Consider the following 57,671-nt stretch of genomic DNA (forward strand, 5'->3'; position numbering starts at 1 on the left):
TCCATGCGTCGATCAACTCGGACGCAGAATTCACTTTGGCCATCCCGATACTTGAACCTTCATGCGCCGGTTTGACGATCAAAGGCAGGCCCAGTTCCGTCGCTGCGGAAATACAATCGGCTTCGCTGCACAGTACGGCGTGACGCGGCGTCGGAATCCCGAGACTGTGCCAGACCTGCTTGGTACGCAGCTTGTCCATCGCCAGTGCGGAAGCAAGAATGCCGCTGCCGGTGTACGGGATGCCCGCGCACTCGAGCAGGCCCTGCATGCTGCCGTCTTCACCGCCGCGACCGTGGAGAATGATGAACGCGCGGTCGATCTTTTCGCTGAGCAGACGCTGCAGGAAGTCTTCGCCCACATCGATGCCGAACGCGTCGACGCCAGCGCTTTGCAGCGCCTCGAGCACGGCGTTGCCGGATTTCAGCGAAACCTCACGCTCGGCACTCAGGCCGCCGAAGAGCACGGCGACGCGGCCGAAGTCTTTCGGCGCGATGGTGGAGAACAGCTTGGCGTAGGCAGCAGTCATTTCAACTTCCCCTCGACCGGCGCCGCCACGGCGCCGGCGAACAATTCACTTTTCAACAGCTTCGGCGCGAGACCGCCGATATCACCAGCGCCCTGGCACAGCAGAATGTCGCCGGCGCGCAGCAGCGGCTTGACCAGCGGTGCCAGATCAACGCCACGCTCGATGTAGATCGGGTCGAGCTGACCGCGCTGGCGGATGCTGTTGCACAGCTTGCGGCTGTCGGCGCCCGGGATCGGCTCTTCGCCGGCCGGATAGACTTCCATCAGCAGCAGCACGTTGGCGTCGGCCAGGACATTGACGAAATCGTCGTACAGGTCGCGGGTGCGGCTGTAGCGATGCGGCTGGTAGACCATCACCAGACGACGCTCCGGCCAGCCACCGCGCACGGCTTTGATCACCGCAGCGACCTCGGTCGGGTGGTGCCCGTAGTCGTCGACCAGCATTACGTTGCCGCCGTCCACCGGCAGTTCGCCGTAGACCTGGAAGCGTCGGCCAACACCCTGGAAGCCTGACAGGCCCTGAACGATGGCTTCATCGCTGACGCCTTCGTCGGTGGCGATGCAGATGGTCGCCAGCGAGTTGAGCACGTTGTGATTGCCGGGCATGTTCACCGACACGTCCAGCGGCTCGCGATCCGGGCGCAGCACCGTAAAGAAGGTCTGCATGCCCTGCTGGCGCACATTGATTGCGCGTACGTCGGCGTCTTCGCTGAAGCCGTAGGTCACAGTCGGACGTTTCACCAGCGGCAGGATTTCGCGCACCACCGGATCGTCCAGGCACATCACCGCCAAACCGTAGAACGGCAGGTTGTGCAGGAATTCGACGAAGGTTTTCTTCAGTTTGTTGAAGTCACCGTCGTAGGTCGCCATGTGGTCGGCGTCGATGTTGGTGACCACGGCCACCAGCGGCTGCAGATGCAGGAAGCTCGCATCGCTTTCGTCGGCTTCGGCAATCAGGTAACGGCTGGTGCCGAGCTGGGCATTGGTGCCCGCTGCATTCAGGCGACCACCGATAACGAACGTCGGGTCCAGACCACCGGCCGCGAACACCGAAGCGATCAGGCTGGTGGTGGTGGTTTTGCCATGGGTACCGGCGACGGCGATACCGTGGCGATAGCGCATCAGCTCGGCGAGCATTTCTGCACGCGGCACTACGGGAATGCGGCGCTCAAGGGCAGTCGCCACTTCCGGGTTGGACGTGTTCACTGCGCTCGACACCACCAGCACGTCGGCGGTAGCGGCGTTCTCGGCACGGTGACCGATGAAGATCTGCGCGCCAAAGGTTTCCAGGCGCTCGGTGACCGGCGACGCCTTCAGGTCGGAACCGGAGACTTGGTAGCCCAGGTTCAACAACACTTCAGCGATACCGCACATGCCCACGCCGCCGATGCCGACGAAGTGGATGCGACGGATGCGGCGCATTTCCGGTTGTGGCATGGCTTTCTGATTCTCAACCATGGGCCACCTCCAGACAGGTATCGACCACGCTACGGGTGGCATCGGGTTTGGCCAGTCGGCGGGCCGCTTGGGCCATTGCTTCGAGTCGTTGCGGTTGCATCAAGACCTCTGTCAGGCGCGCGGCAAGATCCGCGGCACCAGTCGTTCTTTGCGGCATCAGGAAGGCAGCGCCTTCGCGGGCCAAATAATCGGCGTTGCGGGTCTGGTGATCGTCGATCGCGTGGGGCAAAGGCACCAGCATCGAGGGCAGACCGGCGGCCGCCAGCTCACTGATGGTCAACGCGCCAGCGCGGCACACCACTAGGTCAGCCCAGCCATAGGCCTGGGCCATGTCTTTGATGAACGGCTGCACCTGCGCTTCCACACCCACGGCGCGGTAACGCTCGGCAGTCACTTCATCGTGATTTTTGCCGGCCTGATGAAACACTTCCGGGCGCAAATCGGCAGCGACTTGGGCCAGGGCTTCAGGCAGCAATTTGTTCAACGGTTCTGCGCCCAGGCTGCCGCCAAGGATCAGCAAACGCGCTTTGCGCCCGGCCAGCGCCGGTCGCGATGTGTCGAGGAACAGCTCGCTGCGCACCGGATTACCGGTGGTACGGCGGCTGTCCGACAGAGTAAAGGTGTCGGGGAACGCTTCACACACTCGGGCGGCGAACGGCACCAGCAACCGATTGGCGGTGCCGGCGACAGCGTTCTGCTCGTGAACGATCACCGGCACGCCGGCCAGTTTCGCAGCAAGACCACCAGGGCCGGTCACATAACCGCCGAAGCCGACCACGCACACCGGTTTCAGACGGCGCATGATCGCCCGCGCCTGCCACACCGATTTCAGCAGCATCAGCGGCGCCTTGAGCAGCGACAGCTTGCCCTTGCCGCGCAAACCGCTGGCGTTGATCCGGTGCAGTTCAAGCCCTGCCGCCGGAACCAGTTCGTTTTCGATCCCGCGTGGCGTGCCGAGCCAGTGCACGGTGTAGCCGCGCGCCTGAAACTCGCGGGCACAGGCCAGCGCCGGGAACACGTGGCCGCCGGTACCGCCGGCCATGATCAATACATTAGCGCCCATGAGTCGGCTCCTCGGCGAAGTCGCTCTCCTGGAATTCCATCTCTTCGCTGCCCAGGTGGGTTCGACTCTCCCACTCGATGCGCAGCAACAGGCCGAGACAGGCGCAGCAGATCACCAGCGAGCTGCCGCCGTAACTGAGGAACGGCAAGGTCAGCCCCTTGGTTGGCAGCAGGCCGACGTTCACACCGATGTTGATCAGGAACTGACCAATCCACAGGAACGACAAGCCGTAAGCCACGTAAGCGGCAAAGAACTGCTTGGCCTTCTCCGCCCACAGGCCGATGTACATGCCGCGAATACACACGAACACGAACAGCGCGACGGTGCACAGCGAACCCACCGCACCGAGTTCTTCGGCGAGTACCGAGAACACGAAGTCGGTATGCGCTTCCGGCAGGTAGAACTGCTTCTGCACGCTGTTGCCCAGGCCGACGCCCAGCCACTCGCCGCGACCAAACGCGATCAAGGCCTGCGACAACTGATAACCGGCGCCGAACTGGTCGGCCCACGGGTCGGCGAAGTTGGTCAGACGCGCCATTCGATAGGGCTGCATCTGGATCAGCAAAACCACCGCGCCGACCGCCAGTACCACCATCAGCGAGAAACGGAACAGTCCGACCCCGCCAAGAAACAGCATCGCCGCCGCGGCGCCCATCATGACTACGGTGGCACCGAAGTCCGGCTCCATCAGCAACAGACCGGCCATCGGCAGCAGAACGATGAACGGCTTGAAGAAGCCCATCCAGCTCTCGCGCACTTCTTTCTGCCGGCGCACCAGATACCCGGCGAGGTAGATCACCACGAACACCTTGGCGATTTCCGACGGCTGCACGTTGAAGAAGCTGAAACCGATCCAGCGCATCGAACCGTTCACTTCGCGACCGATGCCGGGAATGATCACCATCACCAGCAGGCCGAACGCACCGATCAGCATCATCCAGCCGAGGCGCTGCCAAGTGGCGATCGGGATCATCATGGTGACAATGCACGCGCCCAGACCCAGCACCACATAGATAAGGTGGCGAATCATGTAATACAGCGGACTGCCCGACTGCGCCGCCGCCACTTCGGTGGACGCCGAAGCGATCATGATCAGGCCGAGACCAAGCAGCGCCAGGCAACCGGCGAGCATCGGGAAGTCGAGGTCGATGCCACGCCCGGTGATCAGCGGCGACGGGTACGGCTTGATGATGTTTCTCAGGTTCATGCCAGTTCCTCCACAGCGCGGACGAACTGGTGACCACGGTCTTCGTAATTCTTGAACATGTCGAAACTGGCGCAGGCCGGCGACAGCAGCACCACATCGCCCGGTTGGGCAGCGGCGCGGCATTGCGCAACAGCGTCGATCAGCGAGCTCGCGCGAATCAGCGGTACGGCGTCGCCAATGGCCGCGCCGATCTTGTCGGAGTCGCGGCCCATCAGCACCACAGCGCGGCAGTTGGCCGCCACCGGATCACGCAGATCATTGAATTCGGCGCCTTTGCCGTCGCCGCCAGCGATCAGAATGACCTTGCCATCGATGTCCGCACCGAGGCCTTCGATGGCGGCCAGAGCGGCGCCAACGTTGGTGGCTTTGGAATCGTTGTAATAGGCCACGCCGTCGAGATCGCGCACCCACTGGCAGCGATGCTCAAGGCCGGCAAACGTACGCAATGCAGAGAGCATGGCGTCGAACGGCAGGCCCACCGCGTGACCCAGTGCCAATGCGGCGAGAGCGTTGGACTGGTTGTGCGCGCCGCGAATCTTCAGTTCACGCACCGGCATCAGGTTCTGGAATTCGAAGGCGAGGTACTTCTCGCCGTCTTCTTCGCGAATGCCGAACGCTTTGAAATCCGGTTTGCTCAGGCCAAAGGTCCAGCATGGCTGACCTTCACCGATCAATGGACGGCTCAGGGCATCCTGACGGTTGACCACAAACTGCTTCGCGCCCCGGAAGATCCGGTGCTTGGCCAGGTGATAGGCCGGCAGACCGCTGTAGCGATCCATGTGGTCTTCGCTGATGTTCAGTACGGTGGCGACCTCGGCGTTGAGCTGGTCGGTGGTTTCCAGCTGGAAACTCGACAACTCCATTACGTACAACTCGACATCATCGCTGAGCAGATCCAGCGCCGGGGTGCCGAGGTTGCCGCCAACGGCGACGCGCTTGCCGGCAGCAGCCGCCATCTCGCCGACCAGAGTAGTGACGGTGCTTTTCGCGTTGGAACCGGTGATCGCGACGATCGGCGCCCGCGCGTTACGCGCGAACAGCTCGATGTCGCCGGACATTTTCACGCCACGGGCTGCGGCGGCTTGCAGGGCCGGGGTCGCCAGCGCCAGGCCGGGGCTCACGTAGAGCTCGTCGGCACGGCAGAGGAATTCGACGTCCAGCTCGCCACAACGCACTTCCACGTGCGGATAGTCACGCTTGAGCGTGGCCAGTTCCGGTGGATTGTCCCGCGTGTCGGCCACAGCAAACGACGTGCCCCGGTTCGCCAGGAAGCGAACCAGGGACATGCCGCTCTTGCCGAGGCCGACAACGATGCGGAAGTGGTCAGAAGCGATCAGAGACACTCGTTCTACCTCAGCTTCAGGGTGGCAAGGCCGACCAGGACGAGAATCACGGTGATGATCCAGAAACGGACGATCACGCGCGGCTCGGGCCAGCCCTTGAGTTCAAAGTGGTGGTGAATCGGCGCCATGCGGAACACACGGCGACCGGTCAGCTTAAAGGAGGCAACCTGAATGACCACTGACAGGGTTTCCATCACGAACACGCCGCCCATGATGAACAGGACGATTTCCTGACGGACGATCACCGCGATGGTGCCCAGTGCCGCGCCGAGTGCCAGGGCACCGACGTCGCCCATGAACACTTGCGCCGGATAGGTGTTGAACCAGAGGAAACCGAGACCGGCACCGATCAGCGCACCGCAGAACACGATCAATTCGCCTGCGCCGGGCACGTAAGGGATCAGCAGGTACTCGGCGAATTTCACGTTACCCGACAGGTAGCAGAAAATCCCCAGGCCGCCGCCGACCATCACGGTTGGCATGATCGCCAGGCCGTCGAGGCCGTCAGTCAGGTTGACCGCGTTGCTCGAACCGACAATCACGAAGTAGGTCAGCACGATGAAACCGGCGCCCAGCGGAATGCTGTAGTCCTTGAGCATCGGCAGGATCAGCGTGGTTTCCACCGGCGTCGCGGCAGTCATATAAAGGAAGATCGCTGCGCCGAGGCCGAACACCGACTGCCAGAAGTACTTCCAGCGGCTCGGCAGGCCACGGGAGTTCTTCTCGATGACTTTGCGGTAATCGTCGACCCAGCCGATGGCGCCGAACAGCAGGGTCACCAGCAGCACTACCCAGACGTAGCGATTGCTCAGGTCAGCCCAGAGCAGAGTGCTGACGCCGATCGAAGACAGAATCAGCGCGCCACCCATGGTCGGCGTGCCGGATTTGGACAGGTGCGATTGCGGGCCGTCGTTACGTACCGATTGGCCGATTTGACGGTTCTGCAGAGTACGGATCATCCACGGGCCATAGCACAGCGACAAGACCAGCGCGGTCAGCACACCGAGAATCCCGCGCAGGGTCAGGTACTGGAAGACCGCGAAGCCTTTGTAGAACTGTTGCAGATACTCCGCTAGCAGCAGCAGCATTAATGTTTCTCCAGACTGGACCCGCACAGAGCCGCAACGATGTTTTCCATCGCTGCGCTGCGCGAACCCTTGATCAAAATGGTGGTGTTTGTGTCCTGCTCGGCGGCGAGGGCCTGGATCAGCTCGGCCTGGGTGCCGAAGTGCTGCGCCTGCTCACCGAAAGCGTTTACGGCGTGGACCATGTTCGGCCCGACCGCGTAAAGCGCGGAAACCTTGCCTCGGGCGTACTCGCCCACGTCGCGGTGCCCCTGCTCCGCCCAGTCGCCCAACTCGCCGATATCTCCGAGCACCAGGACGGTGCGGCCGGAAAAGCCGGCGAGTATATCAACGGCCGCGCACATCGAGGTGGGGTTTGCGTTGTAGGTGTCATCGATCACGCGCATGCCGTTTTTCGCCAGTTGCGCGACGGTGCGGCCCTTGACCGGTTGCACCGCGCCGAGGCCGGTGGCGATGCCGAACAGCGACACGCCCAAGGCGTGCGCAGCAGCAGCGGCAGCCAGGGCATTGGCGACGTTATGGGTACCGAGCAGGTTCAGTTGCACGCGCTCACTGCCTTCAGGCGTGTGCAGATTGAACGCCGGGCAACCACGGGCATCAGTGGCCAGATCGCTGGCATGGAAATTCGCCTCGCTGTTGCTCAGGGCGAAGGTCAGCACCTGACGACCGGCAGCGCGGGTCTTCCAGATACCGAAAGCCTTGTCATCGAGGTTGAGCACGGCGATGCCATCGGCGGCCAGACCCTCGATGATTTCGCCTTTGGCTTCGACGATTTTTTCCGGACCGCCGAACTCACCGACGTGAGCGGTGCCGGCGTTGTTCAGGATCGCTACGTGCGGCTTGGTCAGCCCGACGGTGTAGGCGATTTCACCGAGACGCGAGGCGCCCAGTTCGATCACGGCCGAGGTGTGCTCCGGCGCCAGTTCGATCAGGGTCAGCGGGACGCCGAGGTCGTTGTTCAGGTTGCCACGGGTCGCCAGCACCGGACCGCGCGTGCGCAGGATGCTCGCGAGCATTTCCTTGACCGTGGTCTTGCCACTGGAACCGGTCACCGCCGCCACTGGCTGGGTGAACGCAGCACGGTTCAACGCGCCGAGTTGGCCCAGCGCCTGACGGGTGTCCTTGACCAGCAATTGCGGCAACGCGCTGTCGGCGACTTCGCGCTCGACCAGTGCCGCCACGGCGCCTTTACCGGCAACGTCGTTCAGATAATCATGACCGTCGAAACGCGGGCCGGTCAGGGCGATGAACAACTGGCCGGCCTGGATCGCCCGACTGTCGATGCTGACGCCGTCGAAACTCGCGTCAGCGCCGATCAAACGGGCTTCGAGTGCGTTGGTCAGTTCGCTGAGTGTCAGGGCCTTAAGCATGGGCCACCTCCCACGCGGTCAGGGCGCGATCGGCCTCGACCAGATCGGAAAACGCATGGCGCACGCCGTTGATTTCCTGATAGTCCTCGTGACCTTTGCCGGCCAGCACAATGACGTCATCAGCGGTTGCGCCAGCAATCAATTGCGCAATGGCCTGGCCGCGACCGGCGACGAAAGTGACTTTATCCACAGCGCTGAAACCGGCGCGGATGTCGTCGAAAATCACCGCAGGATCTTCGGTGCGGGGATTGTCGTCGGTCACCAGCACTTGGTCGGCCAGACGCTCGACCACTTCGGCCATCAACGGACGTTTGCCGCGATCGCGATCACCGCCGCAGCCGAACAGGCACAGCAATTGGCCTTTGACGTGCGGGCGCAGTGCGGTAAGAACTTTTTCCAGCGCATCGGGCGTGTGGGCGTAATCGACCACCACCAGCGGTTGCGTACCACCACCCAGACGCTGCATGCGTCCGGCCGGGCCTTCGAGCTTGGGCAGCACTTTGAGAATTTCGTCGAGGGCGTAATCCAGACCGAGCAAGGCGCCGACTGCGGCCAGCACGTTGCTCAGGTTGAAACGGCCGAGCAGCGTACTGCGCAGGTGATGTTCGCCCTGCGGCGTGACCAGCGTGGCGCGCACGCCGTGGTCGTCGAACTGCGCTTCGCGGCAGAACAGGTACGCGCTGCTGTCGAGCAGGCTGTAGGTGATCAAGCGCGACTCGCGTTTTTCCGCCGCCAGTTGCCGACCGAAATCGTCGTCGAGGTTGACCACGCGGCACTTCAAATCATTCCAGGCAAACAGCTTGGCCTTGGCCTCGGCGTAGGCCTGCATGGTGCCGTGGTAATCCAGGTGATCGCGGGACAGGTTGGTCATCACCGCCACGTCGAACGCCAGCGCGGTGACCCGGCCCTGATCCAGACCGTGGGACGACACTTCCATGGCCACGGCTTTCGCGCCGGCCTTTTTCAGATCACCCAGGGTCGCTTGCACCGCAATCGGATTCGGCGTGGTGTGCAGGCCACTTTCCAGCGCGCCGTAGAAACCGGAACCCAGCGTGCCGACGATGCCGCAATGCTGGCCGAGCAGATCCAGCGCCTGCGCGACCAGTTGGGTCACGCTGGTCTTGCCATTGGTGCCGGTGACGCCGATCAGGTTCAGGTGGTGACTCGGTTCACCGTAAAAACGCCCGGCGATGTCCGACAGCTGCGCCGCCAGACCCTTGACCGGAATCAGCGGCACGTCAGTGATCGGCAGCACGGTGGCGCCTTCGACTTCATAAGCCACGGCAGCCGCGCCGCGTTGCAAGGCATCGGCGATATGCGCACGGCCATCGAAACGGCCGCCGGGCACGGCGAGAAACAAGTCGCCGGCGCGCACGTTGCGGCTGTCCAGCGCCAGTTCACGGATCAACAGATCGTGGCCGGCGTGGGGGAATATCTTGTTCAGACTTAATGACATCAGCCGCGCCCTCCATTGGCTTTCAGCGGAACGACCGGGGTGGCGTTGGCCTGTTGCGTAGTCGGCAGGTTGTCCGGGGTCACGTTCATCAGGCGCAGGGTGCCGGACATCACGCGGCTGAACACCGGCGCCGACACCAGACCACCGAAGTAACCGGCCTTGGTTGGCTCATCGATCACCACAACAATGGCGTAACGCGGATCGCTCATCGGGCCGAAGCCGGCGAACAGCGAACGGTAGGAGTTTTCTGCGTAGCCCTTGGTGCCGACCGAGGTCTTACGCGCGGTACCCGACTTGCCGCCGACGTGATAAGCCGGCACCTGCGCACGGAACACGCCGCGCGGCGCTTCGATTACCTGCTGCAACATGCCCTGCATGGTTTTCGCCACGGCTTCCGGCAGCACTTGGGTGGTCTGCGGCATCTTGTCGGTTTTGATCAGGGTCAGCGGCGCGAGGCGGCCGTTGTTGGCCAGCGCCGAGAACGCGTGCACCAGCTGGATCGCGGTCACGGAAATACCGTAGCCGTAAGACAAGGTTGCAGTTTCAGCCTTGCGCCATTCGCGGTAGTTCGGCAGATTGCCGACACGTTCGCCGGGGAAGCCCAGGCCGGTGTCCTGACCGAGGCCGACTTTCTGTGCGAGACGGAAAATCGTTTCGCCGCCGATATCGAAGGCGACTTTACTCATGCCGACGTTACTGGAATTGATCAGGATGCCGGTCAGATCGAGCACCGGCCCTTCGGTCTTCGACACGTCTTTGATGGTGTATTTGCCGATCTGCAACGAGCCCGGATACACCTCGACGGTGTCGCTCGGTTTCCAGCGGCCGGTTTCGATCGCCGCGCTCATGGAAATGGCTTTCATGGTCGAACCCGGTTCGAACACGTCGATCATCGCGCGGTTGCGCATCATCGCCGGTTGCAGGTTGCGACGGTTGTTCGGGTTGTAGGTCGGCTGGTTGACCATGGCCAGGATCTCGCCGGTCTTCACGTCCATGATCACCAGACTGCCGGCCTTGGCGCCGTTCTCGATGATCGCGTTACGCAGCTCGCGGTTGGCCAGGTATTGCAGACGCAGATCAATCGACAACGCCAAGGGCTTGCCGGCCTTGGCGTTCTTGGTGACCTGAACATCCTTGATCAGCCGGCCACGGCGATCCTTGATGACTTGTCGTTTGCCCGGCACCCCGGCCAGCCATTCGTCATAGGCCAGCTCGACGCCTTCGCGACCGTGATCGTCGATGTCGGTAAAGCCGACCATGTGCGCGGTGACTTCACCGGCCGGGTAGAAGCGGCGGAACTCTTCGATGCCATAGACGCCGGGCACTTTCAGATCGAGCACAGCCTGGCCCTGCTCGGGGGTCAGCCCGCGCACCAGATAAATGAATTCTTTGTTGGCCTGGGCTTCGAGGCGTTCGCTTAGCGCTTTCGGGTTCTGGCCCAGCGCGGCGGCGAGTGCCGGCCACTTCTCTTTGGCCGACTGCATTTCCTTGGCGTTGGCCCACAGCGTGGTCACCGGCGTACTGACCGCCAGAGGCTCGCCGTTACGGTCGGTGATCAGGCCACGGTGCGCCGGAATTGGAATGTGCCGAAGGCTGCGCGCATCGCCCTGGCCTTTGAGGAAGTCACGGTCGACCACTTGCAGGTCGATGATCCGCCAGCAGATCGCCGCGACCATCAGGCCGAGCAGCGCCACCATCAGGCGGAAGCGCCATGGGAACAGTGCGCCTTCGAGTTTCATCATGGCGCCACCATCTTCACGTCAGCCGCGCCAGGGATGTGCATTTTCAGTTGTTCGGTGGCCAGCACTTCGATGCGGCTGTGCGCGGTCCAGGTGCTCTGCTCGAGAATCAAGCGTCCCCACTCGGCCTGCGCCTTGTCGCGCACGCTGAGCTCGTTATAAAGGGTGTTGAGCAACTGCCGGTTCCAGTGCGCGCTGTACGACACGGCAATGGCCGAAAACAGCACGCCGATAAACAGCAGCAGCATCAGAAAGCTGCCGCCGGGCAGTGGTTTGGCGAAAAGCTTGCTCACCGCAACTTCTCCGCGACACGCATGACGGCGCTACGGGAACGTGGGTTGGCTTTGAGTTCGGCGTCGGAGGCCGTCTGCGCTTTGCCGTGGATTTTGATTTTCGGTTCGAAGGCGACGTGGCGAACCGGCAGGTTGCGCGGCAGATTGTCGGCCTCGCCTTTCACCAGTTTGCGCATGAACAGTTTGACGATGCGGTCTTCCAACGAGTGGAAGCTGATGACCACCAGACGGCCGCCAACTTCCAGCGCTTCCAGCGCGGCGTCGAGGCCGGCTTCCAGATCGCCGAGTTCGTTGTTGACGTGAATGCGCAAACCCTGGAACGCGCGGGTAGCCGGGTTCTTGCCCTTTTCCCACGCCGGGTTGGCGACTTTCAGCACTTCGGCCAGATCGGCGGTGCGCTCGAACGGCTTGATGTCACGACGCTCGGCGACGGCACGGGCCATACGCCCGGAGAAACGTTCTTCGCCGTACTCCTTGAACACCCGGGCGATTTCTTCCACTGGCGCGGTGTTGACGAATTCGGCAGCGCTGATGCCACGGGACGGGTCCATGCGCATGTCCAGCGGCCCGTCATTGAGGAAACTGAAGCCGCGCTCGGCGTCATCGAGCTGCGGCGACGACACGCCGAGGTCGAGCAGAATGCCGCTGACCTTGCCGGTCAGGCCTTGCTCGGCAACCACCGAACCGAGCTCGGCAAAGCTGCGCTGCACAACGACAAAGCGGCCGTCTTCGGCCGCTAGCGTTTGCCCGGTGGCAATCGCTTGAGGGTCCTTGTCGAATCCGATGAGTCGACCGTCCGGCCCGAGCTGGCTGAGGATCAACCGGCTGTGCCCGCCGCGCCCGAATGTGCCGTCCAGATAGCAGCCATCAGGACGTACGGCGAGAGCCTCGACGGCTTCGTCAAGCAGTACGGTGATGTGGTTAAAGCCGCTATCAATAGTCACAGGATCAAATCACGCAGTTCATCAGGCATCGCGCCCGGTTGTTGAATAGCAGCAAGGTCAGCGGCAGATACCGCGTTCCATGCATCCTCGTCCCACAATTGGAACTTGTTCAGTTGGCCGACCAGCATCGCGCGCTTATCGAGCTTGGCGTATTCGCGCAAACGCGGCGGAACCAGGAAACGACCACTGCCATCGAGTTCGAGGTCGACGGCATTACCAATCAATAAACGTTGCAGGCGACGGTTCTCTTCGCGAAGCGAAGGGAGTGCGCGCAACTTGGTTTCAATAATTTCCCACTCATCGAGTGGATAGACACACAGGCACGGATCAACGGCATCAATGGTCACGATCAATTGACCGGAACTGCGCGAATCGAGCTCGTCACGGTACCGGCTCGGCATGGCGAGACGGCCCTTTGCATCGAGACTGATAGCGTTAGCTCCGCGAAACACGTCAGCGTTTCTCCAATTTTTATCGTTTTGAGCTCAAAAAACCCACTTCATGCCACTTTCCGCCACTTGCGCACACTATAGGAATGCGCCCACCACACCGTCAAGGCGCGGATTAAAGGAAAAGCCTTACAGAACGGAGATTTAGCGACGTAAAAGGAGGCCCAACGAGAATCTGACGTGAAGTTTCGACCAATAACTTGATGCAGCACTGAAAGCTGCGCTCGAAAGTTAAAGTAGTTTGTTAAGAGTAAGATTTTTTCGGTATTACAAAGGCGCTTCGGCTGTTGATTGAAGCAGGGTGGGAAAAGGCTATTACCGCGTTTGCCGCTGCCGGAGTTTCAGACCAGGCCGGCTGACATTACACAGCCGCGTCTTCTTTGTTTCAAGCAGGGAAAGAAAAAGGTGGAGAGTCGATCTGTAAGCCGGGTTCTGTCTTGAACAGTCATTCGTCTACGATGGCCATCACTGGACATCTTTAGCAACCTACCCGGTCCCAGCGCGGGCCACGCCTTGGGACCCTATTTGGTCTTGCTCCAAGTGGGGTTTACCTAGCCACGAACTGTTGCCAGACGTGCGGTGCGCTCTTACCGCACCTTTTCACCCTTACCGGCGCTTGCGCGCTTAGGCGGTTATTTTCTGTGGCACTTTCCGTAGGCTCACGCCTCCCAGGCATTACCTGGCACTTCGCCCTATGGAGCCCGGACTTTCCTCCCCCCCCTAATTTTCATAGAGGGCAGCGACTGTCCGATCGACTCTCCGCCGCGAAGGTTAACGGCAGAGCGCCGGAAGAACAAGCGCTAAAACCCTCAGGAACGCCATGGGCGACGGCTTACACGCCTTTCTGTTTATCCAGCGCGACCTGATACAGCACGTTTTTGCGCTCGCCAGTGATTTGTGCTGCCAGTGCGGCGGCGCGCTTGAGCGGCATTTCCTCCAGAAGCAGATCGAGGATGCGCATGGCTTCGCTGCTGACCGCGTCCTCCGACTCCGGCGCCGTCCAGCCGGCCACCAGCACTACGCATTCGCCGCGCTGCTGATTGCTGTCGGACTCGACGAACGCACGCAGTTCGCTGAGCGGCAAGCCTTTGAGGGTTTCGAAGGTCTTGGTGATTTCCCGCGCCAGCAGAGCCTGACGCTCGCCGCCAAACACCGCTTCCATATCCTGCAGACATTCGAGAATGCGATGCGGCGCCTCATAGAAAATCAGGGTGCGTGGCTCTTCTTTGACTGCTTCCAGACGCGCCTTGCGCCCGACCGACTTGGCCGGCAGGAAACCTTCGAAGATAAAACGGTCGGATGGCAATCCCGCCGCCGACAGCGCCGCGATCAGCGCGCAGGCACCCGGCACCGGCACCACATTGATGCCGGCCGCACGGGCCTGACGCACCAGGTGATAACCCGGATCGGAAATCAGCGGCGTGCCGGCATCAGAGATCAGCGCGACGTTGTCGCCCGCCAGCAACCGGGTAATAAAGCGGCTACCCTCATCCCGTTCGTTGTGTTCGTGACATGCGGCCAGCGGCGTACCGATACCGAAGTGCTGCATCAGGCGCGCCGAATGCCGCGTGTCTTCCGCTGCAATCAGTGCCACTTCACGGAGGATCTTCAAGGCCCGGGCGCTGATGTCGTCCAGGTTGCCGATGGGCGTCGCCACCACATAAAGCGAGCCAGCAGCGGAATTCAAAGGACCTGGAGCAGTCAAAGCGCACACCTCGTGATCGGTAAAAGCGGCCATTGTAGCGCGTCATGAGGCTTGCGATGCGCTCCGGCCGAGTGCGGTTTTTCGCCCGGTTGTGCGCTGCCGCAACATTTACTCCAGCTAAATTGACCGATTCACGCCAGTAACATCGCGCCCCGGCCAGTGCTTGGGTACAATTCCACGCTAATTTGATCGAGTATCAGGAACACTTACATGATCGCTTGCCTGCGGCTGCTCACTGCCCTCTGCCTCGCTGCCTTGTTGGCCGCGTGTGCCAGCTCCCCTTCCTCCAGCCTTGGCGAACTTCCACGGACTCCGGACGCCAGCATCGAGCAACTGCTCGAACAGGCCGCCCAGGCTAAAACCCCGGAACAAGCCGCCCTGCTGCGCCTGAGCGCAGCAGACCAGGCTTATCGCCAAGGCAACGCCGGCCAGTCCGCGCAAATCCTGCAACAAGTGCCGGTGGAGCAACTCAAGCCAGGCCAGCAGATTTTCGCCAATACGCTGTCCGCCGAACTGGCCATGACGCGCAATCAGCCGAAAGCTGCGCTGACTGCCCTGAGCCATCCAAGCTTCCAGAAGCTCAGCGAAATGCCGGAAGAGCAGCAAGTGCGCACTGGCACTGTTCACGCCCGCGCCCTTGAAGCCGATGGCCAGACGCTGGCCGCTGCCCGTGAGCGTGTGTTCATTGCACCGATGCTGGAAGGCGAAGCGGCGAGCAAGAATCACGAAGCGATCTGGACCCTGATCGCGTCGCTGCCAACCGATCAATTGCAACCGAACAACACCGACGATCTCGGCGGTTGGATGGCACTGGCGCAAGCGGTGAAAACCGCAGGCACGCTGGAACAGCAACAGGCCGCGATCGACAACTGGCGTGCGCAGAATCCAAAGCACCCGGCGGCGATCAACCTGCCGCTGCCGCTTACCAAACTCAAGGAACTGGCCAGCCAGCCACTGAGCAAAATCGCCCTGCTGCTGCCCCAGGACGGCCAGTTGGCGTCGGTCGGCAAAGCGCTGCGTGAAGGCTTCATGGCCGCGCATTATCAGGCGCAACAGGCCGGCCAGAACACGCCTGCCATCGAGTTCTACGACAGCTCGAAGCTGACCTCGATGGACGAGTTCTATCGCAAGGCCCAGGCGGACGGCGTGCAACTGGTAGTCGGCCCGCTGGAAAAACCACTGGTCAAGCAACTGAGCACTCGCCCGCAACTGCCGATCACGACCCTGGCGCTGAACTACAGCGAAGGCGAGCAAGGCCCGGCGCAACTGTTCCAGTTCGGCCTCGCTGCTGAAGATGAAGCTCGCGAAGTCTCCCGTCGCGCCCGTGCCGATGGCCTGCATCGCGCCGCGATCATGGTGCCGAAGGGCGAATGGGGCGATCGCGTCCTGCGTGCCTTCAGCCAGGACTGGCAAGCCAATGGCGGCAGCATCGTTGCCACCGAACGTGTCGATCAGCCGGTGCAACTGGCCCAGCAGATCGCCGATATGTTCCAACTGCGTCAGAGCGAAGCTCGCGCCAAGAGCCTGCAGAATGTTGCCGGCACCAATGTCGCCGCCCAGCCTTCGCGTCGCCAGGACATCGAATTCATCTTCTTGGCCGCCACGCCGCAACAGGCCCAGCAGATCAAGCCGACCCTGAACTTCCAGTACGCCGGTGACGTGCCGGTCTACGCGACTTCCCACGTGTACAGCGCCAGCGGCGACGTCAACCAGTACAACGACATGAACGGCATTCGCTTCTGCGAAACCCCATGGTTGCTGGAAACCAGCGATCCGCTGCGCCAGCAGGTGGCTGCGCAATGGCCGCAAGCCAATGGCAGCCTCGGTCGCCTGTACGCCATGGGCGCCGACGCCTATCGCCTGGCCCCGCGCCTGGGCCAACTCAAAGCCCTGCCGGACAGCCGCATCGAAGGTCAGTCGGGCAGCCTCGGCATGACCCAGACCCAGCGCGTTGTGCGCCAGTTGCCGTGGGCACAGTTCGTCAGCGGTCAGGTGCAGCGCCTGCCGGACACACCGCGCTGATGCCCGACAGGTCACGCTCGCAAAGCGGCAAGGATGCCGAGCGCCAGGCGCTCGAACATCTGCAACAACAAGGTCTGCGCCTGTTGGCGCAGAACTGGTTATGCAAACGCGGCGAGCTTGATCTGGTCATGCTTGATGGCGATACAGTAGTATTCGTTGAAGTTCGCTACAGAAAAAACACTCAATGGGGTGGCGCGCTCGCCAGTATCGACGAGCGCAAGCAGCAGAAACTGATCTTTGCAGCACAGTATTTTCTTCAGCGCGAGTCGCGTTGGGCCAATTCCCCCTGCCGCTTCGATGTGGTGGCAATCGACAGCCACCCGAATCAGCTGAACTGGTTGCAGAATGCTTTCGACAGTTGATCGCCTGCACCCTGCCCTGTTTTCGTCCGACACATTTTGCTCTTTGTTTTGCCGGCTGCACATTCACGTGCCGAACAGCCGCGCCACTTAAGGTCACACAGATGGACATGCAATCCCGAATTCGCCAGCTTTTCCAGGCCAGTATCGACACCAAGCAACAGGCGATGGACGTACTTGCACCGCACATCGAGCAAGCCAGCCAGATCATGGTCAACGCCCTGCTCAACGAAGGAAAAATGCTCTCGTGCGGCAACGGTGGCTCGGCTGGCGATGCCCAGCATTTTTCCTCGGAGCTGCTCAACCGCTTCGAGCGCGAGCGTCCGAGTCTGCCGGCGATTGCGCTGACCACCGACACTTCGACGATCACTTCGATCGCCAACGATTACAGCTACAACGAAGTGTTCTCCAAGCAAATCCGCGCGCTCGGCCAGCCGGGCGATGTGTTGCTGGCGATTTCGACCAGCGGCAACTCGGCGAACATTATTCAAGCGATCCAGGCCGCACATGATCGCGAAATGATTGTCGTAGCTTTGACCGGACGCGATGGCGGCGGCATGGCGTCGCTGCTGTTGCCCGAGGACGTCGAGATTCGCGTACCGGCCAACGTCACTGCACGTATTCAAGAAGTCCACTTGCTGGCGATCCATTGCCTTTGCGATCTGATCGACAGCCAACTGTTCGGGAGTGAAGAATGACCCCTAATCGCCTTGGCCTTCTGGCCTTGACCCTGTGCCTCGGCATCAGCGGCTGCACCTCGGTGGTGAACGCCAGCCGTGAAGCGCCGATTGAAGACGACCGTGGCACGCGCACCTTCGGCAGCAAGATCGACGACTCGCTGATCGAAACCAAAGCAGGCGTGAACATCGCCAAGGCCGATCCGGCACTGGACAACGACTCGCACATCGTCATCACCAGCTTCAACGGCGTGGTCCTGCTCGCCGGCCAGACTCCGCGCGAAGACCTCAAGGCCAAAGCCGAACAGGCCGCCGCCAACGTCCAGCGCGTGAAGAAAGTGCACAACGAACTGCAAGTGCTGCAACCTTCCTCGCTGCTGGCGCGCCAGAACGACGCGTGGCTGACCACCAAGATCAAGACCCAGATGCTCACCGACGCCAGCATTCCTGGCTCGCGCATCAAAGTCGTGACCGAGAACGGCATCGTCTACCTGCTGGGCCTGCTGACCAAACAGGAAGCCACTCAGGCAACCAATCTGGTTCAGGGTGTGTCTGGTGTGCAGAAGATTGTGAAGCTGTTCGAATACATCGACTGACCGTAAAAGGCAGACATAAAAAAGGCGATCCATCCGGATCGCCTTTTTTTTATTTCACAACCTTCAAACTTGGCCGGCCACTGGGGCGTGGCGGCTCGCTGCCCGGTGGCGGCGAGTCGTCATCCGGATCGATGTCTTCCTCGTCGTCCATCGGCAACTCGAGGTCAAACACCATTCCCTGGCCGTTCTCACGCGCATAAATGCCCAGGATCGCGCTGATCGGCACGTAGAGACTGTGCGGAACACCGCCGAAGCGGCCTTCGAACGTCACCACGTCGTTATCCATGTGCAGATGACGCACGGCACTCGGCGAGATGTTCAGGACGATCTGGCCGTCACTGGCAAAACCCTGTGGCACCTGCACCGCCGGGTACTCGGAGTTGACCAGCATGTGCGGGGTGCAATCGTTATCCACAATCCACTCGTAGAGCGCGCGGACCAGATAAGGTCGACTGGAGTTCATAGCGGCTCCTTAAGCCTTAGCGCATATCGCGTTCGACACCAGACAGACTCGCCTGGAAAGCCTCACGCGCAAACTGGCGCTCCATATAATCAAGCAGCGGCTTGGCCGGCCGCGGCAGTTCAATACCCAGAATCGGCAAACGCCAGAGTATGGGTAATAGGCAGCAATCCACCAGACTTTGTTCCTCACTGAGGAAGAACGGCTTGTCGGCGAACAGCGGCGAAACGCCGGTCAGGCTTTCGCGCAATTCCTTGCGCGCCACGACCCGTGCGGCCTCTTTGCTCTTGGGATCCAGAATCAGATCCACCAGCCCGCACCAGTCACGCTGAATCCTGTGGATCAGCAGACGGCTGTTGGCCCGCGCCACCGGATAAACCGGCATCAGCGGCGGGTGCGGGTAACGCTCATCCAGATACTCCATCACCACGGTCGACTCCCACAACGCCAGGTCACGATCGACCAGCGTCGGCAGACTGCCGTAAGGGTTCACCTCAATCAGTTTAGGCGGCTGGCGGCCCGCTTCCACGTAAATGATTTCGGCGCTGACACCCTTCTCTGCAAGCACGATGCGCACTCGGTGGGAATAGTGGTCGGCGGGGTCGGAGTAACAGGCCAACCGATTGGTCACGCCCATGGCGATCCTCCTCGCTTGTTGAATTTGTCGGAACCGGAAAAACGCGCGCGCCCAGAGGGCACCTCCCGCAGGGTCTGACTGAGCAGATCCTGCTTTAGCGGAGGCGCCCTTGGGCGCGCGCGATTAACAGCAATGCTTGAAGCGTATCAGTGCACGTCTTTCCAGTATTCACGCTTGAGCAGGTAGGCGAACACGAAGAAGAACGCCAGGTACAGCAAGACATAAGTACCGATGCGCTGATGTTGCAGCTTAACCGGGTTAGCCGAGTAAGCCAGAAAGGTTACCAGATTCTTGACCTTCTCATCGAACTGCTCTTCGTTCAGAGCACCGGACTTCGGCACGATGGTCAACTGATCGCACGCTTCGTGGGTCAGCGGCGTGCCGGTCAGCGGATCGTATTGCTTCTTGCCGTCTTCGACGATCTGCACCTGCTTGCAGCCGACGACCTGACGACCTTGCAGGCCGACCAGCACGTTAGGCATGCCGACGTTCGGGAAGACCTTGTTGTTCACGCCCCATGGACGCGCCGGGTCTTCATAGAACGACTTCAGGTAACCGTACAGCCAGTCGGTGCCGCGTACCCGCGCTACCAGCGTCAGGTCCGGCGGCGCTGCGCCGAACCAGGTCTTGGCGTCGGCCGGCTGCATGCCGATGTTCATGTGGTCGCCGATCTTGGCACCGGTGAACACCAGCTTCTCCAGCATCAACTCGTGCGGGATGCCGAGGTCATCGGCGACGCGCTCGTAACGCTGGAACTTGGCACTGTGGCAACCCATGCAATAGTTGGCAAAGGTCCGCGCACCATCCTGCAGGGCGGCTTTGTCGGAGACGTCGATATCGACACTTTCCAATTCCGGACCATGACCCTCGGCAGCAAAAACCAGGGAAGGCAGCGCAGCAAAAATCAGAGCAAGAAATAACTTTTTCATCAGCCAGTCACCCTTTCCGGAACCGGTTTGGTCTTCTCGAGCCGGGTGTAGAACGGCATCAGAATGAAGTAGGCGAAATAAAGGAAGGTGCAGACCTGCGACAGCAACGTGCGCCCTGGCGTCGGCGCCAGAACGCCAAGAATGCCGAGAATCACGAAGGAGATGCAGAACACCACCAGCCACATTTTGCTCAGCCAGCCCTTGTAGCGCATCGATCTCACCGGGCTGCGATCCAGCCAAGGCAGCACGAACAGCACCGCAATCGCCGCCCCCATGGCGATAACGCCCAGGAGTTTGTCCGGCACCGCACGCAGGATTGCGTAGAACGGCGTGAAGTACCAGACCGGGGCAATATGCTCAGGCGTCTTGAACGGGTTGGCCGGCTCGAAGTTAGGCTTTTCGAGGAAGTAGCCGCCCATTTCCGGGAAGAAGAACACAATGAAGCAGAAGATGAACAGGAACACCACAACGCCGACAATGTCCTTCACCGTGTAGTACGGGTGGAACGCGATGCCGTCCAGGGGGATGCCGTTTTCGTCTTTGTGCTTCTTGATATCGACGCCATCAGGGTTGTTCGAACCGACTTCGTGCAGCGCCAGAATGTGCAAGACCACCAGACCGAGAATCACGATCGGCAGCGCGACAACGTGCAAGGCGAAAAAGCGGTTCAGGGTGATTCCGGAGATCAGGTAGTCACCACGAATCCACTGGGTCAGGTCATCGCCGATCAGCGGAATCGCACCGAACAGCGAGATGATCACCTGGGCGCCCCAGTAGGACATCTGGCCCCACGGCAGCAGATATCCCATGAACGCTTCGGCCATCAGTGCCAGGTAGATCAGCATGCCGAACACCCAGACCAGCTCGCGCGGTTTCTGGTACGAACCATAAAGCAGGCCGCGGAACATGTGCAGATAGACGACGATGAAAAACGCCGAGGCGCCGGTCGAGTGCAGCAGACGCAGGATCGAGCCGTACTCGACATCGCGCATGATGTATTCAACGGAAGCAAAGGCTTCTTCTGCCGACGGCGTATAGCTCATCGTCAGCCAAACGCCGGTGACGATCTGGTTGACCAGCACCAGCAGCGCCAGCGAGCCGAAGAAATAGAAGAAGTTGAAGTTTTTTGGTGCGTAATATTTGCTGAGATGGTCTTCCCACATTTTGGTCGCGGGAAAGCGCGCATCAACCCAATCCATGAACTTGCTCATCACGCTTTCTCCGTATCGACGCCAATGACAATCAGGTCATCGGTCTCATAGGAATGCGGGGGAACTGGCAGGTTCAAAGGCGCAGGTTGCGACTTGTAGACGCGGCCAGCCAGATCGTAGTGGGAACCGTGGCACGGGCAGAAATAGCCGCCTACCCAGTCTTTGCCCAGATCCGCAGGTGCCACTTCGGGACGGAAGGTCGGTGAGCAACCCAGGTGCGTACAGATCCCGATCAGCAGGAGAATTTCCGGCTTGATCGAGCGTACTTCGGGGTCGACATAAGTGGGTTGCGTGGAGTTTTTGGAGGTAGGATCGGAGAGCTGACCCTCGATCTTCTTGAGATTCCCCAGGATTTCCTCGGTACGGCGGACAATGAACACCGGCTGGCCGCGCCATTCAGCAATCATCTGCTGGCCTGGCTCGATTTTGCTGACATTCACTTTCACCGGTGCACCGGCAGCTTTCGCCTTGGCACTGGGAAACCATGACCCCACGAACGGGACCGCAGCCCCCACCGCTCCTGCAGCACCCACCACGGATGTGGCTGCCACCAGGAAGCGACGCCGGCCTGCATTCACGCCGTCATTGCTCATTCAGTCCTCTCCCATCAGCTTTTTTGGCCTGTTAAATCAGGCGTCTACTAAATAAATCAAATGTTACTTATAAAAATTTTGCCCGAATGGTAATGAAAACCCCCAATTCTGACAAGGTTAATTCCCCGGGGATCAACCCCTCAAGCCTTGGAGTATAGGGGGTCTACGGCTGTGGCAAGTTGTCACAACGCAATTCTTTGATAAATCGCACGCATAAAAAAACGCCCGCTTCCGTGAGGAGGCGGGCGTTCTTTTTTGAACGTGGAAGCGGAATTAACGCTTCGAGTACTGCGGACGCTTACGCGCTTTACGCAGACCAACTTTCTTACGTTCAACTTCACGGGCGTCGCGGGTAACGAAGCCAGCTTTGCGCAGAGCGCTACGCAGGGTTTCGTCGTAGTCCATCAGAGCGCGAGTGATGCCGTGGCGGATTGCGCCAGCCTGACCACTTACACCACCGCCGATCACGGTGACGTAGATGTCGAACTTCTCGACAGTCTCGGTCAGCTCCAGCGGCTGACGAACTACCATGCGGGCAGTTTCGCGGCCGAAGAAGTTATCCAGCGAACGGTTGTTGATGGAGATGTTACCAGTACCCGGACGCAGGAAAACGCGTGCGGTTGCGGTCTTGCGACGGCCAGTGCCGTAATTTTGAGTCGCCGACATAATGAACTATTCCGTTAAATCTTCAGTTCTTGGGGCTGCTGAGCAGTATGAGGGTGTGCAGCGCCCGCATAGACTTTCAGCTTACGGTACATGTCGCGACCCAGTGGGTTTTTAGGCAGCATGCCTTTAACCGCGGTCTCGATCACGCGCTCAGGGGCTTTCGCGATCAGCTTTTCAAAGTTGATCGACTTGATGCCGCCCGGGAAACCGGAGTGGGAGTAGTACATTTTGTCAGTGGTTTTAGCGCCGGTAACACGGATCTGCTCGGCGTTGATCACGACGATGTAGTCGCCGGTGTCAACGTGAGGAGTGTACTCAGGCTTGTGCTTGCCACGCAGACGGCTCGCGATTTCGGTGGCCAGACGACCCAGGGTCTGACCAGCAGCGTCGACGACAAACCAGTCGCGCTTTACTGTTTCCGGTTTAGCAGTAAAAGTTTTCATTCTTTATAGCCTCAGGGGCCGCCTGTAAATAAGACGGCGGATCTTACTGAATAGTGCGTACTTTGACAAGTCAAAGGCAGCCGGATACAGACGCTTTCGGGGGCTCGGGTCGGCGCGTCCGTTCAACGGCAAGATTCTTCGGCGGCGGCGCATCACTTCCACTGCAGAAAGAGGTCGGCAATTATGCAGATTGCGAAAAATTTTTCAACCTGCTTTTATGATTGTTTTGCCCAAGGAGCACCCGATGGACTATCGCCAGCTAGGCCGTACCGACCTGAACGTGAGTGCAATCTGCCTCGGCACCATGACCTGGGGCGAGCAAAACACTGAAGCTGAAGCCTTCGCCCAGATCGAGCGAGCCAAAAAGGCAGGGATCAATTTCCTCGACACCGCCGAAATGTATCCGGTGCCGCCCAAAGCCGAAACCTACGCCACCACCGAGCGCTACATCGGCAATTACTTCAAGAGTCGCGGTGACCGTGCCGACTGGATCCTCGCCAGCAAGATCGCCGGCCCCGGCAACACCATCGACTACATCCGCGACAAGAACCTGCGCCACAACCGCCAGCACATCACCGAAGCACTGGACGGCAGTCTCAAGCGCCTGCAGACCGATTACATCGATCTGTATCAATTGCACTGGCCGGAACGCAGCACCAACTTTTTCGGACAGCTGGGCTACAAGCACAAGATCGAAGCCAACCTGACGCCGCTGGAAGACACCCTCGAAGCCCTCGACGAACAGGTGAAGGCCGGCAAGATCCGCCACATCGGTCTGTCCAACGAGACGCCGTGGGGCACCATGCGCTTTCTGGCCCTGGCCGAAGCCCGTGGCTGGCCGCGTGCGGTATCGATCCAGAACCCGTACAACCTGCTCAACCGCAGCTTCGAAGTCGGCCTGGCCGAGATCGCCATTCGCGAACAGTGCGGCCTGCTCGCCTACTCGCCACTGGCGTTCGGCTTCCTCTCCGGCAAGTACGAGGGCGGCGCCCGTCCACCGAAAGGCCGTCTGAGCCTCTACAGCCGCTTCAGCCGCTATTTCAACCCGCAATCGGAGGCGGCGTGCAGCCGTTACGTAGCCCTGGCCCGCGAACACGGTCTGGACCCGGCACAAATGGCCTTGGCCTTCGTGACCCAGCAACCGTTCGTCACCAGCAACATCATTGGCGCGACGACGCTTGAGCAACTGGACAGCAACATTGCCAGTTTTGATCTGAAACTGTCCGATGAAGTGCTGGCCGGGATCGAGGCGATTCACAAGGATCATCCGAATCCGGCGCCGTAACTGACCGCCAAAAGCTTCGCGAGCAGGCTCGCTCCCACAGGTACGGTGATCACCTGTGGGAGCGAGCCTGCTCGCGAAGAGGCCAGTCGGATTACCTCAACAGCGGAACGCGGAGCGTCCCCGGCGGCATTCCCACGCAGAGCGTGGGAACGATCATCACAGCGACCGCGCAATAATCTCCTTCATGATTTCATTGGTGCCGGCATAAATCCGCTGCACCCGCGCATCCGCCCACGCCCGGGCCACCGGGTATTCCCACATGAAGCCGTAGCCGCCATGCAATTGCACGCACTCGTCGAGGACTTTGCATTGCAGGTCGGTGCCCCAGTATTTGGCCATCGCCGCCGTCGGCACATCGAGTTTGCCCTGCAGATGCAGCTCCAGGCAGCGGTCGACGAAGACCCGGCCGATCTGAATCTCGGTGGCCATCTCGGCCAGTTTGAAGCGGGTGTTCTGAAAATCGGCAATCGCCTTGCCGAACGCCTTGCGATCGCGGGTGTAATCCAGCGTCCATTGCAGCGCTGCCTCGGCCGAGGCCAGGCCGCCGATAGCCACGGTCAGACGTTCCTGCGGTAACTCCTGCATCAGATAGGCAAACCCGGCCCCCGCGTGGCCGAGAAGGTTTTCCTTCGGTACGCGCACATCCTGGAAGAACAGTTCCGAGGTGTCCTGCGCCTTCATGCCAACTTTCTCCAGGCGCTTGCCCTTCTCGAAGCCCGGCGTATTCGCCTCCACCAGAAACAGACTGGTGCCCTTGGCGCCAGCCTTGGGATCGGTCTTGGCCACCACGATCACCAGGTCAGCCAGAAAGCCGTTGGTGATAAAGGTTTTCGAGCCGTTGATGACATATTCGTCACCGTCCAGCACCGCCGTGGTCTTCACCCCTTGCAAGTCGGAACCGGCGCCCGGCTCGGTCATGGCAATCGCCGTGACCATTTCGCCCGAGACCAGTTTCGGCAGGTATTTGTGTTTCAGCGCCTCGCTGCCGTAATGCAGGATGTACGGTGCGACGATGTCCGAGTGCAGCGAAAAGCCGATACCGGTCAGGCCCAGACGCCCGACTTCTTCAATTACTACGGTGCTGTAGAGGAAATCCGCGCCCAGCCCGCCGTACTCTTCCGGCAGATGCGAGCACAGCATCCCCGCCTCTCCCGCCTTGTTCCACAGTGCGCGATCAATGTGCCCCTGCTTCTCCCACTGCGCGTGATACGGCACGGCCTCTTTTTCGAGGAATGTTCGCACGCTGTCGCGGAACAATTCGTGCTCGGGGCTGAACAGGGTTCTGGGGATCATGCGGCACCTTGCTTTGTTGTTGGAGGGATTCGGCTCTCAGAGACTAAGCCCGACTTCCGCTACGGGACACTGGACACATCCGACAAAAAATAAGACGATCCAGCCGTTTGGTGACCACTTTCCCTTATAAAAACAAAACAAAAGTTGAATTATGTCTAAGCACGTCTCCCCGCCCTTGCGGCGCGTCAGCATCCTGGCCATTGACCGGGTTTTCGCTTACACCCTCATGCAGGCCAAGGATTTTTTCCATGTGGCCAGCCTGCGTTACGGCAAACAACTGGGCCACGGCCTGACGCCGGCGTTCGAAACGCGCCTGGTCAGCCCCGATGGCAAACCGGTAAAAAGCTTCAGCGACGTAGTGATGCCGGTCGACGGCGGCCTGGAAAATGCCGATGTGATCATCCTCCCGGCGTTCTGGGACGATTTCGACACGCTGTGCAGCCGTTACCCGCAAATCCTGCCGTGGCTGCGCGAACAGCATGCGCGCGGCGCGGTGTTATGCGGCGAAGCCACCGGAGTGTTCTGGCTCGCCGAAGCCGGGCTGCTCAACGGCAAGGAAGCGACCACCTACTGGCGCTTCTTCAATGCCTTCGCCGAACGCTTCCCCAAGGTCTATCTGAATCAGGACAAGCACCTGACCGACGCCGACAATCTCTATTGCGCCGGCGGCACGACCTCGGCCTGCGATCTCTACATCTATCTGATCGAACGCTTCTGCGGCGCGAACGTAGCGCAAGCGGTGGCCCGCGACATCCTTTACGAAGTGCAACGCAGCTATTCGCCGGGACGTATCGGCTTCGGTGGGCAGAAGCTACATCAGGACGTGATCATCCTGCAGATCCAGCAGTGGCTCGAAGAACATTTTGCCGACAAGTTCCGCTTCGAAGACGTCGCCCGCGAGCACGGCATGAGCATCCGCAACTTCATGCGCCGCTTCCAGACCGCCACCGGCGACAAACCGCTGCACTACTTGCAGCGCCTGCGCATCGAGACGGCCAAGGGCTTGCTTTCGGGCACGCGCAAGAGCATCAAGACCATCAGTTATGAGGTTGGTTACGACGATGCGAGCTTCTTCGCGCGACTGTTCCGCCAGCACACTGAACTGTCGCCGAACCAGTATCGGCAGCAGTTTCAGCAGGCTGCGTAAACTTCCGCCAGACTGACGTCCCTGTGGGTGTAGTCCTTCCACGGGGACTGGCTCGTAAGTTGTGATTCGTCCGACACAAATGAACGAAAACAGAACAGCGTCTGGCTGTGTTTTACGACTGTTCGGACGTGCCTGCGCCGACCAGACTACTTCCCAAGCACATCGCATCAGGGAAGATCAACAGTGACCATCGGCTCCAGCTACAACTATCCCTCACAGGCTCCAGGCCTTGAAAAACGCAAAAAACGTTCGCCACAGGACAAATGGAAAGCCCGTTTCCCCAATCCGCCGGACCTGTGTTTTGACTACCGCGCGTTACTGGAGCAGCCAGGCGGAATCGCCCAAGCGACTGATTCGAGCCATCGAATCTGCATCATCGGAGCAGGCATCACAGGCCTGACGGCAGCGAGAGAATTGCTGCGCTGCGGCTTCACCCAGATCACGCTGATCGAACAGTCCTCGCGAATCGGCGGCAGACACCTGACCGTTCCCGGCAGTCCCCGATCCAAGGCCAGCCATACCCCATTCGAAATGAGTGCGATGCGTATGCCTTTGTTCAATCGCGAAGGAGAATCGCCGAAGGACGGTCGTTCGCTGATGGCCTACTACGCGACGATATTCGACCTGGCCCTTTCAGACTTTGCCAATCCCGGCAGCCAATGGGTCAAATCAACCGGCATCTATCTGCGCGAGGGCAGCCTGTCAAAGCAGGCTACGCCGCAAATGCTTATCTGGAAAAACGCCGACGGTCAGACCCACCCTCCCGGCGAGGAGCTGCAAGCGGTGTATGCAAAATGGAGAGCGTTCGCCGACCGCATGACCCGGCACGTTTGCGACAGTTATGCGAGCGAGGAATGGGAGTCCGTGTGGGCAGCTATTGTCGCCAGGTATCACGCCGTTTCCTTCCGTGATCTGGTGAGCATGCCAGTGCTACAGCGCTGGGAAAAAGAAACTCCGGGCGACTTCGGTGGAATGGGGATGTCGGCAGAAGAGTCGGCGATTTTTTATGCCATCGGCATTGGTGACGGCAGCTGGGGTGCATTCTATGACGTCTGCGCACTGTATCCGCTGCGCACCGCCATATTCGGCTTCAGCAGTCACTTGCAGTTGGTGTTGGGCCGAGTAGATGAAAAAGGCGACCCTCTGTCTGACTCGCCGCATGTCTTCAGCAATGCGGTTTTCGATTCCACCGGACTGCAATTTGAAAGGCCACGCTACCTCGGGCTCGCGGCGCTCAGCGAGTGCCTGATGTTCATCAAGCCAGATGAATCGCCGATGTCGCTCCATGAGCACAGCTTGCAGCGCCGAGAAGGCCTGCTGACAGACAGCTCGGTCACCCGCCTGAAAAAGCTCGCCAGTGGTAGAACCCGCGTCTACTACAACTGGAAACAGAGTCACCCGCAGCAAGCTCAGGAACACTTCAATGATTTTGATTCGGTGATCATGACGCTGCCTTCGTGGCTGATCGAGACAAGAATCAAGCTGGACAATTTCCCTGCGCAAATGTTGCCGTTCGAAACGATCAACGCGTACAAGACCGCGCATTGGGAAACCAGTTGCAAGGTATTCGCGCCGCTGAAGAAATCCTTTCTGTCCGGCAATACCGCCATCCCCCAGGCCATCGTCACGGACAGCTTCATCCACGACGTTTATACCTACCGCTATAACGAGCACTATAGCTATGACTGCATTCTTCTCAGTTACACCTGGGAGGATGACGCGACCAAACTCAGCTGTTTCAGCGACAAGGAACTGGTCGCCAAATGCGCCGAAGAACTTGATCGCATCTTGCTCAACTGCAGCAACATCGGCCAGCGCATCTCGCCATACATAGGCCTGGAACAGGCCGTCGTCCAGCGTTGGATGACCGACAAGAACTCACTGGGCTGTGCCAAGCTTTACCGCCCCGGCGCCTACCACGACGCTGTATGCCTGATGAAATACAACCGCGACTATTCAAGCGTTTCCGGACTCTATCTGTCTGGCGAGTCGTTTTCGGTGGATGCCGGCTGGACAGAGCCCTGCTTTCGCGGTGCCATCGATGCTGTGATCCATATTTGTGAAAAGACCGGGGCCCGGTTCAATGGCGGCTTCAAGCTAGATGACTATCCGCATTACCAGACTGGGCCATGATCGGGCCTCACGCTGCCCCTCGGTCATGGGCAATTCAACGCGCTGAGCTTGCGCCGTCGATATACGTTCAAGCGTCCTAGGAGGCGTACTACACACTAACCGGAAAGCGCCGACTTACGTTCCGCTGCCGACTCGACTCTTATGTGCCTCGCCATTCAATGGCGTGAAAACAACAATAAGGGATCATGAAAAATGAATGAGTCAACGAGCCCCGTTCGTGTTGCGGTCGTGCAATGTGATCCGCAGGTGGGTACGCAAAATCGTGCAGCGAATCTGAGTAACAGCCTGGAGCTGGCACTGCAGGCGGTCAATGGCGGTGCCAATCTCATCGTTCTGCCCGAACTGACGAATACCGGTTATTACTTTCGTACTCGACAGGATGCGTTCGAACACGCCGAATCGGTTCCAGATGGGCCGTGCGTGAGCCGGTGGCAGGATTTTGCTCGCCAGCATCAGGTGTATCTGGTGGCCGGGCTGGCCGAGCGCGACGGATCGCGGCTGTACAACACAGCCGTGTTGCTGGGGCCCGACGGTTTCATCGGCAAATACCGCAAGGCGCACCTGTGGAATCTGGAGAAGCTCTGGTTCACTGCCGGCGATAGCGGCTTCCCGGTGTTCGAAACGCCGATCGGCCGTATCGGTCTGCTGATCTGCTGGGACATCTGGTTTCCCGAAGTTCCGAGAATCCTCAGCCAGCAGGGCGCGGATATCATCTGCAGTCTGAACAACTGGGTCTGGACACCACCGCCCTTGTTCGATGAGGCCGGCAAGTGCATGGCTTCGTACCTGACCATGACCGCCGCGCACGTCAACAATGTGTTCATTGCGGCGGCAAGCCGAATCGGCGAAGAACGTGGCGCTCGCTACCTTGGATGTTCTTTGATCGCTGGCACCAACGGCTGGCCGATCGGCCGCGTAGCGTCCGCCGATCAGCAGGAAATCCTCTTCGCCGATATTGACCTGACCAGCTCGCGCAGTGCGCCAATCTGGAACGACCTGAATGATCTGCACCGTGATCGGCGCTGTGACGTCTACGACCGGATGCTCGGTTACACCCTGCATCCATCCCTGCCGCGTTAACCGGAGGCAGGGCTATGGACATTCACACAAAACAACGAAAACCAATCATGACCAGAACCCCGATGGACAACACCATCATCGGCCTGCTCCTGGGGGCAGCGGCATTGATCGCCTGGCTTTCCTTAACAAATCATTCGCTGTGGTCGGCGCGCTGGCCGGATTACGGCCATATGGTCTCGAGTTTTCCCGACACCGCTGCATGGCTGCGCTGGGTGCTCGGCGACATCAGCGAGGTGGCTTTCTATAAACACGAGTTTGCCTCCATAGGCCTTCTGGCCGGTGCTTACCTGGGTTACTGGGCGAATCGAACCGGGAAAACCTGGCAAGGCTTCACCATTTGCTACGGCAGCGGACTGTGGCCATGGTTAGTGACAAGCTCGTTACTGGGTCTGGTGCTGAGCAATCTGCTGTGGGGCTGGACCGTTACCGCCACCAGTTGGCAGCCCACCTTCGCGGCATTTGTGTCCTTGCCGGCCGCGATGGTGCTGATGTTTGGCGCCGGCTGGAAAGTCGCGATCAACGGCGCAATCATGGGCGCCCTGTTCGTGACACCGCTGTGTCTGCTCATCGTTAACTACGTGTGCAATCCACTCGGCCTGCCGGTGGTGATCGGCAACGTTTCGGGCATGGCCATCGTCAGCATCGGCGCGTTCTTGCTCTGTCGCTGCGTGCCGAGCCTGGTGAAATCCGCGGAAGCCGAGCAGGCCGCCGTGGAAGCCAGTGTCACCGTGCCCAGCAAGGCGCCGGATTATGGCGTGGTATGGAGCATGCGCCGGGTCTTGGCGGATTTCTCCGAAGCGCCTTTCTTCGGCAATGAGTGGGCCAGCCTGGGGCTGATTGTCGGTGCTTTGCTCGCATTCACACTGAATCCGATGAGCCCGGTCTACGGCACCGGTCTGCTGCCGCAACTGCTGGCCGGTCAGGCGTTGACGTCGGCCCTGGGCGTGGTGATCTGGCGCAAGCAGTGGATGGTGCGTGGCTGGTACCCGACCTACGTACCGTTGGTGTCCGTGGTTCCGGCTGCGATCCTCACCTACGGCGGCGAATGGCAAGTGATCATTTCCAGTGCGCTGCTCGGCGCCCTGATCGCTCCGCCATTGGCCTGCGCGCTCGCGCAGCGACTGCCGGGCTACATGCACGGTTTCATCGGTAACGTTCTGTCGATGGCTCTCAGTACGCTATTGATCCTGCCAATCATTGGATGGCTGGCCACCCTCTGACCCCATCCTGCCCCGGCTGACTTTGGGGCTCTCCAGAGCAGCCGGCTTTCTTTGCGAGGTATCACATGGAACTGCCAAAACTGGCCATTGCCGCGCTCGGTGGCACTGTCAGCATGCAATCGACGCAAAGCGGCCAAGGCGTCGTCCCGGCGGTGTCCGGGGAAACGCTACTGAGCACCGTGCCGGAGCTGAAAACGCTGGCACGAACAACGGTCGAAACATTCGGCCTGTTGCCCAGCGCGTCACTGGATTTCGAATACCTCTTGGACGTGCTGGACTGGGCCAACGCGCAGATCAGCCAAGGCGTGGCCGCAGTCATCATCATCCAGGGCACAGACACTCTGGAGGAATCCGCGACGTTTTTCGATTACCTGTGGGCGCATGACGAGCCTCTGGTGCTGACAGGCGCCATGCGCTCTGCTGCGCAAGCCGGGGCTGACGGTCCGGCGAACCTGCTGGATGCCGGTCGCGTTGCGTTGGCGGAATGCAGTCGTGGACGCGGCGCGCAGGTGGTTATCAACGGCGAGATTCACCGCGCCACCACCGTGCGTAAGGTCGACTCAATGACTATGCATGCCTTCGTCTCTCCGTTGACTGGCCCTGCTGGCTTGCTGGTCGAAGGCGCCCCGCGCTACTTCCAGCCGCCCGTTGCGCGCCATGTCTTGTCCCTACCGCAAGACACCGGCCAGACCGTTGCATTGCTGGAAGCTTCGCTGTCTGCAGACAGCCTGCTGTTGGAGAAGGTCGTCGAGCTGGGTTACGACGGCCTGGTGATCGCCGGCTTTGGTGCCGGCCATGTTTCCGCGCACTGGGCCGAGGTCATCGAAGGCATCGCCCGGCACATCCCAGTGATCATCGCCACCCGCACCGGTTGCGGCGCGACGGCGCAAGCGACGTATGGCTTCGTTGGCAGTGAAATCGACCTCACGCGCAAAGGCGCTGTGATGGCAGGGTTTCTCTGTCCGCGCAAAGCGCGAATTCTGCTGTGGCTTTTGATTGGCTGCCAACAGCAATCAACGTTGGCAACCTGCCTCGCTGAACCGGCGCCATAAAAAAAGGCCTGCAAATGCAGGCCTTTATTTTGGAGAATCCGCTTAAGGCTTATGCGCCCGCGACAGAAACTCGTGGGATTGCATCTCCAGCAGTCGGCTCAGCGTGCGCTGGAACTCGAAGTTCAGGCGTCCGCCGGTATACAGATCCTTCAGTTCGACTTCGGCAGAAATGATCAGCTTGACGTTGCGATCGTAGAATTCGTCGACCATGTTGATGAAGCGGCGGGCGATGTCGTCGGTGGTGACGCTCATCTGCTCGACGCCGCTGAGCAGCACGGCGTGGAAAATCTTGCCCAGCTCGATATAGTCGTTCTGGCTGCGTGGGCCGTCGCACAGTTCGCGGAAGTCGAACCAGGCCACGTCGTCGCAGGTGCGCAGGGCACGGATTTCGCGGTTCTCGATGATCAGCACATCGTTTTCCACCGCCGCCGTGCACTCCGGCGTCAGCGCCTTGAAGCTCTTGCGCAGGCTTTCGTGCGCAGCTTCGTCGAGCGGATAGTGGAACAGCTCGGCTTGCTCGAGGTGACGCAGACGATAATCGACGCCGCTGTCGACGTTGACGATCTCGGTGTTCTGCTTGATCAGGGCGATGGCCGGGAGGAAGCGCGCCCGTTGCAGGCCATCCTTGTACAGACCGTCCGGAACGATGTTCGACGTCGCGACCAGGGTCACGCCGTTCTTGAACAGTTCTTCCATCAGCGTGCCGAGGATCATCGCGTCGGTGATGTCGGAGACGAAGAATTCATCGAAGCAAATCACCCGCGACTCGGCCGCAAAGCGCTTGGCGATGATGGTCAGCGGGTTCTTCTCGCCGCCCAGGGTCTTCATTTCTTCGTGCACACGCTTCATGAAGCGGTGGAAGTGCGTGCGGGTCTTTTCCTTGAACGGCAACGCTTCGAAGAAGGTGTCGACCAGGTAAGTCTTGCCGCGACCGACGCCACCCCAGAAATACAGGCCCTTGACCGGTGCCTGATCCTTTTTGCCAAACAGCTTGCCGAGCAAGCCCGGCTTGTTCTGGTCAGCGGCGATCAAGTCGTCGTACAGACGCTGCAAGTGACGCACAGCAGTTTCCTGCGCGGCGTCATGGAAGAAATCCGGGCGTTTCAGATCAGCTTGATATCGTTCTAGGGGCGTCATAATTCGTTAGCAAGGCAACAAAAACGGGCCGTCACTGTAGCGACGGCCTGTGGGAATGGCAATCGGCCCTTGGTCGGGTCGTGCCGCCGATCAGTCTTGAGCTGGAGTCAGCGCGACGCGCAACGCCTCGATGGCGGCGTCTCTCGCGGCAGCGTCGGCGAAGGCCGGGCTGTCGCCGACGCACTCACCGGCCAGCCAGACGCTGAAGCTCAATTCTTCAGTACGCACGTCCAGCGGCTCGCCGGACTGCAACTGTTTGGTCACCTGGCCGGCAGTTTTGCCGTCGGCGAAGTTGCGCGACAGCAGCAATTGCTCGCCATCGGCCGCCAGCAGACGGAAACGGAAGCTGCCGTCGTCCTCGCGGAAGCTGACGAAACGTGCGGCTTTCGCGGCTTTCTTCTTGGTAGTCGCGGCGACCTGAACCTGATTGACGAAAGAACGCAGGCCAACGGCTTCGCGCAGTTCGTTGAGGAACGGCGTGGCCACCGCACGAGCCTTCTTCGCACCGATCTGCAGAATGTCTTCCAGATCCGCCGGACGCTCGATCAACTGGTGATACTTCTCGCGCGCCTCGCCCAGCTCGTTGTCGAGCAACTGGAACAGGCGGTTCTTCGCTTCACCCCAGCCCAGACCACCGAGTAGCTCGCTGCGGAACTCGTCAGCCTGCGCCGGGGTGGCGAAGGCCTGGAACAGAGTGAACAGGTGCGAGTTATCGGGATCTTTCGCTTCGCCCGGGGCCTTGGAGTCGGTGACGATCCGCGAGATCGCGTCCTTCATTTCCTTGGCGCTGGAGAACAGCGGAATGGTGTTGTCGTAGCTCTTCGACATCTTGCGACCGTCGAGGCCTGGCAAGGTCGCCACGCTTTCTTCGATCAGCGCCTCGGGCATGGTGAAGAACTCTTTGCCCTGGCCGAACAGATGGTTGAAACGCTGACCGATATCGCGAGCCATTTCCACGTGCTGAATCTGATCGCGACCGACCGGCACCTTGTGCGCGTTGAACATCAGGATGTCCGCGGCCATCAGCACCGGGTAGCTGTAGAGCCCCATGGTGATACCGGCATCGGGGTCTTCACCGGTTTCAACGTTCTTGTCCACCGAGGCCTTGTAAGCGTGCGCGCGGTTGAGCAGGCCCTTGGCGGCGACGCAGGTCAGCAGCCAGGTCAGCTCGGGAATTTCCGGGATGTCGGACTGGCGGTAGAAGGTCACCCGATCGACATCGAGGCCACCGGCCAGCCAGGTCGCGGCGATTTCCAGACGCGAGCGCTGGATGCGCAGCGGGTCATCGCATTTGATCAAGGCGTGGTAGTCAGCCAGGAAATAGAACGAATCAGCCTGGCTGTCGCGGCTGGCGAGGATTGCCGGGCGAATCGCGCCGGCGTAGTTGCCCAGGTGCGGCGTGCCAGTGGTGGTGATGCCGGTGAGAATGCGGGTACGGTTGGTCATGGGTAATCGCTTGTCAGACTGCAATCAATTCGAGAGACGCGGCAGCAGCAGATCCTTGAGATCGGTCAGCTTGCCGTGAAAAAAGTGTCCGCATTCTGCCACTTTCAGCAGCTCATGGGGGCGCTGGAGTTGTTCCGACCATTGGTAGACCAGTTGCGGATCGATGACTTCATCGGTTTCCGGCTGGATCACGGTCAAATCGCCGTGTTGTGGCAGTTGATCCTGCTCGCCCAGCCGCATCACCGCCGGGGCAACCATGAACAGGTGGGCAAGCTGGACGCCTTGGGCTTCGAGACGGCCGCCGAGACTTGCTGCAACAAATCCGCCGAAGGAGAAACCGAACAGGGTCAGCGGCAAGTCCGGGTGCTTTTCCCGCAGCCATGCGGCGGCGGCCTGGGCGTCGTCGACTTCACCGGTGCCCATGTCGTGCGAGCCCTGGCTGGCGCCGACGCCGCGATAGTTGAAACGCAAGGTGATCAGGCCTGCGTCGCGCGCGGTGCGCTGCAGGGTCGAGACGACCTTGTTGAGCATCGTGCCGCCCTGCACCGGGTTCGGATGGCAGATCAGCGCGATGCCGCGCGGCTGCTCGTTATCCAGGTAAAGGCTTTCCAATTGACCCACCGGGCCGTCAATCACTACAGGGGTTTCACGCATCAGCAAGGGAGGAACTCCGTGACCTCGAATCGGGTCGACTCGTCTAGCAAATTGTCTGTGCCAATCTATTGCGAGTGAATCGCGGTATACAGCGCAGGTTCGAGCCGTTAACGTAAAGCAAAGCCGTTTATAGAGGAAGGACTCGTGGAACACTCGCTCTTAGTTTGGTTGTTACCGACTCTTGCCCTGGTTGTGGGTGTCGCCATTGGATTCCTGATCGCGCGCGTTGCGCCGAACGCCGCACCGAGCCGCACGCAGCGTCAACTGGATGATATCCAGGAGCGTTTCGACAGTTATCAGAACGAAGTGGTCACCCACTTCAACAGCACCGCGATGCTGGTCAAGAAGCTGACACAGAGCTATCAGGAAGTGCAGGATCATCTCGCCGAGGGCGCCAATCGTCTGGCCCTGGACGAGCAGACCCGCCAGCGCCTGATCGCCGCCCTGCACGCCGACGCAGCGCAGGCACCACGTGAACGCCTGACGCCACCGCGCGATCAGGAGCCGCCGCGTGACTACGCGCCAAAGAGCCCGAATTCGCCGGGCATGCTCGATGAGCATTATGGTCTGAAGAAGTAATCGGGTTTCGCGCCCAACAAAAAGCCCCCGGACAATGCTGTTGTCCGGGGGCTTTTTTGTATCGGCTGATTTTGCGGTGACAACACTGGCCTCTTCGCGGGCAAGCCCGCTCCCACAGGGGTCAGGTGTGGAACACAGATTTTGGGTACACCACCAATACCTGTGGGAGCGGGCTTGCCCGCGAAAGGGCCGGCACAGATGACACCAAAAAATGCCCGATCACAGGATCGGGCATTTCTTCATTCAGGCAATCGCTTACGGATACTGCTGAACCGTACCCGGCTGTTGCTGCTGACCACCGTACTCCTGGCCTGGAATAGCCTTCAGGTTGACTTCGACCCGGCGGTTCTGCGCGCGGCCATTCACGTCACCGTTGCTGGCAATCGGGTTATCCGGGCCTGCGCCACGGGCCGACAGGTTGGCACCGCTGACGCCTTGCGAGGTCAGGTAGGTCGCCACGCTCTGCGCACGACGCTGGGACAGGTCCATGTTGTGCTGGCGGCTGCCGGTGCTGTCGGTGTAGCCGACGATTTCGATCTGGTTCTGGCTGAACTCTTTCAACGAGTTGGCCAGGTTGTTCAGAGGTTGATAGAAGCTGGACGCGATGTTCGCCGAATCGGTGGCGAAAGTGATGTTGCCCGGCATGATCAGCTTGATCTGATCGCCCTGACGCTGCACTTCAACGCCAGTGTTGGCCATGCTCGCGCGCAGTTTCTTTTCCTGCTGGTCGGCGTAGTAGCCGTAGCCTGCTGCGGAAGCACCGACCACGGCGGCGCCGATCAAGGCGCCCTTGCCACGGTTGTCGTGGCCGATGGCGGCACCGGCAAGTGCACCGGCCAGCGCACCGAGGCCACCGTATTTGGCGGTTTTGCTCATGCCTTGCGAGCCACCGTCGGCCTGACCCTGATTGTCATACGGATTAGGCGAGGCGCAGCCGGACAGCACGGCCACGGCAGTAGCGACAATAATCAAACGACGCGTGGTGAACATGGAGAGCTCCTGGTCTTTTTGCATTCTGTGGTGCAGCGGCCACTGATCAATCAATGGACCTGCGCGGGCGTTGGATCATGACAATGCCTAAAAATTCCACCCGCTGCCCGTGACAAAAAATTCAGGCACGCACAAACGGGTTCTCACGCATCTCATCACCCAGACGCGTGTCCGGACCGTGCCCGGTGACAACCGTTGCGTCCTCGTCCAGCGTATACAGCCGCTGCTTGATCGAACGCACGATGGTCGGCTGATCGCCACCCCACAAATCCGTACGCCCTACCCCGCGACGAAACAGCGTGTCGCCGGCTATCAACAGCTTAGCCTCGGAAAACCAGAAGCTCATGGAACCGGGTGTATGGCCCGGCGTGTGCAGTGCCACACCGCAACCGCAGGCGAGTTCTTCGTCATCGCTCAACCAGCGATCCGGCGACGGCACCGGGGTGTAGGGCACGCCGAACATCTGGCATTGCATTTCGAGGTTGTCCCAGAGGAACTGGTCTTCCTTGTGCAGATGCAGGGTCGCACCGGTTTTCTCCTTCATCTGCCCTGAAGCGAGAAAGTGATCGAGATGCGCGTGGGTATGGATGATGCTGACGACTTTGAGGCCATGGGCGTCGAGGCGGGCCATGATCAGGTCAGGGTTACCGCCCGGATCGACGACGATGGCTTTCCTGGTGACCGGATCACCGATGATCGTGCAGTTGCACTGGAGCGGGCCGACGGGGAAGGTTTCGCGGATTAGAAGAAAACTGCTCATCGCAATCCTTTATTATTTAATTCAAATTGATTCAAGTCAGCTTGAGCATTTCTTAGGGACCGCAGTACCAATCACGATCACGCGCAGAGCGATGCGAGCTCTAGCAGACTCACTTCATCCCCCCGCAACCAAGGCGAGAGGCAGATACTTCATCATCGTGCCTACATGAGTACTCAGAATCAACTCAAAGTCCCGTGTAACAATTTGCTTAGGAACCTCGAACTGTGACTGCCCAAAACCTTATCTCAAATGGTATTGTGCATGCTATCCAGCAGCTAACGCCCAACCTAAACTTCGAGTATTGATATGACAGACTTTTTCGGGGAGCAAGGAATTCTCTTTTATGAAAACGTCCTTACATCAACCAAAACGTTAATTAGCTCAGGATTATGGAAAGATATAAATCTACGCTCCATTGAAAAATGGACTAAGTACTTCGAGAGCAACGAAGAGAAAACCCTATGTGGCCTCCTTCTGGACTCTCTCACATTCAGATCAAGGATACAGACCCAAGCGCTACTGTCTAACATCATTGAAAAATCAATTCCTCAAACAACTTTAGTCTCCAACGTTTCGAGCAAAACCCTTCAAAAATCCCTTACAGCCCAATACCCGGGAAAACAAAAAGACATAATTAAAATAGTACCAGTTATCAGTGACATGGATCCACCAACAAAAAGCGGCCCTCTAGTCGCACGCTTATACAAGAAAGAAATCGGAATAAACGAAAAATTCATGGAGTGGCCTTGGAAACTTGAGGATCATGCCGACTCAGCAAAGCTAGTAATATTTATCGACGATTTTATTGGAACTGGCGATCAGTTCCTAGAGTTCCTAGATCGTTTTTTTCCGAAAGGCAACTTCGAAGATGGAACTGAATACATATACGCACCACTGGGCGCATGCAAAAGCGGTGTAGATCACATTCTAAAAGAAGCACCTAGAATAAAAATCTGCCAGTCAGAATTAATACAGAAAGAAAACCATTTTTTCTCCGGCTTAAGCTCTCGGTATAAAGAACTGGACGACGCGTTTGCGGACGAACTTCGCTTAGTTTATTTAGATTTTTTAAAAAAAGTCGGACTTAATGGTCTTAAAAATAAGTTTGGCTATGGCGACCTGGAACTGACATACGCTTACGCACATGGGACACCCAACGCGACGCTACCGATTTTTTGGGCAGCGAATGAAAATTACCAACCAGCTTTTTCGAGGTAATCATGGAGCTAAATTATAAAGACAGCTTAAGCGCAGTTCTCGCCAACAACCGAAGCGAGCACATTGGCATGGACGTATGGGAGGATTTTGTACTCCCCTATTTTTATAAAAAAATAGATTTCAACAGCAGTTTTCCTTTAAGAATTGAGGGGGGGAGAGGTTGCGGAAAAACAATGCTTCTAAGATACCTGTCGTATCATAGTCGCTTCTCTGACAAAAGAACTAACATCCCTCTATCAGAACTAGAAGCTATTGGCCTTTACTTGCGAGCCGATACACAATTCCTCAGACAGCTACAGAAAAGAGGACTTGAAGAACATAAGTGGCAGTCAATTTTTTCACACTACATCAATATTTGCTTATTAATGGAGACGTCTAATGCCTTGATAAAAATATCGAGCGCTAGTTATGCAGAAGGCGAAAGCTTCGACGTCAGCAACTTAGAGCTGAGCTCGCTAAAAATATATGGCAGTAACTTCAGCGGTACAATTCTCGAGCTTTTTGAAGAGTTTAGGAACCAAAGAAAACTTTGCGAACTTGCAGTCGCCAACCCTAGAATGATTGACGACCTTTTGATTCTTCCGGATTCAGCGTTGATCGACCTAATCAATGAAGTAAAAGAAAAAGTCGCCCCTAGAGAACTGAAATTCAAAGTCTATTTTGACGAGTACGAAAATCTACTTAAATACCAGCAACTCATCATAAACACACGAATGAAACACTCAGAGCCACCTCTTATATTCAATATTGCGGCAAAGCTCAATGGTGTTCCTCACTCAGAAACAACTGGCAGTGAATCACTTTCCTACAAACATGATTACACGATTGAAAACTTAGACACAAGACTTGCAGAAGAGTCATTCGAATGCTTTGCAGCCGAGATACTATTTTTAAGACTTTCTAAAAGCGACGCTAAATACAAAGACACATTTAGCGGCGTCCAGCTGAACTCAATTACGGATTTAGAGAAGCGACTGGAGCACGGGTATCAAGAACGTGTACTACTAGCTGCCAAAGGATTACTTCCTGGAAAAACTCACGAAGGCCTCGCCGAAGAAATTTTTTCAGAACCAAAGCTCTTAAAAAAACTAAAGAACGAAATAACCATAGGTTTAAAAAACAAGTCCTCACATTTGGACCCTGAATTATTTATAGACACAAATAACAAAAAAGCATCGATCGTTGCCTCATCTCTGATATTTAGGAAAAAGCTCAGCCCTGACGATATCGCTCAACAGCTGAAAAACCTAAGCGAAGGCAAAGATAACAAGTTCACTGGAACTACATCATGGATCCAGAATTTTTTCATCGGCAGCTATCTAAAACTTATCAGGTCTTTTAAAACCGAATCAACCTTTTACGCCGGCTTCGATGTATATGTTCTGCTATCGAATGCTAATATGCGCCACTTTCTTGAGCTATGCCGAACCGCATTTTCCAATTTCACACTGAAAAGTTCTGAAAATTTAAGCATTGACTGTCGCGCCCAACATATTTCAGCAATGCAAACAAGTGAAATTCTTTTTCGTGAAATATCTAGCTTTATGCCTCATGGTAAGAGGCTAAAAATATTCTGCGGTCGGCTCGGCGAAATTTTTAGTCTTTTCCAAGAGCGAAACTCCCAAAGCGAGCCTGAGATAACCCACTTCAGTATTAAAGGTGGATTCCTAACCATTACTACAGAAGAGCAAGACTTCCTTAAAGAAGCGGAAAAATGGGGGATTTTATATAGGACCGATTCAACCAAAGGCAAAAGCCTCGATGTGAAAGACGATAGTGACTGGGTGCTTAACCCTATTTATACTCCGTATTTCTTCATAAGCTATAGAAAGATTCGGAAAACGTACTTTGAACCGGAAGAAGTAAGTGCGATAATTAACGAATCAGAAACAGACTTCGATAGCATCCGCAACATTCGGAAGAAGAAGTTAGATCTGACAGAAGACATGGAAAGTCAAGATAGCTTCTACCAGAAGGGTCTCTTTTAATGGAAATTACTGAATACAACTCCTTGTCTGAAATTTCTGACAGTAGATGGAACGTTGCGATTCATGGGAAGCATGCCGATGACAGAGACAAAGAAATACGAACATTCTTTAATGAGCATTGTGATTATGTCCATACATTCCACTACGACCGCATAGAAATGCAAGCCCACCTTTCTATGGACGTACTTGAACTGCATGACATAGAAGACTCGCTAAAAAAACTTAGTGGATTAAAAATCGTTATCGACGCAACATCTTTTGATGTAGCAGAGCTCGCCATCATATGTAAAAGCTTAAAAACAGCTGGAATATCAAATTTCGACGTTATATATGCAGAGCCTTCAGAATACTCACACGACTCAACCAATGGTGAAAAAAACTTTAACCTTTCCGAAAGTCTACTTGGTTTTGAAGAGGCAGGTATCCCCGGAATATCCAAAGCGATTCCAACTACGGATCCGAAACTTTTCATTTTTTTCATGGGATATGAGGGAGACAGATTCAAGAACGCATTGGAGCTTTCTGAAATCTCAGGAAAAGAATGCAATTTGGTTTTCGGGGTCCCTGCATTTAAGTTTGGGTGGGATAAAAACTCTCTACTCAGCAGCGCAAGATCAATTTTAGAAAACAGCTTACAGGATTCATTCTTATTCTGTGGCGCGACAAACATCTATGGGGTTTCGAGATTACTTGAAGAATTGCGCCATAAATATCAGAATGAAACCTTTTTCCTAGTACCACTTGGCCCAAAGCCTATGAGCATTGGCGCTATAAAATTTCTGTGTGATGATAAAAATGCTTCGTTGCTGTATGATCACCCAGCTCGATCGGCGAATAGATCGAAAGGTATTGCAAGTATCCATTTAGTTCGAGGGTTCCTTTCTTGAGGAATTGTTTTTTTCCAACACCAGACGCTGTAGTTCAGACTATCATTAAATCTGAGGCGTCAGGAAATTACCAGTGCGTTTTAGAGCCCGCAGTAGGAGATGGTGCGTTACTACGAGCACTAAACAAAAACTATCGAAAACTCGTTGCCTTTGATATAAACCAAGAAAACTTGGACAAAGTATATACATTCACCAATACAAACAAAACCGAACTTTTTTGTACTGACTTTCTAAGCACAACGCTAGACTCTCATTATGATCTAATACTATCAAACCCGCCATTTAACAATAATCTAGCCCATCACGTAACTTATAACGGAAAAAAAATTCCTGTTGAGGCAGCATTTGTTCTCAAGTGCTTAGAACACTTAAGTTTGGGAGGCAAAGCTATATTCATACTACCTCCTTCCATCATCACGGGGGACAGAATGAAATGGCTAAGATCCTACTTGGCCACCAACTATAAAATATCCTCAATTTATAAACTTCCAAAATTCTCCTTCAATAAGGTAGAAGGCGGATTTTATGTGCTTTGCGTTCAAAGAGTCCGAGAATTAAATTACACGATCTTATTGAGCTCCGAAACTTACCCCAATCATTCCATAAACTCTACTCAGCTTCAAAACTACCACTATCATCTTGACCCCGACCACCTAAAGCGTCTCGCGACGTATAAAAAACACCTAGAAGCTCTTGGCAGTGTTTCTCTTTCTAAGATGGGGAGCATTATGCGAGGAAATGTAGGTGCTACGGGCAATAGGAAGTCCGTATACCACTCTACTGATTTTAAATCTCATACAGCCCCAGAAAAGCCACTCGATGGACTAGTTAATAGCTCCGCAACTTTGAGTAAATACGACATAGTCATCAAACGTGTTTGCAGATCTGCCAGCGCCAGCTTTTCTATTTATACTGGAAGTGCAATCGCCCCATGTAGCGACTGCCTTATCGTAATCACTCCACCTATAAAAAACAAAACCTCATCAGTCCGTCTCCTTCTTGCGCTTAGAGTCTCTGTACTACTAGGGGCAGAAGCAAATTTCGAGAACTCTGGAAGTGGTGCAAATTACATTTCACTTGGTCGACTTAGAGAACTTAACATCCCATCACAACTATTAAACATTGATAAAAAAATTGTAGAAAAATACTCTAGGTATATTTTTTCAGGAAAGACTCAGGAAGCATTGGAAATTGAGAATAATCTTTGCAAAGTATTTAGCGGCGAGCTGACTCATCGTGACCACACCGAAAATCAAAAGTGCACACTCGCAGCAAGTTAAGTAGAAAACTCAACTTAAGAAAGTTAAATCATATTATTTACTTACAACTTCTAAATTCATTCCTTCTTGATTTTATTTCTTCATTGAATAAATAGTTATTCATTTTAACGTTAGGTTACTATCAGCTCAAAACTCCCAGCTCTTTGGCCCGCGCCACCGCCTGCGTGCGACGCTCGACCCCCAACTTGCTGTTGATATGGCTGGCGTGGGTTTTCACGGTGTGCAGGGAAATGAACAACTGGTCGCTGATTTCCTGATTCGAACAGCCTTGAGCAATCAGGCGCAGAACGGCCAGTTCTCGACTGCTGAGCTGTTCGGCCACTGAAACCTCCGCGACGGGACGCGCAGCGGGAAGAGGCAGGTGCTCCAGCAATTGCTGGCTGACGGCTGTCGAAGCGATTGCTACCAATTGCCCGCGCAACCAGTCGCCATGCTCCTTCACCAGCAGATCGAATGGCTGCGCCACGCCGCCGGCCGCCGCCTCCAGCGCCTGACTCAGGGTTTTTCTGGCTTCTGGCTCACGCCCCACCACCAGCAACAGCGCCACCTTCTGCGTCAACGCCATCACGCTGAGCAATTGCCGACCGGTCTGCTGGCCGTTTTCATGCAACACGTTCAACCGCCCTTCGGCGAGCATCGGCTGCCCCTGAATCACATCGAGCAGCGCCTGTTGCAGTTCCACGTGCAGTGGCAGCTGTGGATGAAACTCTGGCGGTGCGGCAGCGTGTTCACCGGTGTAGGTCTGGCCCAGGCGCGCAAGCCACGCCTCGGCAAGATCAATACGCCCCTGCGCCAGCCACAGTTCGCATTTGACCAGGGTGATCATCGCCAGATAGTAGATCGGCGGTACGTCCCAGATGTGCATCAGGCGTTCGGCTTCGGCGAGTTCGGCGAAGGCCTTGGCGAACTCGCCGCTGGCGCCGTCGAGGCGGGCAATCACGCAGTGGCCGATCAGTACGCTGATGTCGCGACAAGCCCGCGCCTCGCCAATCCCGGCGAGCAGGCGTACGCGTGCAGCCTGCGGCTGCAAACGCATCGCCAGCAGGAAACCTTCGTACAACGTCAGCCGCGCGCGCACGGCGTACAGGCGTTGCGGCGACAGACCGCGTAAGCGCTCCAGACCCTGATGCACTTCATCCAGCGCGCGCAGAATCTCGCCCCGCGATTGCAAGACTCGAGCTCTGTCGTAGTGAGCCAACGCTTCGAATAATGGATTGCCGACTCGCTGTGCCAGCTCGAGGGACTCACGGTTCAGGCCACGGGCGCGCCACAGATCACCGTCGGCGATCGCCAGATTGGACAAGGTCGACAGGCACATCAGGCGCTGGCCATAACGCTTGGCCGGCAGGCTCTCCAGCGCTTCACTGCAATAGCGCAGGGTCAGTTCGCGATGGCCGCGCCCGCGAGCGATGATCCCGCTCAATGCCAGCCACTGCGCCAGCATGGATTTCTGCGCAGTGGCTGAAGGTGCTGGCAGAAAGCGGCTTAAATGGCTGGCCAGCTCCTCAGCGGCGTCGAGCTGACAGGCCAGCCCCAGCGCCCAGCTGTAGAGCACGATCAGCCGTGGCGTGCTGATCAGCAGGCTGTCGGGCAAGTCCATTTTCCAGCGCAGCAGCATGCCGACGTTCTGCTCGGCGAGCAGCTGTTCTTCGGACAGGTTCTGTACGAGATTTGCCGCGACATCGAGATGCCCGGCACGCAAGGCCTGCTCCACCGCTTCGTCGAGCAGGCCTTGCGCATTGAACCAGCGGCAGGCGCGCAAATGCAGGGTGGCGTTGGGCACCATCGCCTGGGCGATTGGTCGGCTGCGCAACAAGTCGGAAAACAAATGGTGATAGCGATACCAGTGACCGTGCTCGTCCAGCGGCACCAGAAACACCTGATGGGCGAGCAGAAAGCGCAGGATCTCGGCGCTGTCATGAGCTTCGCGGACCGCATCGCACAGCTCGCTGCAAAAGCGTTCCTGCGGAGCAGTTTCGTAGAGAAACGATTGCACTTCGGCCGGCAGGCAATCGATGACTTCTTCGAGCAGATAGTCGCGTATCAGTCCTTCGCCGCCGTTCAGTGCTTGCGGCAGCGCGGCATCGTTGCCCGCCTCGGCCACCGCCAACAGCCAGAAGCGCAGGCCGGCGACCCAGCCTTCGCTGCGCTGGATCAGGCTTTCCAGTGCTTCGCCGCGCAGTGAGCTGCTGTGGCGGTCGAGCAAGGTCAGGGCTTCGTCGTGGGTCAGGCGCAAGTCCTGTTCGTGCAGCTCGAGCAATTGTCGCGACAGGCGCAGACGCGCCAGATGCCAGTCCGGGCGCTGGCGACTGGTGACCATCACCAACAAGCCATCGGGCAAATGATTGAGGAAAAATTGCAGGCAACGATCCAGCACCGGGCCTTGGGCGAGGTGGTAATCGTCGAGCACCAGCAGCAGCGGTGCAGCAGGATCGAGATGCAGCGCCAGCTCATCGAGCAGACCGTCGAGCCACTCTTCGAACGCAAATGGTTGATGGCGCTGACGCATTTTCAACAGACCGAGAGCGCCAGCGCCCAAGGCCGGAAAATAGTCCTGTAGCCCTTCAAGCAAGCGCTCGAGAAAACGTCCGGGATCGCTGTCCCGTGGGCTCAAGCCCAGCCAGAGACTTTGCCAATGCGCCGGCAGGCTCTGACAGAACTCCACCGCCAGCGAGCTCTTGCCGAACCCGGCCGGGGCGCTGACCAGCAGCAACCGACCTCCGAGCCCGGCCTGCAGACGCTGGCAAAGGCGCGGCCGCAAGACATAGCCGTCAGGCAGCGGTGGGCGAAAAAAACGCCCGTCCAGTGCTGCGACGGTGATGCTTGCGGGACCCGGAAGTGGGGACAGATCAGTCATGGCCGGCTCTTGTTCGAAGGCGATTGGCGGCGTTGCAGATCTCCGCAGCCTAGCCTTAAACGAAGAGGTAATGAAGGTCGCTGCTACAAATGGCTACAAAAAGGCTACAGACACAAAAACGCCCCGAACCGGTCGGGGCGTTTTCACGAGGATGCGGCCTCGGGTTTACGCAGGTTTAGCGAACACCATCCTGACGCAGAGCGGCCGGGGTGAAGTCGCTGGTGGTGGCGGTGAAGCCGAAGTCATACGCCTGCTTCTCTTCGTTCTTCATGCCCAGTGCCAGATAACGGCCGGACTGCAGGTCGTAGAGGGTTTCGAGGGCGTACCACGGCACTTGCTTGTCGTAGTAGTTCTCGGCATGCGCCTCGGCTACACGCCACAGTTGGCCACGACCGTCGTAGTGGTCGATGACCGCTGCCTGCCAGGTGTCCTCGTCGATGTAGAAGTCACGCTTGGCGTAGATGTGGCGCTGGCCTTCCTTCAGGGTCGCGACCACGTGCCAGACGCGGCGCAGCTCGTAGCGAGCCAAGTCCTGGTTGATGTGGCCGGCCTTGATGATGTCCGAGTACTTCAGTTTCGGATCGTCGAGCTTGTAGCTGTCGGAAGCGATGTACATCTCTTTCTTGCCTTCGAGCTTCCAGTCGTAACGATCCGGCGCACCGTTGTACATGTCGAGGTTGTCGGAAGTACGCAGGCCGTCGGCGGCAGTACCCGGGCCGTCATACGACACTTGCGGTGCACGGCGCACACGACGCTGACCGGCGTTGTAGACCCACGCCGAACGCGGCTCCTTGACCTGATCGAGCGTCTCGTGCACCAGCAGTACGCCACCGGCCAGACGCGCCGGCGCGGTCACTTTCTGCTTGAAGTAGAACAGGATGTTGCCCGGGTTCGCCGGATCGTAGTCCTTCATCTTGTCGCGGAACACGAACTGATCCTGGAAGTACACCAGGCTGTACGAGCCGTTCGGTTGCGGCGTGGCCTGCGTCACCAGACGGGTCACGCTGCCGCCGCGATAGCGGGTGATGTGGTTCCAGATCACTTCCACACCGGTTTTCGGGATCGGGAACGGCACGGCGGTATCGAAGTTTTCCAGACCATTGCCGCCGGACACCAGGTTGGTGCTGGTGGCGTTCTTCTTGATCGCGGCGAACACGTCATCGGGCACGGTGGCGCCGCGATGGGACGGATAGACCGGCATCTTGAAGGTTTCCGGGTAGCGCTTGAACATCGCGTACTGGCCCGGGGCGAGCTTGTCCTTGTACTTGTCGACATCCTTGGCGGTGATGGTGAACAGCGGTTGCTCACTGGCGTAAGGGTTGGACAGGAAGCCTTTGCTGTCGACGCTGCCGGCGTTTTTCGGCAGCGGTTTCCAGGCCGGGATCGAACCGTCGGCATTACCGGCCATTTCCGCGCCCATCGGTGTCAGGCTCTTGCCCAGTTTATCCGCTTCGGCAGCAGGCACCGCCGCCATGACACTGGTCGCCAGCAGCGACAGGCCCAGAACACCGGCGTGGAACAGACTCTTTGTTATTTTCATAAATTCGTTCGTCCTGAAATGCAGTGCTTAGAAGTTCACGCCGAAGCTGAGCGCCACGAAGTCGCGGTCATCCACGGTGGTGTACTTGCCGTCGAAGAAATTGGTGTAAGCCAGGCTCGCGGTGTAGGTGTTCTGGTACTCGGCATCGACGCCCAGGCTGACCGCTTTGCGACCTTCCTCGAAGTTGCCGCCAGGGCCTGGCGAGTAACCGCTGACATCGTGGGACCAGGCCACGTTCGGCTTGAGGTTCACACCGGCAAACACGTCGTTGTATTCCCAGATCGCCCGACCACGGTAGCCCCACGACATCGACGTGGTGAAACCGTCGTTTTCGCAATTGCGGCTGCGGTTGTTCTGCGGCGAACCGGGACCGGCGCCGTTGATGGTGCTGTTGTTGAGGATGTTGGCGCAGGTATCGATACCGCCAGTGGCCGGCAACTCACCCGGACCGTAGACCGGATCGCGGCCATAACGCTTGTCGGAACGGCTTTCCAGGCCACCGACGTAGGTCGCGCCGACTTCACCAACGAGGGTCAGACGGCTGGCGCCCATGACCTGATCGAAGAAGTGCGTGAACGTCGTCTGGATCTGGGTGATTTCCTTGCGCTCATAGCCATGCAGATCCTGACCCGGCACGCCGGTCAGCAGCGAAGCGTTGGTCAGCGCGCCGCCCAGTGGACGCACACCGGCAAACAGGATGTCGGTGGAGTTCAGTTGTACCGGCGCGTTCGGACGGTAGCTGATCTCACCGCTCCACGCCGTACCGGTAGGCAGGGTGGTGGAGAAGCTCAGACCGTAGAGACGAATGTCTTCCGGGTATTCGATGAAGTAATTGGAGTTGCCCGCAACCAGCAGCGGTGCGAGCGCGGCAAACGGCCCCGGCAGACTGGCGGCGGTGTTGTAGACCGATTGCGGGGCACCGGTGGCGCTGAAGATCGGCGCACGGCTGTGGTAGTTCATGAAGTAGGCGCCGAACTCGGTGTCGAGTGGCTCGAACATGTATTTGAGGGACGCGCCCCACTGACCGCTATCGCGCGCGTCACGGTCCGGCCCACGGCGTACCAGCACGCCTTCTTGGTCGACGTTCACACCGTTGGCGGCCAACGGCCCCAGAGCGATCGCCGGAATCTGCGAACGCTTGTTCAGTACGCGCAGATTGCTGTCGCAACCGTCGGCAACGATGTCCGGCTGGGAGAAGAAGGTGCCGCAGTTGTCGACGACGGTCTGGTCCCATTCCAGTTGGTAGAACGCTTCGGCCGAGAGGTTATCGGTGAGGCTCTGGGACACGTAGAACATGTTGACCGGGATCAGGCCTTCCTTGATCTCGGCGCCCGGACGACGGAACGCGGAGACGTCGATCGGGTTGATCGAGTTGATGCCGCCGCCGATGAAGGTACTTTCACCCCAGCTCACTACCTGCTTGCCCAGACGCACGGAACCCGGCTGATCGGCAATCGCGTAGTTGTGATAGACGAAGGCGTCGAGGATCTGCCCGCCGGAGGACTTGGCGCCCTCTTTGCGGTTGCTGTCGCTGATGTCCTTGAATTCGCGGCTCTCGTCCTTCAGTTCGAAGTCGTACCAGTATTTGCCGCGGACGAACACGCCGGTGTCGCCGTATTTCAATTCAAGGTCATGGATGCCCTTGAAGATCTTCGAGAAGGTTTCGCCGCTCTTGAAGTTGGCGTGCCCGTCATCGGAAGTCTGCGACAGGCCGCGGCCGCCGTTGTTGACGCCGATGAGGTTCTTGTTCGGGCTCTGAGTAGACCAACTGGCACCGATCGACAGGGACGAGTCGAACTGGCCTTCGATTTCACCGACGTTGAAACTGACGCCGAATGCAGGCCCGGCGAGCGAGGAGGCAAGACTGACCGCCAGAGGCAGTTTCGCCCGGCGCCAGAACTGGTTTACTGAGGTCATCGACGCTACTCCATGTGCATTATTGTTATGGCAGTGAGTACTTTTAAAAACGCTGTGAAGGACCGGGAGCCAAGGCCGCCCGAAATCGCTCCAGAGTTGCTCGCCCCGTTCAGTGCGTGTGCTCCGTTTTCAAAAAGTCCTTGAGCGGACTATAGCCAGCGGGTGGTAGTGCTTGATCCCTCTAAAGTGTGATTTGCAGCCGCCAACCACTCTGGAACAGTCCTTTCGCCAGTCCGACACACGTCGGCACGGCAAGGATGGCTGATTTTTTCGATTTCACAAGCCAAGCGCTTGCTTGGTGGGTCTGGCGCGCCGGTTTCGGCGCGCCAGCAGGCACTTAAAGTGTCGAAAGGAAGGTGCTGTTGTTGGCCTGCCATTCGGTGATGTCGAGGCGGATGCGCTTCTTGTCGAGCTTGCCGACACTGGTCTTGGGAATTTCGGTAACAAGGGCGATCTGACTGGGGATCGCCCACTTGCTCAGGTGCCCCAGCTCGACGAACGGTTTGAGGTGTTCCTTCAGTTCCCGTGCGCCGATCACCTGCCCTTCGCGGACCACCAGCAAGGCAAACGGGCGCTCGCCCCACTGCGGATCGGCGATGCCTACCACTGCTACTTCGCGTACCGCCGCATGCCGGCTGATCAGGTCTTCGAGGTCGAGGGAGGAGATCCACTCGCCGCCGGTCTTGATCACGTCCTTGATGCGATCACGAATATCGATCACGCCCATGCTGTCGAGCGTGGCGACGTCACCGGTGTGCAACCAGCCACCGGCCCAGAGCTCGGCGCCCTTCTGCGGCTCGTTGAAATAACCTTCGGTCAGCCATGGCGCGCGCAGCACCAGTTCGCCCTGGGTTTCGCCGTCGGCCGGAAGGAAATTGCCCTCGCCGTCGACAATCGCCGCTTCGACCAGTGGTCCCGGCACGCCGGCCTTGATCCGGTAAGTGGTGCGCTCGTCTTCGCTGCCGGCCATCAATTCGTCGTTGAGGTGCGCGCAAGACACCAGCGGCCCGGTTTCCGACATGCCGTATGCGGCCGTCAGCTGAATGCCACGGGCCTTGGCGTTTTCATAGAGGCTGCGATTGAGCGCGCTGCCGCCGATGACGATCTTCCAGCCGCCGAAGTCGGCACTCTGCGCGGCTTTGGCGTTGAGCAGCATCTGCAGGATGGTCGGCACGCAATGGGAAAAGGTGACCTTCTCCTTGCGCCACAGCTCCACCAGATACTCCGGGTCGTAGCGCCCCGGATAAACCTGCTTGAGCCCGAGCATGGTCGCCACGTACGGCAAACCCCAGGCGTGGACGTGGAACATCGGCGTGATCGGCATGTACACATCGTTGGTGCCGAGCAGGCGTACGCTGTCGATCGAACCCATGATCGTCGCCACGCCGATGGTGTGCAGCACCAGTTGCCGATGGGTGAAATACACGCCTTTCGGGTTGCCGGTGGTACCGGTGGTGTAGAACGTGGTGGCGACCGAGTTTTCGTCGAAGTCCTGGAAATCGTATTGCGCACTCGCGGCGGCCAGCAGTTGCTCGTATTCGCCGACGAGGCTGGGCAGCTCAGCGGTGTTCTCCGGGAGATCGGTCAGCAGCAGGGTTTTCTCGACCGTGGTCAACTGCGGCGCGATGGCCTGATACAGCCCGACGAACTCGCTGTTGACCAGCACGAAGCGGTCCTCGGCGTGGTTCATGGTGTAAAGGATCTGCTCGGGCGACAGACGCACGTTGATGGTGTGGATCACCGCGCCGATCATCGGAATGGCGAACATGCATTCCAGGTAGCGGTGGCTGTCCCAGTCCATCACCGCCACGGTGTCACCAGCCTTGACGCCGGCAGCCGTCAGCACATTGGCCAGCCGCGCAACCCGCTCGATCAGGGTCGGATAGCTGTAGCGCAACTGGTCGCGGTAGATGATTTCGCGGGTTTTCTCGTAACGGGCGCCGGACATCAGCAGCCGTTTGATCAGCAATGGATACTGGTAGGCCCCATCGGCCGGCGGAATGACCCGAGTCTGCAACATAAGAATCCCTTTTCTGACTGCACGGTGTTGGCGGAGAGATTCGTACTCTAGTGCGCCTGCATGACAGTCAAATCAGCCAAAGGAATGATTTGCAGAGCCGTACAAATGCTAGCTTTGCGCCAGCATTTCGGGCCAAAGTTGAAGAAAACACGACCTGTGGGAGCGAGCCTGCTCGCGAAGGCGTCGGGTCAGTCGACATTTTTGGTGACTGGACTGGCGCTTTCGCGAGCAGGCTCGCTCCCACAGGGATTGATGTGTTCCAGTTCTCAATGCATCTCGGTGAACGCGATTTTCACGCCGAGAGCAATCAGCACCGCGCCCATGGTGCGGTCGAACCAGTGGCCCATGCGGGCGAAGCCGGCGCGCACCCGTTGCTGGCTGAACAGCATCGCCACCAGGCAGAACCAGATCGCCGTCGCCACCGCCAGGTACACCCCGTAACCGGCCTGCACGGCCAGCGGTGTGTGCGGGTTGATCACCACGGTGAACAGCGAGAGGAAAAACAGCGTGGCTTTCGGGTTCAGACCGTTGGTGACGAAGCCCGAGGTAAACGCGCCCCGCGCGGTGCGTACGCCGGTTTCCCGGTGCAAGTCATCGTTGACGGTTTTCGCCGGTTGCGCGCGCAAGGCCTTGAAGCCGATGTAAAGCAGATACGCGGCGGCGGCCCACTTCAGCGCGTTGAACAGCACGATCGACTGCGACACGATCAGACCGATGCCGAGCAACGAATAGCCAACGTGCAGGAAAATCGCCGTGCCCACGCCCAGCGCAGTCCAGGTGCCGGCGCGGCGGCCATGGGTCACGCTTTCGCGCACCACCACGGCAAAGTCCGGGCCGGGGCTGGCGACGGCCAGCAGATGGATCAGGGCAACGGTCAAGAACTCGGTCCAGTACATGGGGGCTCCTCAGGATTCGAATGTTCACACTGGGCTCATTGCCGAATGCTTTCCCTGTGGGAGCGAGCCTGCTCGCGAAAGCGCTGGGTCAGCCAACAGAGATGTTGAATGGGCCAGAGCTTTCGCGAGCAGGCTCGCTCCCACAGGTGGTTCAGGGCATTTCGGTGTCGAGTAACCATTTGTTTCATCTGGTAGGCTCGGCAGAGTACGCCCTCCGCTCACAGCACAAAAGGTACAGTTGATGACGAACACGCGCCGCGCGGTATTCCTTGATCACCCTTCGCTGGATCTCGGCGATCTGGACCTCGGTCCGTTGCGCGAATGCTTCAGCGACTTGCAGCTGTTCGCTCAGACTTTGCCGCAAGAAGTCAGCGAACGCCTGCAAGGCGCCAGTGTGGCGATCACCAACAAAGTCGTGATCGACGCGGCAGCGATGGCCGCCAACCCGCAACTGAAACTGATCCTGATCAGCGCCACCGGCACCAACAATGTCGACCTCACTGCCGCCCGCGCCCACGGCATCACTGTGTGCAATTGCCAGGCTTACGGCACGCCGTCGGTGGCGCAACACACGATCATGCTGTTGCTCAACCTCGCCACGCGCCTGGCTGACTATCAAAAGGCTGTGGGCGAAGGCCGCTGGCAACAGGCGAAACAGTTCTGTCTGCTCGACTACCCGATCGTCGAACTGCAAGGCAAAACCCTCGGCCTGCTCGGCCATGGCGAACTCGGTGGCGCCGTGGCGCGACTGGCCGAAGCGTTTGGCATGCGCGTGTTGCTCGGGCAGATTCCGGGGCGCCCGGCTCGGCCGGATCGCCTGCCGCTGGAAGAACTGCTGCCGCAGATCGACGCCCTGACCCTGCACTGCCCGCTCAACGAGCACACCCGGAACTTCATCGGCGCCGGCGAGCTGGCCGCGATGAAGCCCGGCGCATTTGTGGTCAATACCGCTCGTGGCGGCTTGATCGACGAGCAAGCGCTGGCCGACGCTTTGCGTAGCGGCCACCTCGGCGGTGCGGCGACCGATGTGTTGAGTGTCGAGCCACCGACCCAGGGCAATCCGCTGCTCGCTGCCGATATCCCGCGCCTGATCGTCACCCCGCACAACGCCTGGGGCAGCCGTGAGGCGCGCCAGCGTATCGTCGGGCAACTGAGCGAAAACGCCCAGGCGTTCTTCAGCGGTGAGGCGCTGCGGGTCGTCAGTTGATAAACTGCGGCACTTTTTTTCAAGGAGCAGTTATGGATCCGCGCAGTGAAGTACTGCTTCGTCAGGCCGAGTTATTCCAGGGTTCGCTGCTGTTGGCCGGCCTGCCCGCCGATGATTTGCTCGGGCGCTTGCCCAACGCGTTCGGCTGGTGCTGGCACGCTGGCGATCAAGCCGCACTGGACGCACGTTTCGAAGGCCGCAGCCATTTCGGCGTAAACGTGCCCGAGCGCGAATTCGACAGCGCTGTGGTGTTCCTGCCCAAATCCAAGGACCTGACCGATTACATCCTCAACGCCGTGGCGTCGCGTCTGGCCGGGCGCGAGGTGTTTCTGGTCGGGGAAAAACGCAGCGGCATCGAAGGCGCATCCAAACAGCTCAATCCGTTTGGCAAGCCACGCAAACTCGACAGCGCCCGCCACTGCCAGCTCTGGCAAGTCACCGTGGCCAATGCGCCTGAAGCGAAACCGCTGGAAAGCCTGGCGCAGACTTACGAACTGCCGCTGGCCGAAGGGCCGTTGAAAGTCATCAGCTTGCCGGGCGTGTTCAGCCACGGTCGACTGGATCGCGGCAGCGCCCTGCTGCTGGAGCATCTGGACAAACTGCCGAGCGGCCATCTGCTCGACTTCGGTTGCGGCGCCGGCGTGCTCGGGGCTGCGGTGAAACGTCGCTATCCGCACAATCAGGTGACGTTGCTGGATGTCGACGCGTTCGCCGCCGCCAGCAGCCGTCTGACCCTCGCCGCCAATGGCCTGGAAGCCGAAGTGCTGACCGGCGACGGCATCGACGCCGCGCCGATGGGTTTGAGCGCGATTCTGAGCAATCCGCCGTTCCATGTCGGCGTGCACACCGATTATTTCGCTACGGAGAACCTGCTGCGAAAAGCGGCGAAACATCTGAAAAACGGTGGCGAACTGCGCCTTGTGGCGAACAGCTTTCTGAAGTATCAGCCGCTGATCGAGGAGCATCTCGGCGTATGCGCGATCAAGGCTGAAGGCAATGGTTTCCGGATCTACCGGGCCAAGCGCGGCTGAAAATTTGTTCTTGCCCAATCGGATTTGCCTAGGCAGAATCCGCTCCGTCCTAGGGGAGTAGTCTCCCGCGAGCGCCATGCTCGTCCGGCATACGTCAACATACTTGATCCTCAGATCATGGCGTATGCGACCCAAGCGTCCGCACCAGACGGATCGCAGGGTTTGACAAGACCTATGACACGCACACCTTACCCGGGGCGGGAAGGCTGTACGTGTCATAGCCGTGTCGACCCGCCCCTTAGGAAATCCCTGATGCTGGACTCGCTACTCGTTCCCACCGCTATCGTTGCCTTGGCCGAAATCGGCGACAAGACGCAACTGCTCGCGCTGATTCTTGCCGCTCGCTTTCGCAAACCCTGGCCGATCATCGCCGGGATTGTTGCCGCGACTCTGGCCAACCACGCAGCAGCCGGTGCGGTAGGTGCCTGGGTCGGCAGTTTCTTCTCCGACGCCGTCCTGCACTGGATCCTCGCCGCCAGCTTCGCCGCCACGGCGCTGTGGACCCTGGTCCCGGACAAAATGGATGACGACGAAGCCAGCACGGCGCGCAAGTTCGGGCCGTTCCTGACCACGCTGATCGCGTTCTTCCTCGCGGAAATCGGCGACAAGACGCAGATCGCCACGGTGATGCTCGCCGCGCAATATCCGGAACTGTGGCTGGTGATTATCGGCACCACCGTGGGCATGCTGATTGCCAACGTGCCGGTGGTCCTGGCGGGTAACTTTGCCGCAGAGAAACTGCCGCTGACCCTGATCCGCCGCCTCGCGGCTTCGGCGTTCATGATTCTGGCGATTGTTGCGGTTTATAAAGCGATGCAGAGCAGCGGCTGGGTTTAACCCCGTCTACTGAACTACCCAAAACCTGTGGTGAGGGGATTTATCCCCGATGGGGCGCGAAGCGCCCCCAAACCTGCTGCCTCAGAGTGTCATACATAGCGCATTTGCAGGTTTTGGGGCTGCTTCGCAGCCCATCGGGGATAAATCCCCTCGCCACAACAGCCCTCCCAACCTGAAGAATCGTTGTGTCCTTCGACTTTTAAGACTTCGGCGCTTTTTCGTACAACGGCATCACTTTCGGAATGGCTGCCTGCAACGCAGCTATGCGGCTGCTGGATGCCGGGTGGGTGCTCATGAATTCCGGCGGCGCGCCTTCGGAAGCCTTGCTCATCTTGTCCCACAGGGTGATCGCCGCGTTCGGGTTGTAGCCGGCGCGGGCGGCCAGTTCCAGGCCGATCAGGTCGGCTTCGTTTTCGTTGGCGCGGCTGTTGGGCAAGGTCATGCCGTAGTTGGCCACGGTGTCGGCCAGCGCCAGGCTGTCCTGGCCCAGACCGAACAAGGCACCGGCGCCCTGCTTGGCCATCTCCATTCCGTAAGCCTTGGACATCGCTTCACGACCGTGCTCGCGCAGGGCGTGGGCGATTTCATGGCCCATGACCGCAGCGATCTCATCGTCGGTGAGTTTCAGGCTGTCGATCAGCCCGGTGTAGAAAATGATCTTGCCGCCGGGACCGCAGTTGGCGTTGAGCTCATCGCTCTTGATCAGATTGACTTCCCATTGCCACTGCGCCGCGTCCGGGCGGAAGGTCGGCGCCTGGGCGATCAAGCGGTTGGCGATGGTCTGCACGCGCTTGGCTTCAGGGCTGGTCTTGTCCAGCACACCTTTGCTCGACGCCTCGCCGACGGTCTTCTGATACGACTGCGCGTACATCTGATCGACCTCTTGCGAGGACAGCATGCTGAACATGTACTGCTTGCGCTCCACGCCCACGGCACCGCCGCTGGTGGTGTTGACCGACTGACAACCGGCCAGCAACAGCGCTGCGCTCAAAGCACTTACCACTAATGTCTTGTTCATTCAAAAGCTCCCTGAAAACCTGAGGCGTATCCTAGGCGGCTAATTGTATCGGCGCCAGATACAACGGACGCATTGCGCGTACATCCACCTAAGGCCGCAAGACTGGCTGGAAATTCCTCAACGCGCATTGAATCCGCCGCGCACCGATCCATCAGCGACATCGCGGGCCGATTCCGACCAGCGTCTCTAATGGCCGCGCCCACCGCGCCGATAAATCCCTCGCAGATTGTCCTCTTGCGTGCGGAGCTCCCATGAAGTTCAAGTCGATCCAGTTTTCCGTCGCCGCTCTGGCCGGCGCCATCGTTCTCAGCGTGGTCGCGGCGCTGGTGCTGTACGCGCTGTTCTCCGGCGCTCGCACTCAAGAAATGGTGCAACAGCGCACCCAGGCGCAGTTCGAGCAAGTCATCGAGCAGCGCCTGACCTCGCTGGCGCAGACCCAGGTCAGCCAGATCCAGCGCGAACTCGAAGCGCCGCTGCTGATTGCCGGCGGTCTGGTCCGGGTCAACGCCCTGCTCGGCACAACCGGCACCGATGGCCAGCCGCGCCTGAGCGTCAGCCGCGAACAACTGATCAGCCTGATCAAGGAAAACGTCGAAAAGAACCCGAAGATTCTCGGCACCTACATCGGCTGGGAAAAAAACGCACTGGACCACAATGACGCGGCCTACATCGGCAGCGCCGTGGTCGGTATCGACCCCGCCACCGGGCGCTTTTTGCCGTGGTGGTTCCGCAATACCGACGGCAGCCTGGGCGTGGACAAACTGGCCGATGTCGACGACCAGAAAACTCTGTCCACCGGGGTGCGCGCCAGCGAGTACTACCTGTGCTCGAAAGAGACGAAGAAAGCCTGTGTGATCGACCCGGCACCGTACAAAGTCGGTGACAAGATTGTCATGCTCGCCTCGTTCATCGAACCGATCATGGTCAACGGCGCGTTCCAGGGCATCGTCGGCGCCGACCTCTCGGTCA

Annotated in this window: 50 protein-coding genes, 1 other RNA gene and 1 riboswitch (1 of these 52 only partly in view); of the genes, 18 read left to right on the forward strand and 33 right to left on the reverse strand. The window is 58.7% G+C overall.

All coding sequences use genetic code 11. The features are described 5' to 3' along the window. The 14 genes from HU724_RS23245 to rsmI all read right to left on the reverse strand — a co-directional run. Positions 1-526: the 5' portion of a D-alanine--D-alanine ligase gene (locus HU724_RS23245; RefSeq protein WP_016773280.1), read on the reverse strand. Its footprint begins 449 nt before the window's first position; only the first 526 of its 975 coding nucleotides appear in the window; it begins with the start codon at positions 524-526; the stop codon falls past the left edge of the window. Then, a complete protein-coding gene (murC, locus tag HU724_RS23250; protein ID WP_024014243.1) occupies positions 523-1,983 on the reverse strand; it encodes a UDP-N-acetylmuramate--L-alanine ligase in 1,461 nt (486 codons plus the stop codon). Before murC ends, HU724_RS23245 begins: the two co-directional genes overlap by 4 nt. Then, positions 1,976-3,046, reverse strand: coding sequence for an undecaprenyldiphospho-muramoylpentapeptide beta-N-acetylglucosaminyltransferase (gene murG / locus HU724_RS23255; RefSeq protein ID WP_016773277.1), 1,071 nt, complete (start codon positions 3,044-3,046; stop codon positions 1,976-1,978). The genes murC and murG overlap by 8 nt, the downstream gene beginning before the upstream one ends. After that, a complete protein-coding gene (gene ftsW / locus HU724_RS23260; protein WP_016773276.1) occupies positions 3,036-4,253 on the reverse strand; it encodes a putative lipid II flippase FtsW in 1,218 nt (405 codons plus the stop codon). Before ftsW ends, murG begins: the two co-directional genes overlap by 11 nt. Further along, the gene (gene murD / locus HU724_RS23265) at positions 4,250-5,596 is read right to left on the reverse strand and encodes a UDP-N-acetylmuramoyl-L-alanine--D-glutamate ligase (RefSeq protein ID WP_186569185.1); all 1,347 of its coding nucleotides are present in this window, start codon (positions 5,594-5,596) and stop codon (positions 4,250-4,252) included. The genes ftsW and murD overlap by 4 nt, the downstream gene beginning before the upstream one ends. A gap of 5 nt (positions 5,597-5,601) precedes the next feature. Next, entirely contained in the window at positions 5,602-6,684 is a 1,083-nt protein-coding gene (gene mraY / locus HU724_RS23270) for a phospho-N-acetylmuramoyl-pentapeptide-transferase (protein ID WP_016773275.1), read from the reverse strand. Further along, a complete protein-coding gene (locus HU724_RS23275; RefSeq protein WP_186569184.1) occupies positions 6,684-8,051 on the reverse strand; it encodes a UDP-N-acetylmuramoyl-tripeptide--D-alanyl-D-alanine ligase in 1,368 nt (455 codons plus the stop codon). The genes mraY and HU724_RS23275 overlap by 1 nt, the downstream gene beginning before the upstream one ends. Beyond that, on the reverse strand, positions 8,044-9,507 hold the full coding sequence (locus HU724_RS23280) for a UDP-N-acetylmuramoyl-L-alanyl-D-glutamate--2,6-diaminopimelate ligase (RefSeq protein ID WP_186569183.1): 1,464 nt from the start codon (positions 9,505-9,507) through the stop codon (positions 8,044-8,046). The genes HU724_RS23275 and HU724_RS23280 overlap by 8 nt, the downstream gene beginning before the upstream one ends. Continuing rightward, positions 9,507-11,246: a peptidoglycan D,D-transpeptidase FtsI family protein gene (locus HU724_RS23285; RefSeq protein ID WP_174823877.1), complete on the reverse strand. Its 1,740-nt coding sequence runs from the start codon at positions 11,244-11,246 to the stop codon at positions 9,507-9,509. Before HU724_RS23285 ends, HU724_RS23280 begins: the two co-directional genes overlap by 1 nt. Then, positions 11,246-11,539 (reverse strand): cell division protein FtsL, encoded by a 294-nt coding sequence (gene ftsL / locus HU724_RS23290; protein WP_016773269.1) that lies wholly within the window; start codon positions 11,537-11,539, stop codon positions 11,246-11,248. The genes HU724_RS23285 and ftsL overlap by 1 nt, the downstream gene beginning before the upstream one ends. Next, complete coding sequence (rsmH, locus tag HU724_RS23295) at positions 11,536-12,483, reverse strand: 16S rRNA (cytosine(1402)-N(4))-methyltransferase RsmH (RefSeq protein WP_024014247.1); 948 nt, start codon at positions 12,481-12,483, stop codon at positions 11,536-11,538. The genes ftsL and rsmH overlap by 4 nt, the downstream gene beginning before the upstream one ends. Continuing rightward, positions 12,480-12,935: a division/cell wall cluster transcriptional repressor MraZ gene (mraZ, locus tag HU724_RS23300; RefSeq protein WP_007917012.1), complete on the reverse strand. Its 456-nt coding sequence runs from the start codon at positions 12,933-12,935 to the stop codon at positions 12,480-12,482. The genes rsmH and mraZ overlap by 4 nt, the downstream gene beginning before the upstream one ends. Before the next feature lie 402 nt (positions 12,936-13,337). After that, positions 13,338-13,691: RNase P RNA component class A (gene rnpB / locus HU724_RS23305), an RNA gene on the reverse strand. A 73-nt stretch (positions 13,692-13,764) separates the two neighbouring features. Continuing rightward, positions 13,765-14,670: a 16S rRNA (cytidine(1402)-2'-O)-methyltransferase gene (gene rsmI / locus HU724_RS23310; protein ID WP_016773267.1), complete on the reverse strand. Its 906-nt coding sequence runs from the start codon at positions 14,668-14,670 to the stop codon at positions 13,765-13,767. A 177-nt stretch (positions 14,671-14,847) separates the two neighbouring features. Here rsmI and HU724_RS23315 point away from each other — a divergent pair, with 177 nt between their 5' ends. From HU724_RS23315 to HU724_RS23330, 4 genes are all read left to right on the forward strand, one after another. After that, positions 14,848-16,659 carry a penicillin-binding protein activator gene (locus HU724_RS23315; RefSeq protein ID WP_186569182.1) on the forward strand — a complete coding sequence of 604 codons (1,812 nt, stop codon included), beginning with the start codon at positions 14,848-14,850 and terminating at the stop codon, positions 16,657-16,659. Continuing rightward, positions 16,659-17,021: a YraN family protein gene (locus HU724_RS23320; RefSeq protein ID WP_016773265.1), complete on the forward strand. Its 363-nt coding sequence runs from the start codon at positions 16,659-16,661 to the stop codon at positions 17,019-17,021. The genes HU724_RS23315 and HU724_RS23320 overlap by 1 nt, the downstream gene beginning before the upstream one ends. 101 nt (positions 17,022-17,122) lie before the next feature. Then, positions 17,123-17,716 (forward strand): phosphoheptose isomerase, encoded by a 594-nt coding sequence (locus tag HU724_RS23325; protein ID WP_008082788.1) that lies wholly within the window; start codon positions 17,123-17,125, stop codon positions 17,714-17,716. Further along, entirely contained in the window at positions 17,713-18,291 is a 579-nt protein-coding gene (locus HU724_RS23330; RefSeq protein ID WP_024014250.1) for a BON domain-containing protein, read from the forward strand. The genes HU724_RS23325 and HU724_RS23330 overlap by 4 nt, the downstream gene beginning before the upstream one ends. Before the next feature lie 49 nt (positions 18,292-18,340). On the opposite strand, the gene HU724_RS23335 is transcribed toward HU724_RS23330, so the two are convergent. From HU724_RS23335 to rplM, 7 genes are all read right to left on the reverse strand, one after another. Next, positions 18,341-18,754: a ClpXP protease specificity-enhancing factor gene (locus tag HU724_RS23335; protein ID WP_016773263.1), complete on the reverse strand. Its 414-nt coding sequence runs from the start codon at positions 18,752-18,754 to the stop codon at positions 18,341-18,343. Positions 18,755-18,770: 16 nt separating this feature from the next. Next, entirely contained in the window at positions 18,771-19,388 is a 618-nt protein-coding gene (locus HU724_RS23340; RefSeq protein WP_007961620.1) for a glutathione S-transferase N-terminal domain-containing protein, read from the reverse strand. A gap of 146 nt (positions 19,389-19,534) precedes the next feature. Then, entirely contained in the window at positions 19,535-20,317 is a 783-nt protein-coding gene (locus tag HU724_RS23345; protein ID WP_024014251.1) for a cytochrome c1, read from the reverse strand. Further along, positions 20,317-21,528, reverse strand: coding sequence for a cytochrome b (locus tag HU724_RS23350; protein WP_186569181.1), 1,212 nt, complete (start codon positions 21,526-21,528; stop codon positions 20,317-20,319). The genes HU724_RS23345 and HU724_RS23350 overlap by 1 nt, the downstream gene beginning before the upstream one ends. Continuing rightward, the gene (petA, locus tag HU724_RS23355) at positions 21,528-22,121 is read right to left on the reverse strand and encodes a ubiquinol-cytochrome c reductase iron-sulfur subunit (protein ID WP_007917031.1); all 594 of its coding nucleotides are present in this window, start codon (positions 22,119-22,121) and stop codon (positions 21,528-21,530) included. The genes HU724_RS23350 and petA overlap by 1 nt, the downstream gene beginning before the upstream one ends. A 273-nt stretch (positions 22,122-22,394) precedes the next feature. After that, the gene (rpsI, locus tag HU724_RS23360) at positions 22,395-22,787 is read right to left on the reverse strand and encodes a 30S ribosomal protein S9 (protein WP_003228056.1); all 393 of its coding nucleotides are present in this window, start codon (positions 22,785-22,787) and stop codon (positions 22,395-22,397) included. Positions 22,788-22,801: 14 nt separating this feature from the next. After that, positions 22,802-23,230: a 50S ribosomal protein L13 gene (gene rplM, locus HU724_RS23365; RefSeq protein ID WP_003228062.1), complete on the reverse strand. Its 429-nt coding sequence runs from the start codon at positions 23,228-23,230 to the stop codon at positions 22,802-22,804. A gap of 244 nt (positions 23,231-23,474) precedes the next feature. Between rplM and HU724_RS23370 the strand changes: the two genes are divergently transcribed. Next, positions 23,475-24,515, forward strand: coding sequence for an NADP(H)-dependent aldo-keto reductase (locus HU724_RS23370; protein WP_186569180.1), 1,041 nt, complete (start codon positions 23,475-23,477; stop codon positions 24,513-24,515). A gap of 156 nt (positions 24,516-24,671) precedes the next feature. Here HU724_RS23370 and HU724_RS23375 read toward each other — a convergent pair whose 3' ends face one another. Beyond that, on the reverse strand, positions 24,672-25,808 hold the full coding sequence (locus tag HU724_RS23375; protein WP_186569179.1) for an acyl-CoA dehydrogenase family protein: 1,137 nt from the start codon (positions 25,806-25,808) through the stop codon (positions 24,672-24,674). A 250-nt stretch (positions 25,809-26,058) separates the two neighbouring features. Here HU724_RS23375 and HU724_RS23380 point away from each other — a divergent pair, with 250 nt between their 5' ends. From HU724_RS23380 to HU724_RS23400, 5 genes are all read left to right on the forward strand, one after another. Further along, the gene (locus HU724_RS23380) at positions 26,059-26,955 is read left to right on the forward strand and encodes a GlxA family transcriptional regulator (RefSeq protein WP_162999820.1); all 897 of its coding nucleotides are present in this window, start codon (positions 26,059-26,061) and stop codon (positions 26,953-26,955) included. Between the two features lie 183 nt (positions 26,956-27,138). Then, positions 27,139-29,088, forward strand: coding sequence for a flavin monoamine oxidase family protein (locus HU724_RS23385; RefSeq protein ID WP_186569178.1), 1,950 nt, complete (start codon positions 27,139-27,141; stop codon positions 29,086-29,088). A 192-nt stretch (positions 29,089-29,280) separates the two neighbouring features. Next, entirely contained in the window at positions 29,281-30,168 is an 888-nt protein-coding gene (locus HU724_RS23390) for a nitrilase family protein (protein ID WP_133338321.1), read from the forward strand. Positions 30,169-30,215: 47 nt separating this feature from the next. Then, positions 30,216-31,388 carry a hypothetical protein gene (locus HU724_RS23395; protein WP_437180344.1) on the forward strand — a complete coding sequence of 391 codons (1,173 nt, stop codon included), beginning with the start codon at positions 30,216-30,218 and terminating at the stop codon, positions 31,386-31,388. A 65-nt stretch (positions 31,389-31,453) separates the two neighbouring features. Then, positions 31,454-32,440, forward strand: a complete 987-nt coding sequence (locus HU724_RS23400) for an asparaginase (protein WP_186569176.1) — start codon at positions 31,454-31,456, stop codon at positions 32,438-32,440. A 42-nt stretch (positions 32,441-32,482) separates the two neighbouring features. On the opposite strand, the gene zapE is transcribed toward HU724_RS23400, so the two are convergent. The 3 genes from zapE to HU724_RS23415 form a co-directional block, all read right to left on the reverse strand. Then, positions 32,483-33,577, reverse strand: coding sequence for a cell division protein ZapE (zapE, locus tag HU724_RS23405; RefSeq protein WP_133338315.1), 1,095 nt, complete (start codon positions 33,575-33,577; stop codon positions 32,483-32,485). A 90-nt stretch (positions 33,578-33,667) separates the two neighbouring features. Then, positions 33,668-35,023 carry a tryptophan--tRNA ligase gene (locus tag HU724_RS23410; protein ID WP_186569175.1) on the reverse strand — a complete coding sequence of 452 codons (1,356 nt, stop codon included), beginning with the start codon at positions 35,021-35,023 and terminating at the stop codon, positions 33,668-33,670. Positions 35,024-35,047: 24 nt separating this feature from the next. Further along, positions 35,048-35,677 (reverse strand): alpha/beta hydrolase, encoded by a 630-nt coding sequence (locus HU724_RS23415; protein WP_186569197.1) that lies wholly within the window; start codon positions 35,675-35,677, stop codon positions 35,048-35,050. A 144-nt stretch (positions 35,678-35,821) separates the two neighbouring features. Between HU724_RS23415 and HU724_RS23420 the strand changes: the two genes are divergently transcribed. After that, positions 35,822-36,256: a Z-ring associated ZapG family protein gene (locus tag HU724_RS23420; RefSeq protein ID WP_016773251.1), complete on the forward strand. Its 435-nt coding sequence runs from the start codon at positions 35,822-35,824 to the stop codon at positions 36,254-36,256. Between the two features lie 255 nt (positions 36,257-36,511). On the opposite strand, the gene HU724_RS23425 is transcribed toward HU724_RS23420, so the two are convergent. Together HU724_RS23425 and HU724_RS23430 are read right to left on the reverse strand one after the other, a co-directional pair. Further along, positions 36,512-37,246: a YiaD family glycine zipper/OmpA-like lipoprotein gene (locus HU724_RS23425; protein ID WP_186569174.1), complete on the reverse strand. Its 735-nt coding sequence runs from the start codon at positions 37,244-37,246 to the stop codon at positions 36,512-36,514. Positions 37,247-37,367: 121 nt separating this feature from the next. Beyond that, entirely contained in the window at positions 37,368-38,006 is a 639-nt protein-coding gene (locus HU724_RS23430; RefSeq protein WP_186569173.1) for an MBL fold metallo-hydrolase, read from the reverse strand. 306 nt (positions 38,007-38,312) lie between these two features. Between HU724_RS23430 and HU724_RS23435 the strand changes: the two genes are divergently transcribed. The 4 genes from HU724_RS23435 to HU724_RS23450 are packed head-to-tail and all read left to right on the forward strand — an operon-like array spanning position 38,313 to position 43,379. Then, positions 38,313-39,224, forward strand: coding sequence for a phosphoribosyltransferase-like protein (locus HU724_RS23435; RefSeq protein WP_186569172.1), 912 nt, complete (start codon positions 38,313-38,315; stop codon positions 39,222-39,224). Positions 39,225-39,226: 2 nt separating this feature from the next. Then, positions 39,227-41,212 (forward strand): ORC-CDC6 family AAA ATPase, encoded by a 1,986-nt coding sequence (locus tag HU724_RS23440; protein ID WP_186569171.1) that lies wholly within the window; start codon positions 39,227-39,229, stop codon positions 41,210-41,212. Beyond that, a complete protein-coding gene (locus HU724_RS23445) occupies positions 41,212-42,099 on the forward strand; it encodes a hypothetical protein (protein WP_186569170.1) in 888 nt (295 codons plus the stop codon). The genes HU724_RS23440 and HU724_RS23445 overlap by 1 nt, the downstream gene beginning before the upstream one ends. Beyond that, on the forward strand, positions 42,096-43,379 hold the full coding sequence (locus HU724_RS23450; protein ID WP_186569169.1) for an N-6 DNA methylase: 1,284 nt from the start codon (positions 42,096-42,098) through the stop codon (positions 43,377-43,379). Before HU724_RS23445 ends, HU724_RS23450 begins: the two co-directional genes overlap by 4 nt. Before the next feature lie 121 nt (positions 43,380-43,500). Here the strand turns inward: HU724_RS23450 and HU724_RS23455 are convergent, their stop codons facing one another. From HU724_RS23455 to HU724_RS23475, 5 genes are all read right to left on the reverse strand, one after another. Beyond that, entirely contained in the window at positions 43,501-46,236 is a 2,736-nt protein-coding gene (locus HU724_RS23455) for a winged helix-turn-helix domain-containing protein (RefSeq protein WP_186569168.1), read from the reverse strand. Positions 46,237-46,411: 175 nt separating this feature from the next. After that, on the reverse strand, positions 46,412-47,776 hold the full coding sequence (locus tag HU724_RS23460; RefSeq protein ID WP_024014265.1) for a DUF1329 domain-containing protein: 1,365 nt from the start codon (positions 47,774-47,776) through the stop codon (positions 46,412-46,414). A 27-nt stretch (positions 47,777-47,803) separates the two neighbouring features. Beyond that, positions 47,804-49,693, reverse strand: a complete 1,890-nt coding sequence (locus HU724_RS23465) for a DUF1302 domain-containing protein (RefSeq protein WP_133338300.1) — start codon at positions 49,691-49,693, stop codon at positions 47,804-47,806. A 337-nt stretch (positions 49,694-50,030) separates the two neighbouring features. Then, positions 50,031-51,713, reverse strand: coding sequence for a fatty acid--CoA ligase (locus HU724_RS23470; RefSeq protein WP_186569167.1), 1,683 nt, complete (start codon positions 51,711-51,713; stop codon positions 50,031-50,033). A gap of 266 nt (positions 51,714-51,979) precedes the next feature. Beyond that, positions 51,980-52,609: a LysE family translocator gene (locus HU724_RS23475; protein WP_039761334.1), complete on the reverse strand. Its 630-nt coding sequence runs from the start codon at positions 52,607-52,609 to the stop codon at positions 51,980-51,982. Between the two features lie 241 nt (positions 52,610-52,850). Here HU724_RS23475 and HU724_RS23480 point away from each other — a divergent pair, with 241 nt between their 5' ends. From HU724_RS23480 to HU724_RS23490, 3 genes are all read left to right on the forward strand, one after another. Then, the gene (locus HU724_RS23480) at positions 52,851-53,816 is read left to right on the forward strand and encodes a 2-hydroxyacid dehydrogenase (RefSeq protein ID WP_186569166.1); all 966 of its coding nucleotides are present in this window, start codon (positions 52,851-52,853) and stop codon (positions 53,814-53,816) included. 32 nt (positions 53,817-53,848) lie between these two features. Further along, the gene (locus HU724_RS23485; protein ID WP_123444174.1) at positions 53,849-54,847 is read left to right on the forward strand and encodes a methyltransferase; all 999 of its coding nucleotides are present in this window, start codon (positions 53,849-53,851) and stop codon (positions 54,845-54,847) included. A 39-nt stretch (positions 54,848-54,886) separates the two neighbouring features. Beyond that, positions 54,887-55,011, forward strand: a riboswitch (yybP-ykoY riboswitch). Positions 55,012-55,099: 88 nt separating this feature from the next. Next, positions 55,100-55,684 carry a TMEM165/GDT1 family protein gene (locus HU724_RS23490; RefSeq protein WP_041479980.1) on the forward strand — a complete coding sequence of 195 codons (585 nt, stop codon included), beginning with the start codon at positions 55,100-55,102 and terminating at the stop codon, positions 55,682-55,684. Positions 55,685-55,883: 199 nt separating this feature from the next. Here HU724_RS23490 and HU724_RS23495 read toward each other — a convergent pair whose 3' ends face one another. Beyond that, positions 55,884-56,702 (reverse strand): M48 family metallopeptidase, encoded by an 819-nt coding sequence (locus HU724_RS23495; protein WP_016773242.1) that lies wholly within the window; start codon positions 56,700-56,702, stop codon positions 55,884-55,886. Positions 56,703-57,671: the final 969 nt, after the last annotated feature.

Source organism: Pseudomonas iranensis (genome assembly GCF_014268585.2).
GTDB lineage: Bacteria > Pseudomonadota > Gammaproteobacteria > Pseudomonadales > Pseudomonadaceae > Aquipseudomonas > Aquipseudomonas iranensis.

Excerpts from the sequence above, each read along its gene's own strand:
- murC (WP_024014243.1), bottom strand. The coding sequence starts at position 1,983 with ATGGTTGAGAATCAGAAAGCCATGCCACAACCGGAAATGCGCCGCATC.
- murG (WP_016773277.1), bottom strand. The coding sequence starts at position 3,046 with ATGGGCGCTAATGTATTGATCATGGCCGGCGGTACCGGCGGCCACGTG.
- ftsW (WP_016773276.1), bottom strand. The coding sequence starts at position 4,253 with ATGAACCTGAGAAACATCATCAAGCCGTACCCGTCGCCGCTGATCACC.
- mraY (WP_016773275.1), bottom strand. The coding sequence starts at position 6,684 with ATGCTGCTGCTGCTAGCGGAGTATCTGCAACAGTTCTACAAAGGCTTC.
- HU724_RS23275 (WP_186569184.1), bottom strand. The coding sequence starts at position 8,051 with ATGCTTAAGGCCCTGACACTCAGCGAACTGACCAACGCACTCGAAGCC.
- HU724_RS23280 (WP_186569183.1), bottom strand. The coding sequence starts at position 9,507 with ATGTCATTAAGTCTGAACAAGATATTCCCCCACGCCGGCCACGATCTG.
- HU724_RS23285 (WP_174823877.1), bottom strand. The coding sequence starts at position 11,246 with ATGAAACTCGAAGGCGCACTGTTCCCATGGCGCTTCCGCCTGATGGTG.
- rsmI (WP_016773267.1), bottom strand. The coding sequence starts at position 14,670 with ATGGCCGCTTTTACCGATCACGAGGTGTGCGCTTTGACTGCTCCAGGT.
- HU724_RS23315 (WP_186569182.1), top strand. The coding sequence starts at position 14,848 with ATGATCGCTTGCCTGCGGCTGCTCACTGCCCTCTGCCTCGCTGCCTTG.
- HU724_RS23320 (WP_016773265.1), top strand. The coding sequence starts at position 16,659 with ATGCCCGACAGGTCACGCTCGCAAAGCGGCAAGGATGCCGAGCGCCAG.
- HU724_RS23325 (WP_008082788.1), top strand. The coding sequence starts at position 17,123 with ATGGACATGCAATCCCGAATTCGCCAGCTTTTCCAGGCCAGTATCGAC.
- HU724_RS23330 (WP_024014250.1), top strand. The coding sequence starts at position 17,713 with ATGACCCCTAATCGCCTTGGCCTTCTGGCCTTGACCCTGTGCCTCGGC.
- HU724_RS23335 (WP_016773263.1), bottom strand. The coding sequence starts at position 18,754 with ATGAACTCCAGTCGACCTTATCTGGTCCGCGCGCTCTACGAGTGGATT.
- HU724_RS23340 (WP_007961620.1), bottom strand. The coding sequence starts at position 19,388 with ATGGGCGTGACCAATCGGTTGGCCTGTTACTCCGACCCCGCCGACCAC.
- HU724_RS23345 (WP_024014251.1), bottom strand. The coding sequence starts at position 20,317 with ATGAAAAAGTTATTTCTTGCTCTGATTTTTGCTGCGCTGCCTTCCCTG.
- HU724_RS23350 (WP_186569181.1), bottom strand. The coding sequence starts at position 21,528 with ATGAGCAAGTTCATGGATTGGGTTGATGCGCGCTTTCCCGCGACCAAA.
- petA (WP_007917031.1), bottom strand. The coding sequence starts at position 22,121 with ATGAGCAATGACGGCGTGAATGCAGGCCGGCGTCGCTTCCTGGTGGCA.
- rpsI (WP_003228056.1), bottom strand. The coding sequence starts at position 22,787 with ATGTCGGCGACTCAAAATTACGGCACTGGCCGTCGCAAGACCGCAACC.
- rplM (WP_003228062.1), bottom strand. The coding sequence starts at position 23,230 with ATGAAAACTTTTACTGCTAAACCGGAAACAGTAAAGCGCGACTGGTTT.
- HU724_RS23370 (WP_186569180.1), top strand. The coding sequence starts at position 23,475 with ATGGACTATCGCCAGCTAGGCCGTACCGACCTGAACGTGAGTGCAATC.
- HU724_RS23375 (WP_186569179.1), bottom strand. The coding sequence starts at position 25,808 with ATGATCCCCAGAACCCTGTTCAGCCCCGAGCACGAATTGTTCCGCGAC.
- HU724_RS23390 (WP_133338321.1), top strand. The coding sequence starts at position 29,281 with ATGAATGAGTCAACGAGCCCCGTTCGTGTTGCGGTCGTGCAATGTGAT.
- HU724_RS23395 (WP_437180344.1), top strand. The coding sequence starts at position 30,216 with ATGACCAGAACCCCGATGGACAACACCATCATCGGCCTGCTCCTGGGG.
- HU724_RS23400 (WP_186569176.1), top strand. The coding sequence starts at position 31,454 with ATGGAACTGCCAAAACTGGCCATTGCCGCGCTCGGTGGCACTGTCAGC.
- zapE (WP_133338315.1), bottom strand. The coding sequence starts at position 33,577 with ATGACGCCCCTAGAACGATATCAAGCTGATCTGAAACGCCCGGATTTC.
- HU724_RS23410 (WP_186569175.1), bottom strand. The coding sequence starts at position 35,023 with ATGACCAACCGTACCCGCATTCTCACCGGCATCACCACCACTGGCACG.
- HU724_RS23415 (WP_186569197.1), bottom strand. The coding sequence starts at position 35,677 with ATGCGTGAAACCCCTGTAGTGATTGACGGCCCGGTGGGTCAATTGGAA.
- HU724_RS23425 (WP_186569174.1), bottom strand. The coding sequence starts at position 37,246 with ATGTTCACCACGCGTCGTTTGATTATTGTCGCTACTGCCGTGGCCGTG.
- HU724_RS23430 (WP_186569173.1), bottom strand. The coding sequence starts at position 38,006 with ATGAGCAGTTTTCTTCTAATCCGCGAAACCTTCCCCGTCGGCCCGCTC.
- HU724_RS23435 (WP_186569172.1), top strand. The coding sequence starts at position 38,313 with ATGACAGACTTTTTCGGGGAGCAAGGAATTCTCTTTTATGAAAACGTC.
- HU724_RS23440 (WP_186569171.1), top strand. The coding sequence starts at position 39,227 with ATGGAGCTAAATTATAAAGACAGCTTAAGCGCAGTTCTCGCCAACAAC.
- HU724_RS23445 (WP_186569170.1), top strand. The coding sequence starts at position 41,212 with ATGGAAATTACTGAATACAACTCCTTGTCTGAAATTTCTGACAGTAGA.
- HU724_RS23455 (WP_186569168.1), bottom strand. The coding sequence starts at position 46,236 with ATGACTGATCTGTCCCCACTTCCGGGTCCCGCAAGCATCACCGTCGCA.
- HU724_RS23460 (WP_024014265.1), bottom strand. The coding sequence starts at position 47,776 with ATGAAAATAACAAAGAGTCTGTTCCACGCCGGTGTTCTGGGCCTGTCG.
- HU724_RS23465 (WP_133338300.1), bottom strand. The coding sequence starts at position 49,693 with ATGACCTCAGTAAACCAGTTCTGGCGCCGGGCGAAACTGCCTCTGGCG.
- HU724_RS23470 (WP_186569167.1), bottom strand. The coding sequence starts at position 51,713 with ATGTTGCAGACTCGGGTCATTCCGCCGGCCGATGGGGCCTACCAGTAT.
- HU724_RS23475 (WP_039761334.1), bottom strand. The coding sequence starts at position 52,609 with ATGTACTGGACCGAGTTCTTGACCGTTGCCCTGATCCATCTGCTGGCC.
- HU724_RS23480 (WP_186569166.1), top strand. The coding sequence starts at position 52,851 with ATGACGAACACGCGCCGCGCGGTATTCCTTGATCACCCTTCGCTGGAT.
- HU724_RS23485 (WP_123444174.1), top strand. The coding sequence starts at position 53,849 with ATGGATCCGCGCAGTGAAGTACTGCTTCGTCAGGCCGAGTTATTCCAG.
- HU724_RS23490 (WP_041479980.1), top strand. The coding sequence starts at position 55,100 with ATGCTGGACTCGCTACTCGTTCCCACCGCTATCGTTGCCTTGGCCGAA.
- HU724_RS23495 (WP_016773242.1), bottom strand. The coding sequence starts at position 56,702 with ATGAACAAGACATTAGTGGTAAGTGCTTTGAGCGCAGCGCTGTTGCTG.